This is a genomic window from Pantoea sp. Cy-639 (assembly GCF_011752525.1).
Lineage (GTDB): Bacteria > Pseudomonadota > Gammaproteobacteria > Pseudomonadales > Pseudomonadaceae > Aquipseudomonas.
In genome coordinates, this window is sequence record NZ_VWXI01000012.1 from 113521 (window position 1) to 169780 (window position 56260).

53 protein-coding genes and 4 tRNA genes (2 of these 57 running past the window's edge) are annotated in these 56260 nt (G+C 64.4%); 19 read left to right on the forward strand and 38 right to left on the reverse strand.

Going from position 1 to position 56260, the window contains the following annotated elements; translation table 11 throughout:
* The 5 genes from F3J43_RS15935 to F3J43_RS15955 all read right to left on the reverse strand — a co-directional run.
* Positions 1-970, reverse strand: partial view of an HPP family protein gene (locus tag F3J43_RS15935; RefSeq protein ID WP_166888329.1) — the 5' portion only. Its footprint begins 188 nt before the window's first position; 970 of the gene's 1158 nt are visible here — the first part of the coding sequence; it begins with the start codon at positions 968-970; the stop codon falls past the left edge of the window.
* Between the two features lie 213 nt (positions 971-1183).
* Positions 1184-2503, reverse strand: a complete 1320-nt coding sequence (locus F3J43_RS24335) for a sensor histidine kinase (RefSeq protein WP_166888333.1) — start codon at positions 2501-2503, stop codon at positions 1184-1186.
* Positions 2500-3168, reverse strand: a complete 669-nt coding sequence (locus F3J43_RS15945) for a response regulator transcription factor (protein ID WP_166888336.1) — start codon at positions 3166-3168, stop codon at positions 2500-2502. Before F3J43_RS15945 ends, F3J43_RS24335 begins: the two co-directional genes overlap by 4 nt.
* The gene (locus F3J43_RS15950) at positions 3169-3438 is read right to left on the reverse strand and encodes a PepSY domain-containing protein (RefSeq protein ID WP_205297903.1); all 270 of its coding nucleotides are present in this window, start codon (positions 3436-3438) and stop codon (positions 3169-3171) included.
* 44 nt (positions 3439-3482) lie between these two features.
* Positions 3483-3791, reverse strand: a complete 309-nt coding sequence (locus F3J43_RS15955; RefSeq protein ID WP_166888341.1) for a PepSY domain-containing protein — start codon at positions 3789-3791, stop codon at positions 3483-3485.
* Between the two features lie 214 nt (positions 3792-4005).
* Between F3J43_RS15955 and F3J43_RS15960 the strand changes: the two genes are divergently transcribed.
* Both F3J43_RS15960 and queD read left to right on the forward strand, forming a co-directional pair.
* The gene (locus F3J43_RS15960; RefSeq protein ID WP_166888344.1) at positions 4006-5085 is read left to right on the forward strand and encodes a patatin-like phospholipase domain-containing protein; all 1080 of its coding nucleotides are present in this window, start codon (positions 4006-4008) and stop codon (positions 5083-5085) included.
* 5 nt (positions 5086-5090) lie between these two features.
* Positions 5091-5495, forward strand: coding sequence for a 6-carboxytetrahydropterin synthase QueD (queD, locus tag F3J43_RS15965; RefSeq protein WP_205297904.1), 405 nt, complete (start codon positions 5091-5093; stop codon positions 5493-5495).
* 39 nt (positions 5496-5534) lie between these two features.
* On the opposite strand, the gene F3J43_RS15970 is transcribed toward queD, so the two are convergent.
* Both F3J43_RS15970 and F3J43_RS15975 read right to left on the reverse strand, forming a co-directional pair.
* Positions 5535-6170 carry a hypothetical protein gene (locus F3J43_RS15970; RefSeq protein WP_166888350.1) on the reverse strand — a complete coding sequence of 212 codons (636 nt, stop codon included), beginning with the start codon at positions 6168-6170 and terminating at the stop codon, positions 5535-5537.
* Positions 6171-6243: 73 nt separating this feature from the next.
* The gene (locus tag F3J43_RS15975; protein WP_166888353.1) at positions 6244-6711 is read right to left on the reverse strand and encodes a DUF1289 domain-containing protein; all 468 of its coding nucleotides are present in this window, start codon (positions 6709-6711) and stop codon (positions 6244-6246) included.
* A 404-nt stretch (positions 6712-7115) separates the two neighbouring features.
* On the opposite strand from F3J43_RS15975, the gene acnB reads away from it, so the two are divergent.
* Entirely contained in the window at positions 7116-9725 is a 2610-nt protein-coding gene (acnB, locus tag F3J43_RS15980; protein WP_166888566.1) for a bifunctional aconitate hydratase 2/2-methylisocitrate dehydratase, read from the forward strand.
* Between the two features lie 112 nt (positions 9726-9837).
* On the opposite strand, the gene prpD is transcribed toward acnB, so the two are convergent.
* The 6 genes from prpD to F3J43_RS16010 all read right to left on the reverse strand — a co-directional run bounded on the left by prpD (position 9838) and on the right by F3J43_RS16010 (position 18311).
* Positions 9838-11322, reverse strand: coding sequence for a 2-methylcitrate dehydratase (prpD, locus tag F3J43_RS15985; RefSeq protein WP_166888356.1), 1485 nt, complete (start codon positions 11320-11322; stop codon positions 9838-9840).
* Positions 11323-11467: 145 nt separating this feature from the next.
* On the reverse strand, positions 11468-12658 hold the full coding sequence (gene prpF, locus F3J43_RS15990; protein WP_166888359.1) for a 2-methylaconitate cis-trans isomerase PrpF: 1191 nt from the start codon (positions 12656-12658) through the stop codon (positions 11468-11470).
* Between the two features lie 115 nt (positions 12659-12773).
* The gene (acnD, locus tag F3J43_RS15995; protein WP_166888362.1) at positions 12774-15362 is read right to left on the reverse strand and encodes a Fe/S-dependent 2-methylisocitrate dehydratase AcnD; all 2589 of its coding nucleotides are present in this window, start codon (positions 15360-15362) and stop codon (positions 12774-12776) included.
* Positions 15363-15466: 104 nt separating this feature from the next.
* Positions 15467-16594: a bifunctional 2-methylcitrate synthase/citrate synthase gene (prpC, locus tag F3J43_RS16000; RefSeq protein ID WP_166888365.1), complete on the reverse strand. Its 1128-nt coding sequence runs from the start codon at positions 16592-16594 to the stop codon at positions 15467-15469.
* A gap of 113 nt (positions 16595-16707) precedes the next feature.
* Positions 16708-17598, reverse strand: coding sequence for a methylisocitrate lyase (gene prpB, locus F3J43_RS16005; protein ID WP_166888368.1), 891 nt, complete (start codon positions 17596-17598; stop codon positions 16708-16710).
* Positions 17595-18311, reverse strand: a complete 717-nt coding sequence (locus F3J43_RS16010; protein ID WP_166888371.1) for a GntR family transcriptional regulator — start codon at positions 18309-18311, stop codon at positions 17595-17597. The genes prpB and F3J43_RS16010 overlap by 4 nt, the downstream gene beginning before the upstream one ends.
* 285 nt (positions 18312-18596) lie before the next feature.
* Between F3J43_RS16010 and rloA the strand changes: the two genes are divergently transcribed.
* The 5 genes from rloA to F3J43_RS16035 all read left to right on the forward strand — a co-directional run bounded on the left by rloA (position 18597) and on the right by F3J43_RS16035 (position 23995).
* Positions 18597-19133 (forward strand): retropepsin-like aspartic peptidase RloA, encoded by a 537-nt coding sequence (gene rloA, locus F3J43_RS16015; RefSeq protein ID WP_166888374.1) that lies wholly within the window; start codon positions 18597-18599, stop codon positions 19131-19133.
* Positions 19134-19138: 5 nt separating this feature from the next.
* Positions 19139-20674: an osmotic stress tolerance membrane protein RloB gene (rloB, locus tag F3J43_RS16020; protein WP_166888377.1), complete on the forward strand. Its 1536-nt coding sequence runs from the start codon at positions 19139-19141 to the stop codon at positions 20672-20674.
* Complete coding sequence (locus F3J43_RS16025; protein WP_166888380.1) at positions 20674-21654, forward strand: alpha-L-glutamate ligase-like protein; 981 nt, start codon at positions 20674-20676, stop codon at positions 21652-21654. The genes rloB and F3J43_RS16025 overlap by 1 nt, the downstream gene beginning before the upstream one ends.
* A 168-nt stretch (positions 21655-21822) precedes the next feature.
* Positions 21823-23166, forward strand: coding sequence for an aminodeoxychorismate synthase component I (gene pabB, locus F3J43_RS16030; protein ID WP_166888383.1), 1344 nt, complete (start codon positions 21823-21825; stop codon positions 23164-23166).
* A gap of 94 nt (positions 23167-23260) precedes the next feature.
* Positions 23261-23995, forward strand: a complete 735-nt coding sequence (locus tag F3J43_RS16035) for a phosphoadenylyl-sulfate reductase (RefSeq protein WP_166888386.1) — start codon at positions 23261-23263, stop codon at positions 23993-23995.
* A gap of 65 nt (positions 23996-24060) precedes the next feature.
* On the opposite strand, the gene cysB is transcribed toward F3J43_RS16035, so the two are convergent.
* The 3 genes from cysB to F3J43_RS16050 all read right to left on the reverse strand — a co-directional run bounded on the left by cysB (position 24061) and on the right by F3J43_RS16050 (position 26711).
* Positions 24061-25035, reverse strand: a complete 975-nt coding sequence (gene cysB / locus F3J43_RS16040; protein WP_166888404.1) for an HTH-type transcriptional regulator CysB — start codon at positions 25033-25035, stop codon at positions 24061-24063.
* A 126-nt stretch (positions 25036-25161) separates the two neighbouring features.
* Positions 25162-25659 (reverse strand): universal stress protein, encoded by a 498-nt coding sequence (locus tag F3J43_RS16045; protein WP_166888407.1) that lies wholly within the window; start codon positions 25657-25659, stop codon positions 25162-25164.
* 104 nt (positions 25660-25763) lie between these two features.
* A complete protein-coding gene (locus tag F3J43_RS16050) occupies positions 25764-26711 on the reverse strand; it encodes a putative 2-dehydropantoate 2-reductase (RefSeq protein ID WP_166888410.1) in 948 nt (315 codons plus the stop codon).
* A gap of 118 nt (positions 26712-26829) precedes the next feature.
* Here F3J43_RS16050 and F3J43_RS16055 point away from each other — a divergent pair, with 118 nt between their 5' ends.
* Positions 26830-27264 carry a PilZ domain-containing protein gene (locus F3J43_RS16055; protein ID WP_166888413.1) on the forward strand — a complete coding sequence of 145 codons (435 nt, stop codon included), beginning with the start codon at positions 26830-26832 and terminating at the stop codon, positions 27262-27264.
* 160 nt (positions 27265-27424) lie between these two features.
* The gene (locus F3J43_RS16060) at positions 27425-28501 is read left to right on the forward strand and encodes a 3-deoxy-7-phosphoheptulonate synthase (RefSeq protein ID WP_166888416.1); all 1077 of its coding nucleotides are present in this window, start codon (positions 27425-27427) and stop codon (positions 28499-28501) included.
* Between the two features lie 64 nt (positions 28502-28565).
* On the opposite strand, the gene F3J43_RS16065 is transcribed toward F3J43_RS16060, so the two are convergent.
* A complete protein-coding gene (locus tag F3J43_RS16065; protein ID WP_166888419.1) occupies positions 28566-28847 on the reverse strand; it encodes a GNAT family N-acetyltransferase in 282 nt (93 codons plus the stop codon).
* Positions 28848-29349: 502 nt separating this feature from the next.
* On the opposite strand from F3J43_RS16065, the gene oprI reads away from it, so the two are divergent.
* Complete coding sequence (gene oprI, locus F3J43_RS16070; RefSeq protein ID WP_003259780.1) at positions 29350-29601, forward strand: outer membrane lipoprotei OprI; 252 nt, start codon at positions 29350-29352, stop codon at positions 29599-29601.
* 127 nt (positions 29602-29728) lie between these two features.
* Here the strand turns inward: oprI and F3J43_RS16075 are convergent, their stop codons facing one another.
* From F3J43_RS16075 to F3J43_RS16085, 3 genes are all read right to left on the reverse strand, one after another.
* On the reverse strand, positions 29729-30706 hold the full coding sequence (locus tag F3J43_RS16075; RefSeq protein WP_166888422.1) for a L,D-transpeptidase family protein: 978 nt from the start codon (positions 30704-30706) through the stop codon (positions 29729-29731).
* 118 nt (positions 30707-30824) lie between these two features.
* Positions 30825-31106 (reverse strand): hypothetical protein, encoded by a 282-nt coding sequence (locus F3J43_RS16080; RefSeq protein ID WP_166888425.1) that lies wholly within the window; start codon positions 31104-31106, stop codon positions 30825-30827.
* 58 nt (positions 31107-31164) lie between these two features.
* Positions 31165-31770 (reverse strand): arylesterase, encoded by a 606-nt coding sequence (locus F3J43_RS16085; protein ID WP_166888427.1) that lies wholly within the window; start codon positions 31768-31770, stop codon positions 31165-31167.
* A 10-nt stretch (positions 31771-31780) separates the two neighbouring features.
* Here F3J43_RS16085 and F3J43_RS16090 point away from each other — a divergent pair, with 10 nt between their 5' ends.
* Positions 31781-32464, forward strand: coding sequence for an ABC transporter ATP-binding protein (locus tag F3J43_RS16090; RefSeq protein ID WP_166888430.1), 684 nt, complete (start codon positions 31781-31783; stop codon positions 32462-32464).
* Complete coding sequence (locus F3J43_RS16095) at positions 32464-34971, forward strand: ABC transporter permease (protein WP_166888433.1); 2508 nt, start codon at positions 32464-32466, stop codon at positions 34969-34971. The genes F3J43_RS16090 and F3J43_RS16095 overlap by 1 nt, the downstream gene beginning before the upstream one ends.
* Before the next feature lie 36 nt (positions 34972-35007).
* Here the strand turns inward: F3J43_RS16095 and greB are convergent, their stop codons facing one another.
* The 4 genes from greB to F3J43_RS16115 form a co-directional block, all read right to left on the reverse strand.
* A complete protein-coding gene (greB, locus tag F3J43_RS16100) occupies positions 35008-35481 on the reverse strand; it encodes a transcription elongation factor GreB (RefSeq protein ID WP_166888437.1) in 474 nt (157 codons plus the stop codon).
* 88 nt (positions 35482-35569) lie between these two features.
* A complete protein-coding gene (locus F3J43_RS16105; RefSeq protein WP_166888440.1) occupies positions 35570-35878 on the reverse strand; it encodes a hypothetical protein in 309 nt (102 codons plus the stop codon).
* Positions 35879-36106: 228 nt separating this feature from the next.
* Positions 36107-36541: a DoxX family protein gene (locus F3J43_RS16110; protein WP_166888443.1), complete on the reverse strand. Its 435-nt coding sequence runs from the start codon at positions 36539-36541 to the stop codon at positions 36107-36109.
* A gap of 109 nt (positions 36542-36650) precedes the next feature.
* A complete protein-coding gene (locus F3J43_RS16115) occupies positions 36651-38057 on the reverse strand; it encodes an MltF family protein (RefSeq protein ID WP_166888446.1) in 1407 nt (468 codons plus the stop codon).
* A gap of 174 nt (positions 38058-38231) precedes the next feature.
* Here F3J43_RS16115 and F3J43_RS16120 point away from each other — a divergent pair, with 174 nt between their 5' ends.
* The 3 genes from F3J43_RS16120 to F3J43_RS16130 all read left to right on the forward strand — a co-directional run bounded on the left by F3J43_RS16120 (position 38232) and on the right by F3J43_RS16130 (position 41058).
* Positions 38232-39032 (forward strand): TatD family hydrolase, encoded by an 801-nt coding sequence (locus tag F3J43_RS16120; protein WP_205297913.1) that lies wholly within the window; start codon positions 38232-38234, stop codon positions 39030-39032.
* An 86-nt stretch (positions 39033-39118) separates the two neighbouring features.
* Positions 39119-40597 (forward strand): methyl-accepting chemotaxis protein, encoded by a 1479-nt coding sequence (locus F3J43_RS16125; protein WP_166888452.1) that lies wholly within the window; start codon positions 39119-39121, stop codon positions 40595-40597.
* 92 nt (positions 40598-40689) lie between these two features.
* On the forward strand, positions 40690-41058 hold the full coding sequence (locus F3J43_RS16130; RefSeq protein ID WP_166888455.1) for an Mpo1-like protein: 369 nt from the start codon (positions 40690-40692) through the stop codon (positions 41056-41058).
* A gap of 96 nt (positions 41059-41154) precedes the next feature.
* On the opposite strand, the gene F3J43_RS16135 is transcribed toward F3J43_RS16130, so the two are convergent.
* The 3 genes from F3J43_RS16135 to F3J43_RS16145 all read right to left on the reverse strand — a co-directional run bounded on the left by F3J43_RS16135 (position 41155) and on the right by F3J43_RS16145 (position 43118).
* Positions 41155-41952, reverse strand: a complete 798-nt coding sequence (locus F3J43_RS16135) for an acyl-CoA thioesterase (protein WP_166888458.1) — start codon at positions 41950-41952, stop codon at positions 41155-41157.
* Positions 41953-42057: 105 nt separating this feature from the next.
* The gene (locus F3J43_RS16140) at positions 42058-42825 is read right to left on the reverse strand and encodes a CHAD domain-containing protein (protein ID WP_166888461.1); all 768 of its coding nucleotides are present in this window, start codon (positions 42823-42825) and stop codon (positions 42058-42060) included.
* Between the two features lie 14 nt (positions 42826-42839).
* The gene (locus F3J43_RS16145; protein ID WP_166888464.1) at positions 42840-43118 is read right to left on the reverse strand and encodes a hypothetical protein; all 279 of its coding nucleotides are present in this window, start codon (positions 43116-43118) and stop codon (positions 42840-42842) included.
* A gap of 155 nt (positions 43119-43273) precedes the next feature.
* Between F3J43_RS16145 and F3J43_RS16150 the strand changes: the two genes are divergently transcribed.
* Entirely contained in the window at positions 43274-44314 is a 1041-nt protein-coding gene (locus F3J43_RS16150; protein ID WP_166888467.1) for a patatin-like phospholipase family protein, read from the forward strand.
* Between the two features lie 88 nt (positions 44315-44402).
* Here F3J43_RS16150 and F3J43_RS16155 read toward each other — a convergent pair whose 3' ends face one another.
* The 11 genes from F3J43_RS16155 to F3J43_RS16205 form a co-directional block, all read right to left on the reverse strand.
* Positions 44403-46262: a SurA N-terminal domain-containing protein gene (locus F3J43_RS16155; RefSeq protein ID WP_166888470.1), complete on the reverse strand. Its 1860-nt coding sequence runs from the start codon at positions 46260-46262 to the stop codon at positions 44403-44405.
* A gap of 182 nt (positions 46263-46444) precedes the next feature.
* Positions 46445-46717: a nucleoid-associated protein HU-beta gene (hupB, locus tag F3J43_RS16160; RefSeq protein ID WP_054883552.1), complete on the reverse strand. Its 273-nt coding sequence runs from the start codon at positions 46715-46717 to the stop codon at positions 46445-46447.
* 153 nt (positions 46718-46870) lie between these two features.
* Complete coding sequence (gene lon, locus F3J43_RS16165) at positions 46871-49267, reverse strand: endopeptidase La (RefSeq protein ID WP_166888473.1); 2397 nt, start codon at positions 49265-49267, stop codon at positions 46871-46873.
* A gap of 154 nt (positions 49268-49421) precedes the next feature.
* Positions 49422-50705, reverse strand: a complete 1284-nt coding sequence (clpX, locus tag F3J43_RS16170; RefSeq protein WP_166888476.1) for an ATP-dependent Clp protease ATP-binding subunit ClpX — start codon at positions 50703-50705, stop codon at positions 49422-49424.
* Positions 50706-50813: 108 nt separating this feature from the next.
* Positions 50814-51455, reverse strand: a complete 642-nt coding sequence (clpP, locus tag F3J43_RS16175; protein ID WP_166888479.1) for an ATP-dependent Clp endopeptidase proteolytic subunit ClpP — start codon at positions 51453-51455, stop codon at positions 50814-50816.
* Between the two features lie 91 nt (positions 51456-51546).
* Complete coding sequence (gene tig, locus F3J43_RS16180; protein WP_166888482.1) at positions 51547-52857, reverse strand: trigger factor; 1311 nt, start codon at positions 52855-52857, stop codon at positions 51547-51549.
* A gap of 247 nt (positions 52858-53104) precedes the next feature.
* Positions 53105-53404: a DUF6388 family protein gene (locus tag F3J43_RS16185; RefSeq protein WP_166888486.1), complete on the reverse strand. Its 300-nt coding sequence runs from the start codon at positions 53402-53404 to the stop codon at positions 53105-53107.
* A 151-nt stretch (positions 53405-53555) separates the two neighbouring features.
* Positions 53556-53631 (reverse strand) — tRNA-His (locus F3J43_RS16190).
* Positions 53632-53676: 45 nt separating this feature from the next.
* A tRNA-Leu gene (locus tag F3J43_RS16195) sits at positions 53677-53761 on the reverse strand.
* 56 nt (positions 53762-53817) lie between these two features.
* A tRNA-His gene (locus F3J43_RS16200) sits at positions 53818-53893 on the reverse strand.
* A 38-nt stretch (positions 53894-53931) separates the two neighbouring features.
* A tRNA-Arg gene (locus F3J43_RS16205) sits at positions 53932-54008 on the reverse strand.
* Between the two features lie 251 nt (positions 54009-54259).
* Between F3J43_RS16205 and folD the strand changes: the two genes are divergently transcribed.
* Together folD and ctlX are read left to right on the forward strand one after the other, a co-directional pair.
* On the forward strand, positions 54260-55114 hold the full coding sequence (folD, locus tag F3J43_RS16210; protein WP_166888489.1) for a bifunctional methylenetetrahydrofolate dehydrogenase/methenyltetrahydrofolate cyclohydrolase FolD: 855 nt from the start codon (positions 54260-54262) through the stop codon (positions 55112-55114).
* A 330-nt stretch (positions 55115-55444) separates the two neighbouring features.
* Positions 55445-56260: the 5' portion of a citrulline utilization hydrolase CtlX gene (ctlX, locus tag F3J43_RS16215; protein WP_166888494.1), read on the forward strand. It continues 102 nt past the right edge of the window; the window shows 816 of its 918 coding nt (coding positions 1-816); its start codon is at positions 55445-55447; its stop codon lies off the right edge, out of view.

Here is a 56260-nt window from a genome sequence, read left to right on the forward strand (position 1 = left end):
CGCTGACCACCCGACGGCTCATCACCTGCTCCAGACGCACCACCTTGCGCCGGAACAGCCCGCGCCAGCTGAAACGGCCACGGGCCATTGCCGGGCCGACCAGGTCGCTGAGGCTGACGATACCCACCAGGCGCCCCTGCTCCAGTACCGGCAGGGTTTTCAGGTGGTGGCTCGAGAGCATGCTCCAGGCCTGTTCGAGGGTGGTGCGCGGCGTTGCCGACTGCACATCGCGGGACATCACTGCAGCGGCGGTGATGCCGCCCAGGCTGCGTTGCAGGGCATGCTGCTCGGTGGCCAGGATAATCCGTTCGAGCTCGTCGCGGGTCACGTCGACGAACTCGCCGATCTCTTCCAGGGCCTGGTCCAGGTCCTCGGCGTTGATGCCGACCCGCTCACCCGGCAGCGGGTCATGGGTGTGGTGCAGGTCCTTGCGTGGCGCCGCGCCCTTGGGGTAGCGCACGCCGGTGAGACGGTTGTAGGCCACCGCCACCACGACCAGGACCAGCGCGTTGAGCAATACCGGCTCAAGCATGTGGTCGCCCATCGCCACCAGCCCCGGATCGGCCAGCACCGCGCTGACCGCCACCCCGCCACCGGGCGGGTGCAGGCAACGCAGCAGGCACATCGCCAGGATGGCGACAGCCAGCGCGGCAGCGGCCACCCACAGCCCGTCACCGAAGCCATGGCGCATGGCCAGGCCCACCGCGCCGGCCAGCGCATAGCTGCCCAGCACCGGCCAAGGCTGGGCCAGCGGCCCCGAATGCACCGCGAACACCAGCACCGCCGAAGCCGCTAGCGGCCCCAGCAAGTGCAGAGCGATCGACGGCCCATAGAGCAGGCTGCACAGGTAGCCGGCGAGAAACAGGCCGAGCAGTGCGCCAAGGCCTGCGCGCAGCCATTCTTTGGGAGGGATGTTCAGGGGCGCCGGGAGCAGGCGCTGCAGACGGCTTTCGGGACGCGAGGCAGGCATCGAGGGGTGTATTCGTATTTTTCGGGTGGAAAAAGAAAGCCCAGCGTTACCTGCCTGGGCCCTGTATTGCCAAGGCAATAGCGCAAGGGGCTCCGTCCGTGGAGAGATGGAAACCGGATGGTTTCAAGAGGCGGGATTGTGCCGGGCTGCCAGGCAATGGGCCAATTCAAAAAACTGCGCCTGTACTGCAATTTTTTTGCAGGGTTCAGCGCCTCATCGCGCCTTGCGCGGCAGATCGATATTCACCCGCAAGCCGCCGAGCGCGCTGTCGAGCAAGGCGAGCCGCCCGCCCCAGGCCTCGACGATATCGCGCGCGATCCCCAGCCCCAGGCCATGGCCGGCCACCTGCTCGTCCAGCCGCGCACCACGCTCGAGCACCTGCTGGCGCTGCGCCTCGGGAATTCCCGGGCCATCGTCATCGACCCACAGCCGGTAACCCTCGGGGGTCGGCGCAATGCCCAGACGCACCTCGCTGTCGGCCCATTTGCAGGCGTTGTCCAGCAGGTTGCCGAGCAACTCCAGCAAGTCCTCGCGATCCCACGGCAACAACAGGCCTGGCGGCACGTCACGCTCGAGCAGCAGACCTTCGCCATGGATCATGCCTAGCGTCGACAGCAGTCCAGGCAGCTCTGCGTCGCAATCGAACTGCGCGCCGGGCAGCGCGTCACCGGCCAGGCGCGCACGGTTGAGTTCGCGGGCCAGACGCTGCTGGATCTGCTCCAACTGCTCACGCAACTGCGCCCGCACCTCGGGCAGCGCCTGCAGACGCTCGCTGGCGGCCAGGCTGAGCAATACCGCCAGCGGCGTCTTCAGCGCATGCCCAAGGTTGCCCAGAGCCGTGCGCGAACGACGCAGGCTGTCCTCGGTGTGGGCCAGCAGGTGGTTGATCTGGTCCACCAATGGCTGCAACTCGCTGGGTACCTCGGCATCCAGCTGCGAACGCTGGCCCTGCTGCAACTGGGCGATCTGCTGCCGTGCCCGCTCGAGCGGGCGCAGCGAGCGAGTCACGGTGATGCGCTGCAGCACCAGCACCAGCAGCAGGGCCAACGCCCCCATTCCCAGGCCGATCTGCTGCAGGCGTCGAAAACCCTCGCGCACCGGCGAATAATCCTGGGCCACGCTGATCGAGACATCCTGGCCCAGGCGCCGGTAATCGCCACGGTAGGCCAGCAGTTGCTGGCCCTCAGGGCCCAGCTCATGGCCATCGTCCAGCCCTGGCCGGGCCGGCTTGGGCATGTCCAGGTCCCATAGCGAACGTGAGCGCCAGGTGCCCTGGTCGAAATCGATGCGAAAGTAATAGCCCGAGAAAGGCTGCTGGTAGGCCGCCGACAGCCGCCGTTCGTCCAGTTGCAAGCCGGCAGGCCCACGCACCAGCGCCACCAGCAGGTTCTCGCTTTCCTTGCGCAGGCCCGCCTCCAGGTAGCGCTGCAGGCCCGCCTCGAACAGCCACAGGGTCAGTTGCGCCAGGGTCAGACCGACCACCACCAGCACCGCCACCAGCCCCAGACTCAGGCGCGCCTGGATCGACTTCACGCGATACTCCCGGCATACACGTAGCCCTGGCCACGGCGCGTTTCGATCACGCTGCGCCCGAGCTTGCGCCGCAGGTGGTTGACGTGGACTTCGAGCACATTCGAGTCACGTTCGGTCTCGCCGTCGTACAGATGCTCGGCCAGGTGGCTCTTGGAGAGCACCTGCCCCGGGTGCAGCATGAAATAGCGCAATAGACGAAACTCGGCGGCCGTCAGTTGCACCTCGGCACCATCCCGGCTGACGCATTGGCGCGATTCGTCCAGACGCAGCCCCGCCGCCTCTAGGGTCGGCTGGTTGGCCAGCCCCTTGGCCCGACGCAACAGGGCCTGAAGGCGCAGTTGCAGCTCTTCGGGGTGAAAAGGCTTGGTCAGGTAATCATCGGCGCCGGCCTTGAGCCCCTCGATACGCTCGGCCCAGGAGCCGCGCGCGGTGAGAATCAGCACTGGCGTGCCCAGCCCCGCGCCGCGCCACTGCGTCAGTACGTCAAGGCCCGGTAGCCCCGGCAAACCAAGGTCGAGCACGATCAGGTCGTAGGGCTCGCTCTGCCCCTGGTACACCGCGTCACGGCCGTCGGCCAGCCAGTCCACGGCATAACCCTGGCGTTGCAGGGCAGCGGTCAATTCGTCGGCCAGGGGGACGTTGTCCTCGACAAGCAGCAGGCGCATTCAGTCGTCTTCCTCGTCCTTCAACAGGGCCCCGGTGCGGGCATCGTACTTGATCTCGCGCACTACGCCGCCTGGGGTCAGCAGTTCGACCTCGTACTCGTAGCGGCCGTGTTTCTCTTCCAGTTCCGCCTCCAGCAGGCGCGCCCCGGGGTAACGCCCCAGGGCGGCATCGAGCAGTTGCTCCAGCGGCAGGATGATGCCCTGCTGCCGTAGTGCAAGGGCTTCATCCTGGTCCAGGTCGCGGGCGGCGGCGAGCGAGCAGACGGCCATCAGGAGCAGCCCCAGGCAACACGCTGTTCGCGGTAGATCAGGCATCAGGTGTCTCGCTCGTCCTTCAGGATTTCGCCGGTCTTGGCATCCAGGTCCACATCCCACTCGACATTCTGTGCGTCGCGCAGGTCGACCTTGTAGATGTAGCGACCGTATTCGTTTTCCAGCTCCGAGTCGGTCACGGTTGCGCCGGGGTGCTTGGCCACGGCGGCGGCTTTCAGTTCATCCAGCGACTTGATGGTCTTGGCGTTCACCAGCTTGACCACTTCATCGGGCTGAACGTCCTTGGCGAAGGCGGCATTGGCCGCAAAAGCCAGGGCAGCGGTGGCGAACAGGGCAGTCAGGGTTTTCATCGGTTCACTCCATCGGGGTGTGCAAGTTGTCTACGGGATCAAGACTAACCAGCGGTCCTTAACTCAACCTGAAAACAGCTGGCCGCATGATAGCGCAGCAGCCGTCACACCTGCATGCGCCCCACCAGGCCATGGGCGCCGGCAGAGGAGCGCGTGCCGCGAGAGGGCCGGCAAATCCCCTATACTGCCGGCCTGCCTTGCCTGAGACCTCACCATGAGCGCCATCCACCTCAAGTACCCCGCCCTGACGTTCAAGGCCGGCCAGCGTGCCCTGCGGCAAATCCGCGAGCGCGGCCTGCAAGCCGCCGATGTCGGCGTGCTGCCCGGTGCCGCCGGCGGCCCCAAGCCGCTGGGGATCCAGGGCCTGGACCTGGCCCTGTTCGGTGAGTGGCTGCCCTCGGCGCCACGCCAGCGCGCACTGATCGGCGCCTCGATCGGTGCCTGGCGCTTCGCCAGTGCCTGCCTCGACGACCCGGTCGCCGGCATCCGTCGTCTGGGCGAGCTGTACACCGAGCAGGACTTCGCCAAAGGTGTGACCGCCCGGGAGATCACCCAGAGTTGCCAGCGCATGCTCGACGACCTGCTGCTGGGTCGCGACGGGCAAATCCTCGCCAACGCCCACTACCGCCTGAACATCCTGGTGGTGAAGAGCCACGGCCAGCTCGCCCACGACCACCGCGGCCGCCTGGGCCTTGGCCTGGGCTCGGTGATCGCCAGCAACTTGCTGGGCCGCGCGCGCCTGGCCCGGCACTTCGAGCGCGTGATCCTGCATGACCAGCGCGCCACGCCGCCACTGGACGCCCTCACCGACTTCCCCTCGCGCTGCCTGCCGCTGGAACTGGCCAACCTGCGCCAGGCCCTGCTCGCCTCGGGCTCGATCCCGATGGTCATGGAAGGCGTGCGCGATATCCCCGGCGCGGGCGCCGGCACCTACCGCGACGGCGGCCTGCTCGATTACCACCTCGACCTGCCCTACCACGGCAACGACCTGGTGCTCTACCCGCACTTCACCGACAAGGTGGTGCCTGGCTGGTTCGACAAGGCGCTGCCCTGGCGCAAGGGCGACGCCACCCGTCTGCAGAACGTGCTGCTGATGACCCCGTCGCCGCAGTACCTGGCCGCCTTGCCCTACGGCAAGCTGCCGGACCGCAACGACTTCAAGCGTTTCATGGGCGATGCCGCCGGCCGCAAGCGCTACTGGCACAAGGCCATCGCCGAAAGCCAGCGCCTGGGCGACGAGTTGCTGGAGCTGATCGCCAACGGACGGTTGGCCGATCGGTTGCAAGCCTTGTAGCGGCCATGCTGGTAGACTGCGCGCAATATCGATTCACACAGAGTTCCGACAGCGTGGAAATTTTCAAAGAGTTCACATTCGAATCCGCCCACCGCCTGCCCCACGTCCCGGCCGGCCACAAGTGTGGCCGCCTGCACGGCCATTCGTTCAAGGTCGCCCTGCACCTGACCGGCCCGCTCGACCCGCACACCGGCTGGATCCGCGATTTTTCCGAGATCAAGGCGATCTTTAAGCCGATCTACGAGCAGTTGGACCACAACTACCTGAACGACATCCCAGGCCTGGAAAACCCCACCAGCGAAGTGATCGCCAAGTGGATCTGGGAGCAGGTCAAGCCTCTGCTGCCGGAGCTGTCGAAGGTGCGTATCCACGAGACCTGCACCAGCGGCTGCGAATACACCGGCGACTGATCGCTCGCTGCATCGGCGCCGCCAGGGCGCCCTGGCCGATCAGGGTCGGAAGGCCGCGTGAGGCGCGCTGAGGATTTCCAGCGTCACCAGGCTGCGCTGGCCACTGAGCATGTTCATCGCCCCCACACCATCGGTCTTGTAGCGCCGCACCAGGCGCCCCGTGGAAGTGACCAGTTCCAGGTTGCAGTGCACTGCGCCCTTGCGCAGGTTCCTGGCATCCAGCCCCTCGAGGGTCCATAACTGGGTGCCCAGGCTGCCTCGGTCGCTACCGGCCGGTTGCTCGGGACGCTTGAAACCCAGGTAGCCGGACCAGGCATGGTCGTTGAAGTCCAGCACCCAGTTCCAAGGCATCCAGACCCGGTCATAAGGCCTGATTTCGTAGCGGAACTTCGTCCGTGAATGAGGCAGGCCTTGCGAGTAGGCGCCGAACCAGAACAGCTCGCAATACGTATGCCCGCGCCTTCGGTAGTCCTCGGGTGACAGATGCTTTTCCTTCTGCCCCTCCGGCTCGGCCCGCAGGTAGCGATCCCAGCGTCCGCCGCTGTCGAACTCGACCCACAGCGGTGCCAGGTGCGGGGTGGCATCCAGCCAGTGCTCGGGCTCGATGCGCTCCTGCAGTTGCCACCAGCAACGTGCCAGAAATGAAAGTTGGGGGTTGTAGACATGACAGTTCACGCTGCCACTCCTCGTCAGTGAGTTGGCAGATGAACGTAAGCGCAATGCCGGCCACAAGGCAGAGGGAAACGGGCTACTCCAGCGCCTGCCTGAGGAACGCCGGGGCGATGTAGCGCTGGTAATGCGCCTCGGACAGCAGGAAGAATTCGCGATCGATGGCATCTCGCAACTGCGGCAGTTCCCAGTCGCGAAATTCCGGCAGCAGCGCCATGCCGTAGGCCTCGAGGTCACGGATCATCCGCGCCCCGCGGGCGATCAGCTGGTAGGCCCAGCAGTACTCGGACTGATGCTCGACGAAACGGATCGAACGCTGCCCCAGTTGCTGGCGCAGCAGGCCTTTGTCGAACACTTCCAGCTTGGCCATCATCACCTGCACCAGCAGTTGTTCCAGACGCAGCCAGACCGCACGCTTCTGCTCGTCGTCGTAGCCGTTCCAGTGAATCACCTCGTGGTGAAAGCGCTTGCAGCCACGGCACACCAGGTCTCCGTACACCGTGGAACAGAGGCCGACGCAAGGGGTCTTGATGGACTGGTTGGACATGGAAAAACAACGGCTTGGCGATGGAACACCGGTTCATGTTAGCCCTTTGTCTAACCAAGGTCACCCGTTAAAGTCATGATCGGCGCCTTACCTTCGGCTTTTTTTTGCCGTAGAATCACACCGCCTTTTCAAGGCAACAATGTCCGTTGGAAGCTGTTTTCAAAGCGTCACGAGCACAGTTCATCCGGTAGAACGGCGTTGGCCGGGCCATGCATCCCTCGCATGCCCGCGCCAGCCCTCATCAGCTCCCGTTCTGCAGGCGTAAAACTTTGAAAGCAGCTTCTGTAAGGATTCTCTGCGACCCTGGCCGGGCGACTCAAAAAGTCGTCACTGCGCATGGGTGCATTGAATGCTGGATGAGCGTCCCGGACTCCCTTTAGGGACCACTGATGAGGGTAATAACTGTGCTTGAAGCCTACCGCAAACACATCGAAGAGCGTGCCGCTCTGGGTATCGTGCCCCAGCCGCTGAACGCCGAACAAACTGCAGGCCTGGTCGAGCTGCTGAAAAACCCGCCGGCCGGCGAAGAAGCCTTCCTCGTAGACCTGATCACCAACCGCGTTCCGCCAGGAGTGGACGAAGCCGCCTACGTCAAGGCCGCTTTCCTCTCCGCCGTGGCCAAGGGCGAAGCCAAGTCGCCCCTGATCGACCGCAAGCACGCCACCGAACTGCTGGGCACCATGCAGGGCGGCTACAACATCGAAACGCTGGTCGCGCTGCTGGATGACGCCGAACTGGGCGCCGTCGCGGCCGAACAGCTCAAGCACACCCTGCTGATGTTCGATGCCTTCCACGACGTGGCCGAGAAAGCCAAGGCGGGCAATGCCCACGCCAAGGCCGTCCTGGAGTCCTGGGCTGCCGGCGAGTGGTTCACCTCGCGCCCGGCCATCGCCGACAAGTACACCCTGACCGTGTTCAAGGTGCCTGGCGAAACCAACACCGACGACCTGTCCCCTGCCCCGGATGCCTGGTCGCGCCCTGACATCCCGCTGCACGCCCTGGCCATGCTGAAGATGGCCCGCGATGGCATCGAGCCTTCGCAGCCTGGCTCGGTCGGCCCGCTGGCCCAGATCGAAGCGGTCAAGGCCAAGGGCCACCCGGTCGCCTACGTCGGCGACGTGGTCGGTACCGGCTCCTCGCGTAAATCCGCCACCAACTCGGTGCTGTGGTTCTTCGGCGACGACATCCCGTACGTGCCGAACAAGCGCGCCGGTGGTTTCTGCTTCGGCACCAAGATCGCCCCGATCTTCTACAACACCATGGAAGACGCTGGCGCCCTGCCGATCGAATTCGACTGCACCAACCTGGCCATGGGCGATGTCATCGACGTCTATCCGTTCAAGGGTGAAGTACGTCGCAACGGCAGCGACGAGCTGGTCACCAGCTTCGCGCTGAAGACCGAAGTGCTGCTCGACGAAGTCCGCGCTGGCGGCCGTATCCCGCTGATCGTCGGCCGTGGCCTGACCGAGAAGGCCCGCGCCGAACTGGGCCTGGGTGCTTCGGACCTGTTCAAGAAACCAGAGCAGCCTGCCGACTCCGGCAAGGGCTTCACCCTGGCACAGAAGATGGTCGGCCGTGCCTGCGGTCTGCCGGAAGGCCAGGGCGTGCGCCCGGGCGCCTACTGCGAACCGAAGATGACCACCGTCGGTTCCCAGGACACCACCGGCCCGATGACCCGCGACGAGCTGAAGGACCTGGCGTGCCTGGGCTTCTCCGCTGACCTGGTGATGCAGTCGTTCTGCCACACCGCGGCTTATCCGAAGCCGATCGACGTCACCACCCACCACACCCTGCCAGACTTCATCCGCACCCGTGGCGGCGTGTCGCTGCGTCCAGGCGACGGCATCATCCACAGCTGGCTGAACCGCATGCTGATGCCCGACACCGTCGGCACCGGTGGCGACTCGCACACCCGCTTCCCGATCGGCATCTCGTTCCCGGCCGGTTCCGGCCTGGTCGCCTTCGCCGCGGCCACCGGCGTCATGCCGCTGGACATGCCAGAGTCGATCCTGGTGCGCTTCAAGGGCAAGCTGCAACCTGGCATCACCCTGCGTGACCTGGTGCATGCCATCCCTTACTACGCCATCCAGAAAGGCCTGCTGACCGTCGAGAAGAAAGGCAAGAAGAACGCCTTCTCCGGCCGCATCCTGGAAATCGAAGGCCTCAACGACCTGACCGTCGAGCAAGCCTTCGAGCTGTCCGACGCCTCGGCCGAGCGTTCCGCCGCAGGCTGCACCATCAAGCTGCCGGAAAAGGCCATCGCCGAGTACCTGCAGTCGAACATCACCCTGCTGCGCTGGATGATCGGCGAAGGCTACGGCGATGCCCGCACCCTGGAGCGTCGCGCCCAGGCCATGGAAGCCTGGCTGGCCAAGCCTGAGCTGCTGTCGGCCGACGCCGATGCCGAATACGCCGAGATCATCGAGATCGACCTGGCCGACGTCAAGGAGCCTGTGCTCTGCGCGCCGAACGACCCGGACGATGCCCGTCTGCTGTCCTCGGTACAGGGCGAGAAGATCGACGAAGTGTTCATCGGTTCGTGCATGACCAACATCGGTCACTTCCGTGCCGCCGGCAAGCTGCTGGACAAGGTCAAGGGTGGTATTCCAACCCGTCTGTGGCTGGCCCCGCCAACCAAGATGGATGCCCACCAGCTGACCGAGGAAGGCTACTACGGCATCTACGGCAAGGCTGGCGCGCGCATGGAAATGCCAGGCTGCTCGCTGTGCATGGGTAACCAGGCACGTGTGCAGACCGGTTCGACCGTGGTCTCCACCTCGACCCGCAACTTCCCGAACCGCCTGGGCGACGCCACCAACGTGTACCTGGCTTCCGCCGAGCTGGCGGCTGTCGCTTCGATCATCGGCAAGCTGCCGACCGTCGAGGAGTACATGCAGTACGCGAAAGACATCGACAGCATGGCTGCCGACGTCTACCGCTACCTGAGCTTCGACCAGATCGCCGAGTTCCGCGAAGCGGCGGCCAACGCCAAGATCCCGGTGGTCCAGGCGTAAGTTGAGCAGCGAGCTGTAAGCTACAAGAACAAGCCCCGGTAGAAATACCGGGGCTTTTTTGTTGGCATCGCAGTCCACTCGCTTGCAGGAGCGGGCTGGCGCTGCGCAGGCCTCAGATCACCAACAGGTCGACAAAGCTGTGCACGGGCATGGCCTCCAGCGCCTGCTGATCCTTGCACAAGGCAACGATCGCCTCGCAGCGCTGGCGCACGAACCGCGTCGCCAGGTTCTCCCTGAACTTGGCCTCCAGCAACGGTATCCCCTCCCCCCGGCGCCGTCGGTGCCCGATCGGGTACTCGACCACCACCTGCTGGGTATGGCTGCCGTCCTTGAAGAACACCTGCACCCCGTTGGCAATGGAGCGCTTGTCGGCCTCCAGGTATTCACGGCTGAACCGCGGCTCTTCGACCACCAGCATCTTTTCCCGCAGGCGGTCGATACTCGGATGCGCGGCATGGAAGGCATCCTCGTAGTGCTCGGCCACCAGGCCACCGAAGATCAGCGGCACCGCCGTCATGTACTGCAGGCAGTGATCGCGGTCGGCGGCATTGGCCAGAGGACCCTCCTTGGAAATGATGCGAATCGCCGACTCATGGGTGGTGATGACGATGCGATCGACTTCGTGCAGGCGGTTGCGCACCTGGGGATGCAATATCACCGCCGCCTCGCAGGCGGTCTGCGCATGGAACTCGGCGGGGAAGCTGACCTTGAACAGCACATGCTCCATCACATAGCAGCCAAAGGCCTGCGGCAGGCGCAATTCACGCTGGTCTTCGGGCTTGAGTGCCAGGTCCTTGTTGGTGTGACTGAACGACACAGCGTAAAAGCCCCACTGCGGCGCGCTGAGCACGCCCGGCACGCCCATCTCGCCACGCATCGCGATATCGGCCAGACGCACGCCACGGCTGGAGGCATCGCCAGCCGCCCACGACTTGCGCGAACCGGCGTTGGGCGCATGGCGGTAGGTGCGCAAGGCCTGGCCATCGACGAAGGCATGGGACAGGGCCGACAGCAACTGCTCGCGGTTGGCGCCCATCAGTCGGGCGCAGACTGCCGTGGAGGCCACCTTGACCAACAGTACATGGTCCAGACCTACCCGGTTGAACGAATTTTCCAGTGCCAGCACGCCCTGGATCTCGTGGGCCATGATCATGGCATCGAGCACCTGGCGCATGCGCAGGGGCTGCTCGCCATCGGCTACCCGCTTTTGCGAAAGGTGGTCGGCGACGGCGAGGATGCCACCGAGGTTATCGGAAGGATGGCCCCATTCCGCAGCCAGCCAGGTGTCGTTGTAGTCCAGCCAACGAACGATGCAACCGATGTCCCAGGCCGCCTTGACCGGGTCGAGGCGATGGCTGGTCCCGGGCACGCGGGCACCATGGGGCACGAGCGTGCCCTCGACCAGCGGGCCGAGGTGCTTGGTGCATTCGGGAAAACGCAGGGCCAGCAGGCCGCAGCCCAGGGTGTCCATCAGGCAGTTGCGCGCGGTATCCAGGGCTTCGACGGACTCGACGCGATAACCGAGCACATAGTCGGCGATGGCCTGCAGGACCTGGTCGTAATCGGGGCGGTCGTTCAGATCCACGTTGGCGCTCATATCCAGCTCCTTTCTGAAAAGCTGGGGGCGCTCTACGCCCCTTTCATGATCCCATGGCAGAACACGACCGCCGGCAGGCGCGGCCTTGTGTCGCGAAAGGGCTGCACCGCAGCCCTGCCAACGAAAGCCAAGCCCCACTGGTGTCCTAGAAGCTATCGCCAGGCACGCGCACCCAGCCCTCCATCAGCACCCGAGCGCTACGGCTCATGATCGCCTTGGTCACGGTCCACTGCCCATCCACCTGGCGCGCCTCGGCGCCGACCCGCAAGGTGCCGGACGGATGCCCGAAACGCACGGCACTGCGCGCGCCGCCGCCAGCCGCGAGATTGACCAGCGTGCCGGGGATCGCCGCTGCCGTGCCGATGGCTACCGCTGCGGTCCCCATCATCGCGTGGTGCAGCTTGCCCATCGACAACGCACGCACCAGCAGGTCGACCTCCTCGGCCTTGACCGGCTTGCCACTGGAAGCAGTGTAGGTGGTCGGCGCCGCGACGAACGCCACTTTCGGCGTGTGCTGACGCCCGGCCGCCTGGTCGACATGCGCGATCAGCCCCATGCGCACCGCGCCATGGGCACGAATGGCCTCGAAGCGCGCCAGTGCGGCAACGTCACCGTTGATGGCGTCCTGCAACTCGGTACCGGTGTAGCCGATATCGGCGGCGTTGATGAAGATGGTCGGGATACCGGCGTTGATCAGGGTTGCCTTGAAAGTACCGACACCCGGCACCTCGAGATCGTCGACCAGGTTGCCGGTGGGGAACATCGCCCCACCGCCGCCCTCCTCGTCCGCTGCCGGGTCGAGAAACTCCAGTTGCACTTCGGCGGCCGGGAAGGTCACGCCATCGAGCTCGAAGTCCCCGGTCTCCTGGACCTCGCCCTGGGTGATCGGCACATGGGCGACGATGGTCTTGCCGATGTTGGCCTGCCAGATGCGCACGGTGGCGATGCCATCGCGCGGAACACGCGCGGCATCGACCAGGCCGCTGGCGATGGCGAACGAACCGACCGCAGCCGACAAGTTGCCGCAGTTGCCGCTCCAGTCGACGAAGGCCTTGTCGATCGACACCTGGCCGAACAGGTAGTCGACGTCGTGATCAGGCTTGATGCTGGGTGAGAGAATCACGCTCTTGCTGGTGCTGGAGGTAGCGCCGCCCATGCCGTCGATCTGCTTGCCGTACGGGTCGGGGCTGCCGATCACCCGCAGCAACAGGGCGTCACGGGCCGGGCCGGGAATCTGGGCGCGCTCGGGCAGGTCCTGCAGGCGGAAGAACACGCCCTTGCTGGTGCCGCCGCGAATGTAGGTGGCGGGAATTCGAATTTGTGGTGCATGTGTCATGGCGCAATCCTGATCGATCTGGGCGCGCTGGCCGCGCCAGCCCCCACAAAAATTGGCGCCAGCCCCGTGGGAGCTGGCGCAGCCTGCGATGGGCCGCAAAGCGGCCCCGTTTCAACTAAGCGGTGCCTTCCAGGAAATCCTGGGCAAAACGCTGCAGTACACCACCGGCCTCGTAGATCGACACCTCCTCGGCGGTATCCAGGCGGCAGGTCACCGGCACCTCGACACGCTCGCCATTGCGCCGCGTGACCACCAGGGTCAGGGTCGCGCGCGGCTTGCGCTCGCCCAGCACGTCGTAGGTCTCGCTGCCGTCCAGGCCCAGGGTCTTGCGGTCGGTGCCCGGCTTGAACTCCAGCGGCAACACGCCCATGCCCACCAGGTTGGTGCGGTGGATGCGCTCGAAGCCCTCGGCAACGATCGCCTCGACCCCGGCCAGACGCACCCCCTTGGCCGCCCAGTCGCGGGACGAGCCCTGGCCATAATCGGCACCGGCGACGATGATCAACGGCTGCTTGCGCTGCATGTAGGTCTCGATGGCCTCCCACATGCGCGTCACCCGGCCTTCCGGCTCGATGCGCGCCAGCGAACCCTGCCGTACGCTGCCATCGTCCTTGCGCACCATCTCGTTGAACAGCTTGGGGTTGGCGAAGGTAGCGCGCTGCGCGGTGAGGTGATCGCCGCGGTGGGTGGCGTAGGAGTTGAAGTCCTCCTCCGGCAGGCCCATCTTCGCCAGGTACTCGCCGGCGGCGCTGTCGAGCAGGATGGCGTTGGACGGCGACAGGTGGTCGGTGGTGATGTTGTCCGGCAGCACCGCCAGCGGACGCATGCCACGCAGGGTGCGCTCGCCGGCCAGGGCGCCTTCCCAGTACGGCGGGCGCCGGATGTAGGTACTCATCGGGCGCCAGTCGTACAACGGCGCGACCTTCGGCCCCCGATCCTCCTCGATGGCGAACATCGGGATATAGACCTGGCGGAACTGCTCCGGCTTGACCGAGGCGCGGACCACGGCGTCGATCTCCTCGTCGCTCGGCCAGATGTCCTTCAGGCGGATTTCCTTGCCGTCCACCACGCCCAGCACATCCTTCTCGATGTCGAAGCGGATGGTACCGGCGATGGCATAGGCCACCACCAGTGGCGGCGAGGCTAGGAAGGCCTGCTTGGCGTACGGGTGGATGCGCCCGTCGAAGTTGCGGTTGCCCGACAGGACAGCGGTGGCGTACAGGTCGCGCTCGATGATTTCCTGCTGGATCGCCGGGTCCAGGGCGCCGGACATGCCGTTGCAGGTGGTGCAGGCGAAGGCGACGATGCCAAAGCCCAACTGCTCCAGCTCCTGCTCCAGCCCCGCCTCCTTCAGGTACAGCTGCACGGCCTTGGAGCCCGGGGCCAGCGACGACTTGACCCAAGGCTTGCGCACCAGGCCGAGCCTGTTGGCGTTGCGCGCGATAAGGCCCGCGGCGATCACGTTGCGCGGGTTGCTGGTGTTGGTGCAACTGGTGATGGCGGCAATGATCACCGCACCGTCGGGCATCTGTCCTGGTACTTGTTCCCAGGCCCCGGCGATGCCCTTGGCCGCCAGGTCACGGGTGGCCACGCGGGCATGTGGGTTGGACGGGCCGGCCATGTTGCGCACCACGCTCGACAGGTCGAAGCTCAGGGTCCGCTCATACTCGGCCTTGGCCAGGCTGTCGGCCCAGAGACCGGCGACCTTGGCGTAGGTCTCGACCAGTTGCACCTGCTGCTCGTCGCGGCCGGTGAGCTTGAGGTAGTCGATGGTCTGCTGGTCGATGGCGAACATCGCCGCGGTGGCGCCGTACTCCGGGGCCATGTTCGAGATGGTCGCGCGGTCGCCCAGGGTCAGCGCGCTGGCGCCGGCACCGTGGAACTCCAGGTAGGCGCCGACCACCTTCTGCTGGCGCAGGAACTCGGTCAGGGCCAGCACCAGGTCGGTGGCGGTGATGTTCGGCGCCAGGCGGCCGCTCAGCTCGACGCCGACGATCTCCGGCAGGCGCATCCACGAGGCGCGCCCGAGCATCACGTTCTCGGCCTCCAGGCCGCCCACGCCAATGGCGATCACCCCCAGGGCATCGACGTGCGGGGTGTGGCTGTCGGTACCGACGCAGGTGTCCGGGTAGGCCACGCCGCGTTCGCTGTGGATCACCGGCGACATCTTCTCCAGGTTGATCTGGTGCATGATGCCGTTGCCCGGCTGGATCACATCGACGTTCTTGAACGCCTGCTTGGTCCAGTTGATGAAGTGGAAGCGGTCTTCGTTGCGGCGGTCCTCGATGGCGCGGTTCTTCTCGAACGCCTGCGGATCGAAGCCGCCGCACTCCACCGCCAGCGAGTGGTCGACGATCAACTGCACCGGCACCACCGGATTGACCGCGGCAGGGTCGCCCCCCTTGTCGGCGATGGCGTCGCGCAGGCCGGCGAGGTCGACCAGCGCGGTCTGGCCGAGGATGTCGTGGCACACCACGCGGGCCGGGAACCAGGGGAAGTCGAGGTCGCGCTTGCGCTCGATCAGCTGGCTCAGCGAAGCATCGAGGGTGGCGGGATCGCAGCGGCGCACCAGGTTTTCGGCCAGCACGCGAGAGGTGTACGGCAGGCCGTCATAGGCGCCAGGCTTGATCGCCTCGACCGCGGCACGGGCATCAAAGTAGTCCAGGGCGGTGCCTGGCAGGTTCTTGCGAAATGCGTTGTTCATATCGTTGTCAGGCTCGGTCACGGTTTACCTGGGCAGGCATCGTTTTTACGTGGGAGCGGCGGTTCGTCGCTCCCACGCAAGACGGGTTGCCTGCCTCTATCTGATCAGCGCTGCTCGATCGGCACGAACTGGCGCTGCTCGACGCCGATGTACTCGGCGCTCGGACGGATGATGCGGTTGTTGGCGCGCTGCTCGAATACGTGCGCGGCCCAGCCGGTCAGGCGCGAGCAGACGAAGATCGGGGTGAACAGCTTGGTCGGGATGCCCATGAAGTGATACGCCGAGGCATGGTAGAAGTCGGCGTTGGGGAACAGGCGCTTCTGCTCCCACATGGTCTTGTCGATGGCCTCGGAAACCGGGTACAGCACGGTGTCGCCCACCTCGTCGGCCAACTGCTTCGACCAGCCCTTGATCACCTCGTTGCGCGGGTCGGACTCTTTGTAGATGGCATGGCCGAAGCCCATGATCTTGTCCTTGCGCTCGAGCATGCGCAGCAGCTCGGCAGTGGCCTCCTGCGGGTTCTGGAAGCGCTCGATCAGCTCCATCGCCGCCTCGTTGGCACCGCCATGCAGCGGGCCGCGCAGCGAGCCGATGGCGGCGGTGACGCAGGAGTACAGGTCGGACAGGGTCGAGGCGCAGACCCGTGCAGTGAAGGTCGAGGCGTTGAACTCGTGCTCGGCGTAGAGGATCAGCGAGACGTTCATCACCTTCACGTGCAGCGCGCTCGGCTTCTTGCCGTGCAGCAAGTGCAGGAAGTGCCCGCCGAGGGAGTCCTCGTCGCTGGTGCAGTCGATGCGCACGCCATGGTGGGTGAAGCGGTACCAGTAGCACATCACCGCCGGGAACAGCGCCAGCAGGCGATCGGTCTTGTCGCGTTGCTGCTCGAAGGTCAGCTCCGGCTCCAGGGTGCCGAGCACCGAACAGCCGGTGCGCATCACATCCATCGGGTGGGCGTCGCGCGGAATGCGCTCGAGTACTTCCTTGAGCGCCTGGGGCAGGTCGCGCAGGCCCTTGAGCTTGCGTTTGTAGTCGCTCAGTTCGGCCTTGCTCGGCAGCTCGCCGTACAGCAGCAGGTAGGCGACTTCCTCGAACTCGGCGCCGGCGGCCAGGTCGCGCACGTCATAGCCACGGTAGGTCAGGCCCGCGCCGGCCTGGCCGACGGTGGACAGCGCAGTCTGCCCGGCCACCTGGCCACGCAGGCCCGCGCCACTGAGTACTTTTGCTTCGGCCATGGTGTTTCTCCTTTCTTGAATTTGTTATCGAAGGCTTTTCTGGCTAATCCGCATGGCCTGCAACGGCCATTTCGCGGGACAGGCCATGGCAGCGGACCTGTCCCGCGCTAGGGTCATCCCTTTTTCTGCGCGAACAACGCATCGAGGCTCTGCTCGAAGGCGTGGTAGCCAATGGCATCGTAGAGTTCCATGCGGGTCTGCATGGTGTCGATCACGTTCTTCTGCGTACCGTCGCGGCGCAGCGCGGTGTAGACGTTCTCGGCGGCCTTGTTCATGGCGCGGAACGCCGACAGCGGGTAGAGCACCAGCGACACGTCGACCGAGGCCAGCTCTTCGGTGGTGTACAGCGGCGTGGCCCCGAACTCGGTGATGTTGGCCAGGATCGGCGCCTTCACCCGATCGGCGAAGGTCTTGTACATGGAAAGCTCGGTGATCGCTTCCGGGAAGATCATGTCGGCGCCGGCCTCGATGCAGGCGGCGGCGCGATCCAGGGCAGCGTTCAGGCCCTCGACGGCCAAGGCGTCGGTACGCGCCATGATCACGAAGCTGTCGTCGGTACGGGCATCCACCGCCGCCTTGATGCGGTCGACCATCTCCTGCTGCGAGACGATCTCCTTGTTCGGCCGGTGGCCACAGCGCTTGGCGCCGACCTGGTCCTCGATATGGATGGCCGCGGCGCCGAACTTGCTCATCGACTTGACGGTGCGGGCGACGTTGAACGCCGAAGCGCCGAAACCGGTGTCGACATCCACCAGCAGCGGCAGGTCGCATACGTCGGTGATGCGGCGCACGTCGGTGAGCACGTCGTCCAGGCCGCTGATGCCCAGGTCCGGCAGGCCCAGGGAGCCGGCAGCGACACCGCCGCCAGACAGGTAGATGGCCTTGAAACCGGCGCGCTTGGCCAGCAGGGCGTGGTTGGCGTTGATGGTCCCGACCACCTGCAGCGGATGTTCGGCGGCAACCGCGTCACGGAAACGCTGGCCGGGGGTGCTCTTCACTGTCATGACTCACCTCGTGGGCTATTGTTGTCGGCGTCCTGGTAGTGACGCTCGATATTGCGCTTGGATGCACCGATGTGGCGGCGCATCAGGAGTTCAGCCAGTTCGCCGTCACGGGCCTCGATGGCATCGAGGATGCGGTGATGCTCGGCGAAGGCCTGGCGTGGCCGGTTGGGCGTGCTGGAGAACTGGATGCGGTACATGCGCACCAGTTGGTAGAGCTCGCCACACAGCATCTTGTACAGGGTCTGGTTGCCGCTGCCCTGGATGATCCGGTAGTGGAAGTCGTAGTCGCCTTCCTGCTGGTAGTAGCCTTGCCCGGCCTGGAACGCGGCATCGCGCTCGTGGGTGTCGAGCACGTGGCGCAGCTCGTCGATGGCGGCCTGGCTCATGCGCTCGGCCGCTAGGCGGCAGGCCATGCCTTCAAGGGATTCGCGGATTTCGTACAGCTCGATCAGCTCGCCGTGGCTCAGCGACACCACCCGGGCACCGACATGGGGCACCCGCACCAGCAGGCGCTGGCCCTCCAGCCGGTGGATCGCCTCACGCAGCGGACCGCGGCTGATGCCGTAGGTACGCGCCAGTTCCGGCTCGGAGATCTTGCTGCCGGGCGCGATCTCGCCCTTGACGATGGCGGCCTGGATGCGGCGGAAGACGTGCTCCGAGAGGGTCTCGGTCTCATCCTGCATGATCGTCTCGGCTTGGGCGGCCTCCCGCATGATTGTCGACACCTCAAAAATCGATGAGGCCAAAACTAGCCAACCATGGGCTCGTAGTCAAAGACAAAAAGAATATTGTCGACAATCGTCTAATAACGAACTTACCCCACGCCCCTGCGGTCTGATCGCGGGCGCGCTGGCGTCAAGACATCGGCGTGATAGAATGCCGCGCTCCTTCGGGAGCATGGATAGTGTGGTTGTCATCATTTCATGCTGTTGACAGCCCAATGAGGACGCTTGGCCAGTCGCCTTGCCCTGAACCCCGCACAGCACCGCGCCAGGATTATGAGACTCATACCCGTTTCACTGCTGCTCTGCCTGATCCTGCTGCCGGCCCTTGGCCAGGCGGAGGAAAAGACCGTCTATGGCCTGAACGAATACGCCCGCCTCGGCGACCTGGACCTGGAGGTGGCGGCCAAGCTCGACACCGGGGCCAAGACCGCCTCGCTCAGCGCCCGCGACATCAAGCGCTTCAAGCGCAACGGCGAAAGCTGGGTGCGCTTCTACCTGGCCATCGACGCCGCCCACAAGCACCCCATCGAACGCCCCCTGGCGCGTGTCAGCAAGATCAAGCGCCGCGCCGGGGACTATGACGCCGAGTCCGGCAAGGCCTACACCGCCCGCCCGGTCATCGAGCTCGAGATCTGCATGGGCCAGACCCAACGCACCATCGAGGTCAACCTCACCGACCGCAGCGCGTTCCAGTTCCCGCTGCTGATCGGCGCCGAGGCCCTCAAGCACTTCGGTGCGCTGGTCGACCCAAGCCTTAAATACGCGGCCGGCAAACCTGCCTGCGCCACCGAAGCTCCCAAAGCAGAGTAACCCCGATGCGCTCTCTTACCCTCCACCTGAAAGTCCTGATCACCGTCCTGGTGTTGCTGGGCGTCGCGGTCACGGCCTACCAGATCTTCTTCCTCGGCATCCCGGTGACCGAGGACGAGACCGACGACCTGTGGAACATCGACGCCAAGGTCGAGTTCGTCGCCAGCACCAAGGACCCGGTCAAGGTGCAGATGTTCGTGCCGCCGCTGAACCGCGACTATGTCAGCCTCAACGAGAGCTTCATCTCCAACAACTACGGGGTCAGCGTCAACCGTGCCGACGGCAACCGCAAGGTGACCTGGTCGGCGCGCCGCGCCAGCGGCAACCAGACGCTGTACTACCGCCTGGTGCTGACCAAGCGCTACAGCACCGAGAAGACCAAGATCAAGGGCCCGACCTTCCGTGACAGCCTGGCCGTCGAAGGTCCGGAGAAGATCGCCGCCGAGGCCCTGATGGCACCGATCCGCCAGCACTCGGCCGACGTCGAGACCTTCGTCAGCGAGACCATCAAGCGGGTCAACAACCTCAACGACGACAACGTCAAGCTGCTGCTGGCCGGCGACACCTCGCCGCAGAAGAAGGCCCAGGTCATCGACCTGTTGCTGTCCATCGCCCACGTGCCGCTGGAGAAGGTGCACACCATCCGCCTGGTGGCCGACACCCCGCAGACCCCGGAACTGTGGCTGCGCAGCTTCAATGGCAACGACTGGCTGTACTTCAACCCGGACACCGGCGAACAGGGCCTGCCCAGCGACCGCCTGCTGTGGTGGACCGGTGACGACAACCTGATCACCGTCGATGGCGGCAAGAAGGCCAACGTCACCTTCAGCATGAACAACAGCGAGATGAACGCCATCCGCCTGGCCAAGCTGACCGACGAGAACACCGACGCCGACTTCCTCGAGTACTCGCTGTACGGCCTGCCGCTGCAGACCCAGCAGACCTTCATGATCATGGTGATGATCCCGATCGGCGTGCTGGTGATCCTGGTGCTGCGCAACCTGATCGGCATCCAGACCCTGGGCACTTTCACCCCGGTACTGATCGCCCTGGCCTTCCGCGAGACGCAACTGGGCTTCGGCATCATCCTGTTCACCGTGATCACGGCCCTGGGCCTGTCGCTGCGCTCGTACCTCGAACACCTCAAGCTGCAGATGCTGCCGCGCCTGTCGGTGGTGCTGACCTTCGTCGTGGTGCTGATCGCCGCGATCAGCCTGTTCAGCCACAAGCTGGGGCTGGAGCGTGGGTTGTCGGTGGCACTGTTCCCGATGGTGATCCTGACCATGACCATCGAACGCCTGTCGATCACCTGGGAAGAGCGCGGCGGCGGCCACGCCATGAAAGTGGCCATCGGCACCCTGTTCGCCGCGTCCGTCGCGCATCTGCTGATGACCGTGCCGGAGCTGACCTACTTCGTCTTCACCTTCCCGGCAGTGCTGCTGATCCTGGTGGGCTTCATGCTGGCGATGGGTCGCTACCGCGGCTACCGCCTGACCGAGCTCGTGCGCTTCAAGGCCTTCCTGAAGAAGGGCGACGCCTGATGTTCGGCCTGATCAAGACCTGGAAGGCCCTGGAAGCCCGGGGCATCATGGGTATCAACCGGCGCAACGCGGACTATGTCCTGAAGTACAACAAGCGCCACCTGTACCCGATCGTCGACGACAAGATCATCACCAAGGAGCGCGCTCTGGCCGCCGGCATTCACGTGCCGGAGATGTACGGCATCATCGAGACCGAGAAGCAGATCGAGAAGCTCGACCAGATCATCGGCGAGCGCAACGACTTCGTCATCAAGCCGGCCCAGGGCGCCGGCGGTGACGGCATCCTGGTCATCGCCGACCGCTTCGAGGACCGTTACCGCACGGTGTCGGGCAAGATCATCAGCCATGAGGAGATCGAGCATCAGATCTCCAGCATCCTCACCGGCCTGTACTCGCTCGGTGGGCACCGCGACCGCGCCCTGATCGAATACCGGGTGACCCCGGACCAGATCTTCAAGAGCATCAGCTACGAGGGCGTGCCGGACATCCGCATCATCGTGCTGATGGGCTACCCGGTGATGGCCATGCTGCGCCTGCCGACCCGCCAGTCCGGCGGCAAGGCCAACCTGCACCAGGGCGCCATCGGCGTGGGCGTGGACCTGGCCACCGGCGTCACCTTGCGCGGCACCTGGCTGAACAAGATCATCAGCAAGCACCCGGACACCACCAACGCGGTGGACGGTGTGCAGTTGCCGAACTGGGACGGCTTCATGAAGCTCGCCGCCAGCTGCTACGAACTGTGCGGCCTGGGCTACATCGGCGTGGACATGGTCCTGGACCAGGACAAGGGCCCGTTGATCCTCGAGCTCAACGCCCGCCCCGGTCTGAATATCCAGATCGCCAACGACTGTGGCCTGACCCAGCGCACCCATGCCATCGAGGCGCATCTGGAGGCATTGGCCAAGGATGGCCGCAGCGAGGACGCCGACCAGCGGGTGAAGGTGTCCCAGGGCCTGTTCGGCCACGTCCAGCCACTGTGACCCGATGACCTGCACCGCCTTGCAGGAGCGGCCTTGTGCCGTGCCTGCAAGGGCCTGTTCAAGCCTGGACGACCCTGGCCAGACATGCAGATGTCGCGCTCAGCGCTAGGCGCATTTCCCACACGGGTCTACAATCGCCTCCCTCGCTTTTCATCGCCGTCCATTCTGATGCCGACCTGTACCCTCCACCCCCTGCCCTACCAGCCCGACCCTGCCTTCTATTTCGCCCGCCTGCGCACGGCGCCCGGGGCGATCCTGCTCGACAGCGCCCGGCCGAGCGCCGCGCGTGGACGCTTCGACCTGCTCAGCGCCTGGCCGTTGCAGCAGTTGCAGGCGCAACCTGGCGAAGCGGGTAACGCCTATTTGCAGCGCCTGCGCCAGGCCCTGGCCGAACTGGGCAGCGCACAACTACCCGGCGAAGCCGAACTTCCCTTCGCGGGTGGTCTGATCGGCTATCTGAGCTACGACTTCGGACGCCGCCTGGAACACCTGCCAGCGCTGGCCGTCGATGACCTCGGCCTGCCCGATGCGCGTCTCGGGCTGTATGCCTGGGCGCTGGTGTCCGACCACCAGCTGCGCACCAGCCAACTGGTGTTCCACCCCAGCCTGGCCGACACCGAGCGACAGCGGCTGGTCCAGCTGTTCGAAGCCGAAACCGCTGCCGAGCCCGCTGATTTCAGGCTATTGGCGCCGATGAGCGGCGACCTGTCCGCGGCCCAATACCATGCGGCATTCGACCAGGTACAACGCTACATCCAGGCCGGCGACTGCTACCAGATCAACCTCACCCAGCGTTTTCGTGCCCCCTGCGCGGGTGATCCGTGGCGCGCCTACCAGGCCCTGCGTGCCGCCTGCCCGACACCGTTCTCCGGCTTCCAGCAACTGGACGAAGACACGGCGCTGCTGAGCTTCTCCCCCGAGCGCTTCATCCGCGTCAGCCAGGGCAAAGTCGAGACCCGCCCGATCAAGGGCACCCGCCCCCGCGCCGACGACCCGGGCGAAGATGCGCGCAACGCTGCCGAACTGCAGGCCAGCGCCAAGGACCGCTCGGAAAACCTGATGATCGTTGACCTGCTGCGCAACGACATCGGCCGCACCTGCGAGATCGGCTCGGTGAAGGTACCGGAGCTGTTCAGCCTGGAAAGCTACCCCAATGTCCATCACCTGGTCAGCAGCGTGACCGGGCGCCTGGCTGCCGGGCGCGACGCCCTGGATCTGATCGGCGGCAGTTTCCCTGGCGGGTCGATCACCGGCGCGCCGAAGATCCGCGCCATGCAGATCATCGACGCGCTCGAGCCCACGCGCCGTGCACTGTACTGCGGCTCGCTGCTGTACCTGGATGTACGCGGCGAGATGGACAGTTCCATCGCCATCCGCAGCCTGCTGGTAAAGAACGGCCAGGTCAGTTGCTGGGGCGGCGGCGCGGTGGTGGCCGACTCCGACTGGCAGGCCGAATACGAAGAATCGATCGCCAAGGTGCGCGTGCTGCTGCAAACACTGCAAAGCCTTTGACCAGTCGCGGGGCGACGCCGTCCGCCCCGCCATTTTTTGTTACCATCCGCTCACTACGAGCGCGCAGCGCCACCCACCCGATGGAAACCGCCTGATGAGCCAACCCTTCGACGTCGCCGCCCTGGCCGCGACCTACGCCAGCAAGTCCCCGCAGGAGATTCTCAAGCTCGCCTTCGAACACTTCGGCGACGACCTGTGGATCTCGTTCAGCGGCGCCGAGGACGTGGTGCTGGTGGACATGGCCTGGAAGCTGAACAAGCAGGTCAAGGTGTTCAGTCTCGACACCGGGCGCCTGCACCCGGAAACCTATCGTTTCATCGACCAGGTGCGTGAGCAGTACGACCTGCCGATCGAGATCCTCAGCCCGGACCGCGACAAGCTCGACCCGTTCGTCAAGGAAAAGGGCCTGTTCAGCTTTTACAAGGACGGCCACGGCGAGTGCTGCGGCATCCGCAAGATCGAGCCGCTGCGCCGCAAGCTGGCCACCGTGAGCGCCTGGGCCACCGGCCAGCGTCGCGACCAGAGCCCCGGTACCCGCAGCCAGGTAGCGGCACTGGAGATCGACAGCGCCTTCTCCACCCCCGAACGCACGCTGTACAAGTTCAACCCTCTGGCACAGATGACCAGCGAGGAAGTCTGGGGCTATATCCGCATGCTCGAGCTGCCGTACAACAGCCTGCACGAGCGCGGCTTCATCAGCATCGGCTGCGAGCCCTGCACCCGTCCGGTACTGCCGAACCAGCACGAGCGTGAAGGTCGCTGGTGGTGGGAAGAGTCGACGCAGAAGGAATGCGGGTTGCACGCCGGCAACCTGATCAGCAAGGCCTGAAAAACAGTCAAAAAAAAGAGCAGGCCACGTATGGACTGCTCTTTTTTCGTAGCTTGCCGCCGCTTTCAGTGCACCGGCAGCTCGACGCCTTCGAACAGCTCTTCGAGCTCCTGCTTGTTGTGGCACTGGATGGCCTTGGCCATTACTTCGCGAGTCAGGTGCGGCGCGAACTTCTCGATGAAGTCGCACATGAAACCACGCAGGAAGGTGCCGCGACGGAAACCGATCTTGGTGATGCTGGCCTCGAACAGCTCGCTGGCATCCAGGCATACCAGGTCGCTGTCGAGCTTCGGATCGACCGCCATCTTGGCCACGATGCCCACGCCCAGGCCCAGGCGCACATAGGTCTTGATCACATCGGCGTCCGCTGCGGTGAACACCACCTTCGGCGTCAGGCCACGGTGGTTGAACGCCTCGTCGAGCTTGGAACGGCCCGTGAAGCCGAACACATAGGTGACGATCGGATAGTCGGCCACCGCCTCGAGGGTCAGCTTCGGCAACTTGGTCAGCGGGTGGCCCTGAGGCACGACCACGCAGCGGTTCCACTTGTAGCACGGCATCATGATCAGGTCGCCGAACAGCTCCAGCGCTTCGGTGGCGATGGCAAAGTCGACGGTACCGTCCGCCGCCATCTCGGCGATCTGCATCGGCGAACCCTGGTGCATGTGCAAGGCGACTTCCGGGTACTGCTTGATGAAGCTGCTGATCACCGGCGGCAACGCGTAGCGGGCCTGGGTGTGGGTGGTGGCGATGGACAGGGTGCCCTTCTTCTCGTTGGAGAATTCCTGGGCGATCTGCTTGATGCTCTCGACCTTGCGCAGGATCTCGCCAGCGGTGTTGATGATCCGCTCGCCGGCCGGAGTGACCCGGGTCAGGTGCTTGCCGCTGCGGGCGAAGACTTCGACGCCCAGCTCGTCTTCGAGCAGGCGGATCTGCTTGCTGATGCCGGGTTGGGAGGTGTAGAGGCTTTGCGCCGTCGCGGAAACGTTGAGGTCATGGTGCGCCACTTCCCAGATGTAGCGCAGTTGCTGAAGCTTCATAGATTTCCCTCAAAGGCGGTAGGACACCGGCGCGCCGGCAGCGACGATTTATAACTATATTAGTGGCTCGAGAAATAAATCTAGAACTATTTTGTTACGATCGCCGGAATTCTCCTACCTTGTAACTCAACCTTTCCTACGCCCCACATGCTGCGCCAACGGCACCATGTAGACCGGCACCGACGACAACTGCAGCAACCGCACCGCCGTGCGCCCGAGCGGCACATCCACCCCCGCACCCGCGCTATGGCTGCCGAAGATCAGCAGGTCGACCGCCAGGCGCTGCGCCTGCTCCAGGATGACCTGGGCCGGGTCGCCCTGACGTACCCGCACCGCACGGATCAACGCCAGGTCGGCGGCTTCGCCGAGTTCGTCGCGAAAGCTCTCCAGCACCCGCTGCTCGATATTGGCCATCACCGTATTGACGCCCTCGCTGTGCAGTTCGTCGAGGGTCTGTTCGTCGAGGTAGCTCTGCAACAGCGATTCGGCGAACTGCCCCATGGGCTCGACCGCGTGGATGACGTACAGCTCTGCATTGAAGGTGCGCGCCAAGGCCAGGGCGTGCTGCATGACATAAGGCGCGTAGACACCGAGGTCGGTGGCGTACAGCATGGAACGGATCATTCGACCTCCTCGACTGCCGCTTCGGCAGAGCAAGGTTCAGCTTAGCAGCGCCACCGTTGCCCGCCTTGCCGTCCGGCGCACGGGCGACGCGGGCTACAGCCTGTTCAGTGGCGCAGGTTGCGTCGCTCGATAAAGGCCAGGGAGCGGTACAGGGCCTCCATCCGCGGCAGCTCGCAACCTGCCGCCCGAGCCCTTCCCAGCGGCTCGGCATAGATAGCCTGCAACTCCAGGGGCCGTTGCTGGAGATGATCGTGATACATGCTTGGCCAGTAGTCCGGCATCTGTTCGGTGATACGCAACAGGTGTCCGGCGTAACCATCAGGCAATACATACCCACACGCGCGAGCCCCCTCGACGACCTCGTCCATCAGCGCCTGGATCAGCGCACGGCTGTCGGGATCGCTCATCAACGCGGCGGTACTGGCCTGCAGCAAGACGGACAAACCGTTGTAGGGCACGTTCCAGACCAGCTTCTGCCAGCGGGCCTGGCTGAGCTCCGCCATGCCCTGGGCGTCGATGCCCGCCGCCCTGAACAGCGCGGCCCCCGCCTCCACCAGTGCCGCGCTGTCCTGCAGCGCCGGGCCGCTGTGGTAACCGAGGTTGACCGCCCCCAAGGCCTGGTGGCGAATCACGCCTGGGCGTTCGCGATTGACACAGATGAAGCACAGACCACCGAGCAGGTGCATGTCCGTCCGCAAGGCAGGACGCAACTGCTCCTCCACCCCCAGGCCGTTCTGCAACAACACGACCTTGGCGTCAGCGGCGGCCGCCTGCACGATCAGAGGCGCCAGCTCGGCGTTGCCAATGGCCTTGGCACCGACCAGCAACCAGTCGCAAGGCGGCATGTCCGAGGCCGTCGCATAGGCCTGCACCCTCATCCGCAGCGGACCGTGCACCACGCTGTCCAGCGCCAGCCCTTGCTCACGCACCACCTCATACTCGCTGCGCAGCAGGAAATGCACATCGAAACCTGCCCGAGCCAGCATCAGCCCATAAAAGCCACCGATGGCGCCGCTGCCGACGATGCCGATACGCGTGTCACGCGGTTCCATGCCGTACTCCTGATCGTGATTTGTTTTTATTCGTCCGTTTTTACACGCAAATCAGCCGGTTTTCGATCCCTCGCTATACTGGGGCTATCAAGGTCAAAAAAACGACACGGAGTCGCGCATGTGCCGATACCTGCCTCACCCTGATGGCATTCCAATCGAACTGACCTTGCGCACCTCATCCTGCCTGTTCCGCCGCCACCTGCACACCCTCGGCCTGGGCGGCATCGCCTGCAACCAGCCACGCGCCTATCGCCGCGGCACCGCAGTGGACGTGCTGATTCCATCGCTCGGGCTCGATGCCCGCTACCCCGGCTATATTGCCTGGTGCCAACGACTGGACATGGGCTATCGGGTAGGCGTGGCCTTCACCGACAGCCAGGCCCTGTTCGGTGCACGCATGGGCGAGCAGGTCTGCCAGATCCACCAGTACTGCCAGCAGCAGTTGCTTGACGACCCCACCGCCGCCGACACCCAACGCCTGGCCGCGCAGTGGGTGAGCCTGCACGCCGAGGCCTTCTCCGAGGCCAGCCTGCGCACCAGTCGCCAGCCCTGAGCACCGACAACGCCGGTAAAAACCCCGTCGGCGCGGGGTCAGCCCATTGTCGCGCCACCGCTAACGCGCTAAGGTTCGGCCTCCCCGCTGCGAACATTTCTGCTGCTGGGCCGCACGGGGATCGCTGGCGGCCGGCACCCGTGACCTGACGAGTAACACGATGGCTGATTTACCGATCGATGACCTTAACGTTGCCTCCAACGAGACCTTGATCACCCCCGATCAGCTCAAGAAGGAAATTCCCCTCAGCGCCAAGGCCCTGCAGACCGTGACTGCCGGCCGCGAAGTCGTGCGCAATATCCTCGACGGCAAGGACCATCGCCTGTTCGTCGTGGTCGGCCCATGCTCGATCCACGATATCAAGGCCGCCCACGAGTACGCCGAACGCCTGAAGGTACTTGCCGAAGAAGTCTCCGACACCCTGTACCTGGTCATGCGCGTGTACTTCGAGAAGCCGCGTACCACCGTGGGCTGGAAAGGCCTGATCAACGACCCGTACCTGGACGACTCGTTCAAGATCCAGGACGGCCTGCACATCGGCCGCCAACTGCTGCTGGACCTGGCCGAGAAAGGCCTGCCGACAGCCACCGAGGCCCTCGACCCAATCTCTCCGCAGTACCTGCAGGACCTGATCAGTTGGTCGGCCATCGGCGCCCGCACCACCGAGTCGCAGACCCACCGCGAGATGGCCTCGGGCCTCTCTTCGGCCGTCGGCTTCAAGAATGGCACCGACGGCGGCCTGACCGTGGCGATCAACGCCTTGCAGTCGGTGTCCAAGCCGCACCGCTTCCTGGGCATCAACCAGGAAGGCGGTGTGTCGATCGTCACCACCAAGGGCAACGCCTACGGCCACGTGGTCCTGCGCGGCGGCAACGGCAAGCCCAACTATGATTCGGTCAGCGTCGCCCTGTGCGAGCAGGATCTGGCCAAGGCCAAGATCAAGGCCAACATCATGGTCGACTGCAGCCACGCCAACTCCAACAAGGACCCGGCCCTGCAGCCGCTGGTCATGGAAAACGTCGCCAACCAGATCCTCGAAGGCAACCAGTCGATCATCGGCCTGATGGTCGAGAGCCACCTGAACTGGGGCTGCCAGGCCATTCCGAAGAACCTGGACGAACTGCAATACGGCGTTTCGGTGACCGACGCCTGCATCGACTGGAGCGCCACCGAGAAAGCCCTGCGCAGCATGCACGCCAAGCTCAAGGATGTGCTGCCCAAGCGCCAGCGCAGCTGACGCACAGGCAAACGAAAACGCCGGGCAATGCCCGGCGTTTTCATGTGTGCGTGATGTTCGCGTGTCAGGCCTTACTGGAGAGCCGCTGTTGACGCTCCATGTAACGCTCGACGTAGGAACACGATGGAATCACGGTATAGCCCATCTGCTCGGCGTAAGCCAACGCCTGCTCGGTCAACGCCGCAGCGATACCACGCCCACGCAAGGCGTTGGGCACGAAGGTGCGGTAGATGTCCAGCGTCTGCTTGCCCAGGTCCATGTACGTCAGGTAGGCCCGGTGACCGTCCACGGTGGTCTCGAACTGATGACCGGCCTGGTCATGGTGGATGGTCGGCGTCTCGCTCATCGTAACTCCTCGCAGGTCTTGTCGGCAGACCCTTACCTTACCGATGTGGTTGTTCCGGCGCAGGCCCTGCACGCCACCACTCGCCCGTTGGACAGCGGCAGCGGCGCAATCGTTCGGTTGTGCCGGGCACCTACAGAATAGTAGGCGGCGCGAGCGCAATTGCTCAAGCGGCCAGGATGAAAATCCCGTCAGACATCCTCCACCCTGTCCAGGCGACGCTACTAGCATACCGGGTGCTCTTTGGACTAAGACGCCAGGCGACCGTTAAAGTCACCGTTAGTTCAACAAAAAAGTTGCGCCAGTACAGTAGCTTGCGCACACCGCGCGGCTTTTTCACACTTTCTTTACAAAACCTGTCGCCCGCGCGAGCCAGCAACATTTTTTTTGCAGTTCTTGCGCTCTGTCAGTTTACTTACTACAAGTAATGGGTACTATGTACGCCGGCCAGTTTCTCTTTTCCGAGAGATGGCTATTTAATAGAAAGTCCTTGAAGGGGAACACGATGAACAACGTTCTGAAATTCTCTGCTCTGGCTCTGGCCGCAGTTCTGGCTACCGGTTGCAGCAGCGTATCCAAAGAAACCGAAGCTCGTCTGACTGCTACCGAAGACGCAGCAGCTCGCGCCCAGGCTCGTGCAGACGAAGCCTACCGCAAAGCTGACGACGCTCTGGCAGCTGCTCAGAAGGCTCAGCAGACCGCTGACGAAGCCAACGAGCGCGCACTGCGCATGCTGGACAAAGCCAGCCGCAAGTAATAATCCTCACGGATTATTATGGAGCCGACCCACTTGTGGGTCGGCTTTTTTATTGCCCAAAGAAATCCATACGGGCAAAAACGAAAGGGCCTGCACTAAGGCAGGCCCTGAGCAAGTAGGCAATCGCTTACTGCAATTCGGGTGGAATGCTCGAAGCGGCAGCGGCTGAAGCACCACCATTGGCCGGCACGGCAATCTCCACCGGCATGCCATCTTCGGCAGCGACCACGTCGCGAACCGTGTCCCAGTTCATGCGCAAGTTGTTCGCAAGGTCTTCACGCTTGAGCAAGGCATTGATCACCGCGGTGTGCTTGTCGACCACCGACGGATTGCCGTGATCGTCCAGCGGCGTGTGCGCCTCCAGGTACACCTTGCCGCCACTGACGCCGAACTTGTAGGGCTCGTTGATGATGCGAACCGGGGTACCCACCGGCACCATCTTCGACAACGCCACCACGTTGTTGTTGAGCATGCGGAAGCAACCGTGACTGGTACGCATGCCAATGCCGAACTTCTTGTTCGAGCCGTGGATCAGGTAGCCCGGCACACCCAGGGTGAACTTGAACGGCCCCAGCGGGTTGTCCGGACCGGCCGGCACGACTGTCGGCAGGATGTCGCCATCGGCGGCATGCTCGGCACGGATCGAGGCCGGCGGCGTCCAGGTCGGGTTTGGTGTCTTGGCGGTGATCCGGGTGTTGGCGATCGGCGACCCCCAGCCTTCACGGCCGATGCCCAGCGGATAGGTGTACACCACGCCCTGCCCTTTCGGGTAGTAGTACAGCCGGTACTCGGCGAGGTTGATGACGATGCCTTCGCGTGGCCCCGGCGGCAGGACATAGCGGGTCGGCAGGACGATCTCGGTGCCGGCGCCGGGAAGCCAGGGGTCGACACCCGGGTTGGCGGCGATCATTTCCAGGTAGCCCAGGTCGTTGGCGGTACCGATGTCGGCGAAGGTGTCCTCGTACTTGGCCTTGATCACCCGGACCTGGCCGACGACATCTTCACCGGGCGGCGGCAATGGCAACTCCAGCGCAATGGCGGGGCCGGCGACCAACAGGGCGGCCAGCGAGAGGCGACGGGCGACGGCAGGAAAGCGCGGCAACATCCGGTGAATCCTTCGAAAGATCAGTCAAGGGAACGAATTGTACACCCGCGCCGAAACAAGCGGGAGGCATCAGCCAGACGCAAGCGTTGCAGATGATGAAAGGTACGTCTGGCAGCGCCTAGAGCTCCGGCCAGATCGGTCGCATGCCGCGACGCTGGGCATCGAGGATCGCCCGGCACAGCGGACACAGGCGCTCGTCGCGATAGACCGAACGCTCGACGCCCGACCAGCGCGGTTGCGCCGGCAACAGGCCACCGCACAAGGTGCGATCGACCGGCACGCCCAGTTCGAGCTGGCGCGCGGCCAGGTGGATGCGCACTTCCTGGCAGGCAAACAGGTCCAGCTGTTCGTCAGGCTCGATCAGTTGGTAGGCGTACAGGGACCAGGCGGGGCGCGGCATCGGGGGCACTCGAAACGGGGGGCGCAACATTAGCCGAAAGCGGCCCCCGATAAAAGCGTCACAGCAAGGGTTTTATCGCCGGCCAGGCATTTTCCAGCAAGCGTGGCTGGGCGGCCGGGGTCGGGTGGATGCCATCGGCCTGCATCAGCTCCGGCACACCCCCGACGCCTTCGAGGAAGAACGGCACCAGCGGCACCTGCTTGTCCTTGGCCAACTGCTCATAGACGCCGGCAAAGGCCGTGGTATAGCGCACGCCATAATTCGGCGGCAGACGCATGCCCAGCAGCACGACCCGCGCACCGGCCTCACGCGCCCGGTCGATCATCGACGCAAGATTCTGTTGCAATTGCTCCGGCGGCTGTCCGCGCAAGCCATCGTTGCCTCCCAGCTCCAGCACCACAAGGGCCGGCTTGTGCGCCGCAAGCAGCGCCGGCAGGCGCGCCTGACCACCTGCGCTGGTGTCGCCGCTGATCGAAGCGTTGATCACCTGATCGTCGAAACCTTCATCCTTCAGGCGCTGCTGCAACAGGTTGACCCACCCCTGGCGGGTATCCAGGCCAAAACCTGCGCTGATACTATCGCCGACAACCAGCAACGTTCCCGCCGCCGCGCCCTGGGCCAGGCAACACAGGGCCAGCCCGGCACTCAGCCACCACATTCGCATCGGATTCTCCATGGGCCCAAGCATTCTCGTTGCGCAGAACCTTAGCAAAGTGGTCCCCAGCGCGGAAGGCGACCTGACCATCCTCCACGCCCTCTCCCTCGACCTCGCCCAGGGCGACAGCCTGGCCATCGTCGGCGCCTCCGGCTCCGGCAAGTCGACGCTGCTGGGCCTGCTCGCGGGGCTCGACCAGCCCAGCGCCGGCAAGGTGCTCCTGGCCGGCCATGACCTCGGCCCGCTGGACGAGGACCAGCGCGCCCGGGTGCGCGCCGAACATGTCGGCTTCGTGTTCCAGTCGTTCCAACTGCTCGACAGCCTCAACGCCCTGGAAAACGTCATGCTGCCGCTGGAGCTCGATGGCCGTCGCGACGCCCGCGAGCAGGCCCGCGACCTGCTCGAACGGGTCGGCCTGGGCAAGCGCCTGAGCCACACGCCACGCCAGCTCTCCGGTGGCGAGCAGCAGCGGGTGGCGATCGCCCGGGCCTTCGCGGCACACCCTGCAGTGCTGTTCGCCGACGAGCCCACCGGCAATCTCGACAGCCACACCGGCGAGCGCATCAGCGACCTGTTGTTCGAACTCAACCAGGAGCGCGGCACCACGCTGGTGCTGGTCACCCACGACGAGCGCCTGGCCCGACGCTGCCAGCGCCTGATCCGCCTGGATGCCGGTCGCCTGGTGGCGCCCCTGGAGCCCTGATGACCCGCCTGTCTTTCCGGCGCCTGTGCGCCCTGTCGCTGCGCCAGCTGTTGCGCGACGCCCGCGCCAGCGAAGTGCGCGTACTGTTCTTCGCCTTGATGGTCGCGGTGGCGGCCAGCACCGCCATCGGCTTTTTCGGCGCCCGCCTGAACGGTGCCATGCAGTTGCGCGCCAGTGAATTCCTGGGCGCCGACCTGGTGCTGCAAGGCAGTGCGCCGGCCAGCGCCGCGCAGATCGCCGAGGGCACCGCGCTCGGGTTGCAGCACGCCCGCGCAGTGGAGTTCACCAGCGTGGTCGGCGCCGACAGCGGCATCCAGCTGTCGAGCATCAAGGCCGTCGACCCGGCCTATCCACTGCGCGGCCAGTTGCGCAGCGCGGCAACTCCCTATGGCGAGGAAACGCCTGGCGGCAGTCCGGCACCGGGCGAGGCCTGGGTCGAACCGCGCCTGCTGGTCGCCCTGGGCCTGTCGATCGGCGACAGCCTCGACGTGGGGATGAAAACCCTGCGCCTGAGCCGCGTGCTGACTTACGAACCGGATCGCGCCAACAACTTCTACAGCCTCACCCCGCGGGTGCTGATGAGCCTCGCCGACCTCGACGCCACCGGCGTGATCCAGCCCGGTAGCCGGGTCAGCTACCGCGACCTCTGGCGCGGCGAACCCGATGCCCTGGGAGCGTACCGCCAGGCCAGCGAGAAGCGCCTCGCGGCCAGCCAGCGCCTGCTCGACACCCGCGACGGCAACCGCCAGATCGGCGGCGCCCTGGGCAAGGCCGAGCGGTACCTGAACATGGCCAGCCTGGTGGCAGTGCTGCTGGCCGGCGTCGCCGTGGCCCTGTCGGCCAGTCGCTACGCCTCCAGGCGCCTGGATGCCAGCGCGCTGCTACGCTGCCTGGGGCTGTCACGCCACCAGACGCTGGGCCTGTACTGCCTGCAACTGGCCATGCTCGGCGCAGTGGCGGCACTGGCCGGCGCCCTGCTCGGCTGGCTGGCGCAACTGGGGCTGTTCGCCCTGCTCGCCGGCCTGCTGCCGAGCCAGGTGCCGCCCGGAGGTGTTGTTCCGGCACTGGCCGGCATCGGCACCGGGCTGGTAGCGCTGGCCGGCTTCGCCCTGCCGCCACTGGCCGCCCTGGGCCGCGTGCCGCCGCTGCGTGTGCTGCGTCGCGATCAGTTGCCGGTCCCGACCAGCAGTTGGCTGGTATATGGCACCGCCCTGCTGGCCCTGGGGCTGATCATGTGGCGCCTGAGCCTCGACCTGCTGCTGACCTTCGCCCTGCTCGGCGGTGGCCTGCTTGCCGCCCTGCTGCTCGGCGGGTTGCTCCTGCTGGGACTGCGCAGCCTGCGCACGTTGCTGGCCGGCGCGCCGCTCGCCTGGCGCCTGGGCCTCGGCCAACTGTTGCGGCATCCGCTGGCCGCTGCCGGCCAGGCCCTGGCCTTCGGCCTGATCCTGCTGGCCATGGGCCTGGTGGCCTTGCTGCGCGCCGAGCTGCTGGACACCTGGCAAGCGCAATTGCCCAAGGACGCACCCAACCACTTCGCCCTGAACATCCTCGCCGACGAGCGCCAGCCGTTCGCCGCACGCCTGGCGCAGATCAACGCCAGCGCCGCCCCGCTCTACCCGGTGATCCCTGGGCGCCTGATCGAGATCAACGGCCAGCCAGTGCGCCAGTTGGTGAGCAAGGAGTCCACCGGCGAGCGGGCGATCCAGCGCGACCTCAGCCTGACCTGGGCCGCCGAGCTCCCCCAGGGCAACACCCTGAGCGCCGGCCAGTGGTGGCAACCGGCAGTCCCTGCGGATGGGATACCCGGGGTATCGGTGGAAGCAGAGCTGGCGCAAAGCCTCAAGTTGAACCTCGGCGACCTGCTGACCTTCGACATCGGCGGTGATCAGCGCCAGGCGCGGGTGAGCAGCCTGCGCAGCGTGCACTGGGACAGTTTCCAGCCCAACTTCTACATGATCTTCCAGCCCGGCACCTTGCAGGGGCTGCCCGCCACCTATCTGACCAGCTTCTACCTGCCCCCGGGGCACGACCAGGACGTCGTCGCACTGTCACGGGCCTTCCCGGCGGCGACCATCCTCCAGGTCGACGCCTTGCTCGCCCAGCTACGCAGCATCCTTGCCCAGGTCACGCTGGCAGTGGAATACGTGCTGCTGTTCGTCCTCGCGGCAGGGCTGGCGGTCCTGTTCGCCGGCCTGCAGGCAACCCTTGACGAGCGAATCCGCCAGGGCGCCCTGCTGCGCGCCCTCGGGGCGCCGCGACCGCTGCTGGTCAAGGCACGACGCATCGAGTTCGGCTTGCTGGGCGCGGTCAGCGGGCTGCTGGCCGCGCTGGGCTGCGAGCTGATCACCTGGGGCTTGTACCGCTATGCGTTCGACCTGCAATGGGCACCCCACCCGTGGCTGCTGACGCTGCCGCTGGCCGGCGCAGTGCTGGTCGGCGGCGCCGGTGTGATCGGCACCCGCCGAGCGCTCAATGCCAGCCCGCTGGCGGTATTGCGCGAAGGTTGAGGCGCAGGGGGAGATCGTGGGGCGGGCGTGGCGACGCTACAGGTTGTAGCGAACCGAATTCACGTACCAGGTCGCTTCGCCAGTCGGCGTATGCACCAGTACCTCGTCGCCCTCCTCTTTCTTGAGCAAGGCGCGGGCCATGGGCGAGTCGATGGAAATGTAGTCGTTGCGCCCATGGATCTCGTCATAGCCGACGATGCGAAACTTCAATTGCTCGCCATCGTCGTTCTCGATCTCCACCCAGGCGCCGAAGAACACCCGCCCCTCCTGCTGCGGCGAATAGGCGACCACCTTGACGTCCTCGAGACGCTTGCGCAGGTAGCGCACCCGGCGGTCGATCTCACGCAGCAGCTTCTTGTTGTACTGGTAGTCGGCATTCTCGCTGCGATCCCCCAGCGATGCCGCCCAGGTGACCTTCTGGGTGATTTCCGGGCGATAGACCCGCCACAGGTGGTCGAGCTCCTTCTTCAGGGCCTCATGACCTTCCGTCGTGATGATGTTGGTGCTCAACGGCTGTCTCCTCAGTCCATCCACGGCAAGCGCCTGGCGCCCGCCGGGTGACCGAGCTTAACCAAAAAACGAGCGGGTGACATGTCGCTCAGGGGCGGGTGATCAGGCCTTGGCGGGCGATACGGGTCAACTGCCCGATCACTTCGGCGGCATCCTGCGCTGCCGGTGCCTGGATCACGGCCAAGTCGAAACGGTCGTTGCCGTACTGCTCGAGCTGATCGCAGGTGGCCAGGAACTGGATGAGGAATGCGCGTGCCTGCCCCTTGCGCCGGGAAAAACCGTCGAGATTGCGCAAGAGCGTGGGTTGATGCTGGCCGCCGAGCAGGATGCGCGGGGTACGGGAAGCCTGATCTTCAGGCAGGGGGGTCAAACAGACACTGGTACGTGGGCAACTCATGGAGTCTCTCTCCGCCTCGCCGATCCTGCTGGGCAGCGGTGGGAGGCGTCACCGAACCAGCGCTTTAGCGGTATTTCGGACGACCCGGTGGGGGCTGTCCCGCGCCCCGCAAGTAGCTGTTTAAATCGGCGCAATCCGTATGCTAGAGGGACACGCGCCAAGGTGCAAGCTGCACGTCGATGACTTTCGACTACTTGCAGCTTGCACCTTGGTTGGCACACCTGAGCTTCAGCGTGCGATCAGACGATCCAGCGACAGGCGGCCCGCACCTTCGATCAGCACCGCCACGCTGCCGGCCAGCAGTGCCAGGGCGAACTCATAGCCGTTGTTGGACATGAACAGACCGTTGTGGATATGCACCGAGAAAATGGCCACCACCAGGGTCACGGTCAGCACCAGCGCCGCCGGACGGGCCAGCAGGCCGACCACCAGGGCCAGGCCGCCGAAGAACTCGGCACTGCCGGACAGCAGGGCCATCAGGTAGCCCGGCGCCAGGCCGATGCTTTCCATCCACTGACCAGTACCTTCCAGGCCGTAGCCGCCGAACAGGCCGAACAGCTTCTGCGCACCATGGGCCATGAAGATGATACCGACCAGGATGCGCACGACGCTCAGGCCGAAACCGGCACGGGTAGCGAACAGGGCTTTGAGGGAGTGATTCATGATGCGTTTCCTTGAGTGAGCAGGTGTGTTGGATGAGCGCCATCCTAATCAAATTAACGAATAATAAAATGGCAAAAAATGCGCATTAATTATCGATGAATTCAATTGTTCAGCGCTTGGCCACTCGCTCCAGGGACGCCCGCTCGCGATTGAACGCCAGGAAGTACTTGTTCACGCTATTGACGAAATTCACCGGCCCCATGCCCACCTGCTCCATGGCCACACGCTCGGTCTGGAAGAACCACTGGTTGCCGTTGAGCCCGCGACGCCGGGCCTCGGCACGCATGGCCTGGACACGTTCCGGGCCAAGGTTGTAGGCGGCGAGGATGAACGCCATGCGCTCGCGCTCGTTGAGTTGGGGGCTGGCGAAGAACTTGCGGCGGATCATCGCCAGGTAGCGTGCACTGGCCTGGACATTGCCATCGACCGTGGCGGTATTGCTGATACCGACGCGCTGGGCCGCCGACGGCGTGATCTGCATCAGCCCATGGGCACCGCCCGAGCCGCGGGCATTCGGATTCAGCGTCGACTCCTTGAACGCCAGGGCCGCCAGGTTGAGCCAATCGATCTGTTGGGCACCACCATGCTTCTGCAATACCGGGCGCAATGATTCCAGACGCTGGCGATCCTGGCGCGCCAGCGGATTGTGCACCCGGTACTGGCGCCGGTAGATGCGCTCGAACGCGGCGTCCTGGTTCTCCGGCGCCCGATAACTGGCGAGGAAGCGGTCGACCGCAGCCTTGAACAGCGGTGCATCGCGGCGCACATACCAGCGCATGGCGCCAGGCTGGGCCAGGTGCAGGCGGGTGTCCAGGCGCAGACGCGGCATCACCCGTGCCCAGCGCTGGGCGATCGGCCGTTCGACCACCGTCAGCGGATAGATGCCGGCCTGGACCATCTCCAGCACATCCTCCACGGCCAGGCTTGGATCGACCCATTCGACCTTGATTGGCGCCCGCTTGCGCAAGGCCAACTGCTGGTTGATCACCTCGATCGCCGCGCCAGCGGCGCTGGCACTGGTCAAGGCCACGGTACGCCCGGACAACTGCTCGACCCGGCTGTAGCTGCGCTCGCCCTTGCGCCCTACCAGCAGCAAGGGCACCTGGTCGAGCACTGGTGCGCTGGCTTCGACGCCGCGCACCTGGGCGGGATCGAGCAATTCGCCCGGCGCGGCAAGATCGCCCTCGCCACGCTGCAAGGCGCCCAGCAACTGCTCCTTGGCCCGCGGGATGATCTTCAGCTCGATGCCCTTGCCGTCGGCTACCCGGGCATTGAGATAGTGCTCCAGCGCACGCAGGCGGTAGTACTCGACCCCTACCGGCTCGCCCTTGACCTCCCCGGAGCTGTTGCGGCTCTGGTTGACCAGCACCCGCACCACCCGGCTGCTACGCATCTGTTCCAGATCGCGGGCCTTGGCCACCGGCACATGCTGCTTTGGCCCAGGCTGCGCGGCATGCGCCGGCACCGTGGCCAGCAGCCCGGAAATCAACAGGGTCGACAACAGGATTCGCAACATGGGATTGAGGTCCGTGGGCGATTGACAGGCACCCGGGACTTACCAGGCGCGGAGGTCGTTCCATGACAAAAGACGCTAAAAGACCGCAGCAAACGTTTGAAGTTCTGGGCTTTTTCGCAAATTCCGGGATTTTGCTATGCTGGCCGCCCCGCGGCACGAGGTAGCACCATGCAACTGATCGATATCGGCGTCAACCTGACCAACAGCAGTTTTCATGACCAGCAGGCGGCCGTGTTCGAGCGCGCCATGACGGCTGGCGTGGCGCAACTGGTGCTCACCGGCACCAGCCTGGAGGTCAGCCAGGACGCCCTGGCGCTGTGCCTGCAACTGGATGAAAGCGGCCAACGGCTGTTCAGCACCGCCGGCGTACACCCCCACGACGCCAGCAGTTGGGACAGCACCAGCGCGCGCGAACTGCGCGATCTGCTGGCCCAGCCACGGGTCAGGGCCGTCGGCGAGTGCGGCCTGGACTTCAACCGTGACTTCTCCCCGCGCCCGCAACAGGAAAAGGCCCTGGAAGCGCAGCTGGCCCTGGCCGTCGAGCTGCGCCTGCCGGTGTTCCTCCATGAACGTGATGCCAGCGAGCGCCTGCTGGCCATTCTCAAGGACTTCCGCGACCACCTGCCTGGCGCCGTGGTGCACTGCTTCACCGGCGAACGCGATGCCCTTTTCGCCTACCTCGACCTCGACCTGCACATCGGCATCACCGGCTGGATCTGCGACGAACGCCGTGGCACGCACCTGCATCCGCTGGTCGGCAACATCCCTGTCGGCCGCCTGATGCTCGAAAGCGACGCGCCCTACCTGCTACCGCGCAGCCTGCGGCCCAAGCCGAAAAACGGCCGCAACGAACCGGCCTATCTGCCGCAAGTCCTGCGCGAAGTGGCTCTACATCGCGGTGAATCCACCGAGTACACCGCCGCCCACACTAGCGCCTGCGCTCGGGCCTTCTTCGAGCTGCCCGAGGTTTCTTGACGCATATCAAGGCCTGGGCTGGCCCTGGCGGGCACAATGATGGCACCTTGCCAATAATGTTTCCGCCAATTCAGAGAAGACCTTCCATGGGTGCCTGGCTTAGCAATATTTCCCTCAGATACAAGTTCTGGGCCGTCAATGCGGTGGCCTTCGTCACCACCTTGCTGCTGGTGCTCTACGCCGTCTATCTGGAGCAACAGACCCGGACCAGCAGTGCCGTGGCACAGGCCCAGAGCGAGGCCCGGCTGCTGGCGGCCTGGCCTGCCGGACAACCACTGCCCGCCCTGGACAACCTGATCAGCTGGCGCAGCGGACAGACGCCCTCTTTCGCCGGGGAACCCCTGGAAACGCTGCGCGATGGCCAGGGCTGGGTCGCGCTGCCCTCGCCCTGGATCCTCGGCGACAACCCCCTGGCCGGCGCCCAGGTGTTCCAGCAAGGCGACCGCCACCTGGCCGTGCTTGCCCAGTCTCCGAGCCTGCGTCAGGTGTATTTCGACCGTTTCGGCAACTATGCGGTGTGCGTGCTGGTGCTGATGCTGGCGATGCTCTGCGCCTCGCAACTGTTGATCCGCTTCCTGCTCAGCCAGCTCAATACCCTCAAGGACGTGATGCTGCACGTGGAGAAGACCGGCGACCTGGCTGCCCGGGTCCCCCTGGCCTGTGGCGACGAAGTCGGCCAGATGGCCGGTGCCTTCAATGCCATGCAAGCCACCTACCACCGGGTGGTCAGCACCGTCGCGCGCACCGCCGCCCAGCTCGACTCCGGCGCCGCGCGCCTGGCCGGCAGCATGGACGAAGTCCGCCACGGCATGATCGGCCAGCAGAGCGAGACCGACCAGGCCGCCACCGCCATCAACGAAATGACCGCCACCGTGCACCACATCGCCCAGCACGCCGGCGCCACCCGTGACCTGTCGCAGAGCGCCGACGCCCTGGCCGGCACCGGCCAGGCCGTGGTTGGCCGCGTGCAGGACTCGATCGCCGGGCTCTCCAGTGGCGTGCAGCAGACCGCCGAGATGATCCGCCAACTGGCCGACGACAGCCAGAAGATCAACAGCGTGGTCGGGGTGATCCACAGCATCGCCGAACAGACCAACCTGCTCGCCCTCAACGCCGCCATCGAAGCCGCCCGAGCGGGCGACCTGGGTCGCGGCTTCGCGGTGGTCGCCGACGAGGTGCGCAACCTGGCCAAGCGCGTGCAGACCTCCACCGACGAAATCACCACCATGGTCGCCGATTTGCAGGCCGGCACCCGCGACGCGGTGGACTTCATGCAGGAGAGTTCGTACAAGGCCGACGATTGCGTCAAGCAGGCGCGCGAGGCCGGCGAGGCCCTGGCCGAGATCACCAGTGCCGTGGCGCAGATGCGCGAGAGCAACACGCAGATCGCCGTGGCCGCCGAGCAGCAGAGCCAGGTGGCCGAGGAGATGAACCGCGCAGTGGTCAGCATTCGCGACGTCACCGAGGAAACCGTGCAGCAGACCGTTGGTTCGGCCACCACCAGCAACGAGTTGGCGACCCTGGCAGGCGAACTGAACAAAGCCATCGGCCAGCTCAAGCTCTAGCTCCACGCGGCTATGACCACCATAGCCAGCCTCGATTGGCCCCCTTGCGGGGGCCGCACTAAGCTTCTGGACATGTCTGCGAGGAACTGTCCATGAGCAAGCGACTGCCCAACCTGCCCGCCTGGCAATGGCGCGGCTACCACCACAACCACCGCCATCCGGCCAACCTGGTCCTGCACCTGATTGCCGTACCGCTGTTCATCCTCGGCGCGCTGCTGGTGCTGTCGGGGCTACTCGGCCTGGACCTGTCGCAGTTGGCGGTCGGCGCCATCGCCCTGATCGCCGGTCTCGGCCTGCAGCGCCAGGGGCATCGCCTGGAGGCCGAACAACCCGAGCCCTTCGCCAACCGCAAGGACGCCGTGCAACGGCTGCTGACCGAGCAGTTCATCACCTTTCCGCGATTCGTGCTGAGTGGGGCATGGTGGAAGGCATGGCGAGAGCGGCATACGCATCGGCATTGAGTTCGGTCGTATCACCGCGAACGAGGTGTCGCGAACGGGCCGCGTTGCGGTCCTGTCGCGAAACAAGGCCGCTCCTGCAAGGGGCTGCGGCCCAAATCAGGCAAACACCGTAACGGTCTGCCGGCTCAGCGCCACCAACGCCCCCTCTGCGGTCCACAGCGCCGCTGCGGCATGCCCATAGCCATCGCGCGCCTGCTCGGTCTCCACCACATAGCGGCACCAATCCAGCGTCGACAAGGTCGGCGCGGGCTGGATGAACTCGATGGTCCAGGTCAGGGTACTGCCCGCCGCCGGCTGCTTGAGGTGCGGCAACAGGCTTGGCGGCCAGGCATCCACCAGCGCCAGTACATGAGCCGCCTCGGCCGGCGCTTCGCTCACATCGCGCAAGCGCACCCATCCACCCATCTGGCGCGACGGATTGCCGCTGAACGGTAACCCGCCCACCGCCCACCGCAAGGCCACATGGCGCATGAATTCGGGGGTGACACCCTTGATGAAGGGCAGTTCTGGCGCAGCCTGCTCAAGAGGCTTCAGAGGTGCCGCTGGCAACGCCTCGACAGCCACCACCGATGGCCTGCCGGCGCCGAAGCTACCTTGCACAAGGGTCACCACCTGCCCGCCCTGCACCGCACGACCGAGCAAGGTGCTCACCGCCTTGCCCTCGCGCAGCACCTCCACCTCCAGACTGATCGGTACATCCGGTGCAGCCGGCCCGACGAAGGTGATGGCCAGCGAACGCACCGGGCGATCGTCGGCGAGCTTCTGCCGCATCGCCTCATGCAGCATCGCCGCCATCAGGCCGCCAAACACCGCGCGCCCCTGCGCCCAGCTCGGCGGTACGACGACTGCCTCGGGCTGCGCACGCGCCGCCATCAACAACTCTGTGAAGTTCATGCACCGGGCTCCTGCGCAAAAGTCTCGATCTTAACCAGCATGCGCAGTCACGGCAGCCCGCATTTCGGTCATTCGCCGGGGCGAATACTCATCCGCTCCACGCAATCAACGCCGCGCCAGGGCCTTGCGCAGTGCATCCAGGGTGATATCGGACTCGCCTTCGGCCGCCTGCAACTCCTGCTCCCAGGCCATCGTACAACCGGACAGGTCACGCTGATCGCGCGCCTGGAGCAACCACTGCACCCGGTCATGCCAATCGCCCAGGTCGCCCTGGGCCTGCCTGAGCAAGCGTTGCAGACGTTTGCCGGCATGTCCGAGCTGCGGATAGGCCTCGGCGCCGTACCGCGCGCGCTTGATCAGCAAGCGCAGGCGATGACGGTCATGGGCCGGGTCATCCAGCGCGGCCCGTAACGCACGCCACTGTTTTTCCAGGCGCTTGTCGAGCCGTCGGCGCAAATGCTCGGCCAGCCCCTCGCGTCCAGCCGCACGCAGGAACATCGGAAAGGCCTCGAGAATCGCCAGTACCCGATGCAGTTGCGGGCTGGCCGCGACACCGGCGAAGGTCCGCGCCCGCCCTTCCAGGCGGCGTTCGCCCGCCTGGCCATGGCCTTGCGCGATCAACTGCGCAGCCAGCACCTCACGATCACGCAACGGCGTCGTGAGGGTGCCCAGGGACTTCGCAGCGTCCTCCAGGTGATCGACCCCTGGCAAGCCACGCAACGGCCGTAGCAGGCTGCGCAGGCGTCGCAGCGTGGTGCGCAGGTCATGCAGTGCCTCGCTGTCGGTATCGGCAGCCAGGCGCTCGCGACAGGCCAGCAGGCGCACGTCCAGCACCAGCACCTGGGCAACCACATGGTCGAGCATGGCGGACATGCGCACCTCCCTGATCAACGACCGGCGCGAGACTCACGAATGTAGAACCGGGCCTTCTCGGCCTTGTGGGTGCAGCCTTCGAAACCTTCGAACTGTTGCTGGGTCTTGGCGCCGGTCAGCAGCGACAGCGCCTTGGAGTAGCTGACGGTGCCGGCGAAGCCTTCCGCCTTGGCCAGGTCAAGCTCCTTCCAGGCGGCATCGAGCTGGGTCGCGCAGCTGTCGCGGTAAGCCGTCTTGCCCGCGCAGCCGCTCAGGGCCAGGGCAATCAGAGGAAGGATGATCCAGGCTTTCATGGGTGTTACCTCGGGTAAATGACAAAGGTCGCCGTTCGACGACTGAACGAACGGAAAGTGCCCTGCTCAGCGTAGCTCAGCGCGGACCACATTGAAGCACAGGCGGCAATGGGTGCATTGTTGGACCATCGTTGCACAGGCACAGGGGGACCATCATGGGTAAACGCGTGGCATTGGTGCTGGGTTCAGGCGGCGCCCGGGGGTACGCACATATTGGCGTGATCGAGGAAATCGAGCGCCGCGGCTATGAGATCGCCTGCATCGCGGGCTGCTCCATGGGGGCGGTGATCGGCGGCATCTACGCGGCCGGCAAGCTCGACGAATACCGCAGCTGGATCGAAAGCCTGGACTACCTCGACGTGCTGCGCCTGGTGGATGTCAGCTTCCGCCTGGGCGCCATCCGCGGCGACAAGGTGTTCGGACAGATCCGCAAGATTGTCGGCGAGATCAACATCGAACAGTTGCGCATCCCCTACACCGCAGTCGCCGCCGACCTTACCAACCAGCAGGAGATCTGGTTCCAGGAGGGCTGCCTGCACCAGGCCATGCGCGCCTCGGCGGCGATCCCGAGCCTGTTCACCCCGGTGATGCAAGGCAATCGCATGCTGGTCGACGGCGGCATCCTCAATCCCTTGCCCATCGTCCCGGTGGTGTCCAGCCACTGCGACCTGATCATCGCCGTCAACCTCAACGCCACCAACCAGAAGCAGTACCAGTTGCCGGTGATCGAACGACCCGCGGCGTTCAAGATGCGTTTCGAGGCCCTGATCAGCTCGCTCGGCTCGCGCCTGCCCTTCCGACGCAAGCCAGCGGAACAATTGATGCGCATCGAGCAGGAGATCGGCGCCGAGAGCTTAGCGTCATCCAACCCCTGGCTGGGAGAAAGTGCCGAGCCGGAAGGCCAGCAGCCGGCGGCGGCGCCGGAAAGCGAAGGCGCGCCGCGCTCGGCCACCGGCTCGTTCATCATCGACAACGTGGGACCGGCGTCGCTGCTCGACCTGATCAACCAGAGCTTCGAGGTCATGCAGACTTCACTGGCGCAGTACAAGATCGCGGGCTATCCACCGGACATACTGATCAACGTGCCCAAGCGGGTGTGCCGGTTCTTCGAGTTCTACAAGGCACCGGAGCTGATTGCCCTGGGGCGGGAGATCGCGCGGGACACGCTGGACAGCCACGAACGCGAGCGGCGCTAGACCGCCGGAAGCACCATGCTGACGCAGGCGCACAGCGCAGAAACGAAACAGGCCGCATAAGCGGCCTGTTTCGCGTTCAGTGCAACACTCAGTAGCGAGTGATGTCGGCACTGCCTTCGAGCTGCTTGCGGTAGGCCGCGAAGTCCTGCGAGCCGGCACGCGAAGCGAGGTAGCGACGGATCTGCGCCTTCTCGTCCTCGGTGGCGGCAGCCCCTTCGTTGACGCCCTTGAGCTGGATCACCACCAGGCTGCCATCGGCCAGGACCACGCTGCCATAAGCAGGCTTGTCCTTCGACTCCGGCTTGGCCATGCGGAACACCGCCTGCAGCTCAGCCGGATCGATGCCGTCCTGACCGCGGGTGGCGGCCTCCTGAACGGTCCAGTGCTGGCTGCCCGGGGCGACCGAACCGTCACGCAGGCCGGCGATCAGCTTGTCGGCCTTGGCCTTGAGTTCGGCGGTCGCCTTCTCCTTGGCCAGGTGCTCGCTGATTTTCTTGGCCACCGCTTCCAGCGGCATTTGCTCCGGCTTGCGATGTTCCTTGACGCGCAGCACGACGACAGTCTCGGGATCGAGTTCGATGCCGTTGCTGTTGGCGCCTTCGTCCAGCACTTCCTCACTGAAGGCGGCCTGGATCACGCCACGGTTGGCGGTGATACCTTCGCCGCCTTCACGGCCGAACGGCGCGGAAGTCTGGACTTTCAGGCCCAGGTCCTGGGCTGGCTGGGCCAGGTCGGAAGCCTCGAACGCGGCGTCCTCGAGCTGCTTGGTCACCTCGACGAAACGCTGCTCCACCTGCTGGGTCTTCAGCTCGTGGGTCAGCTTGTCCTTGAGGCTGGCGAAGCTAGGCACGTCAGGTGCCTGGACACCCAGCAGCTTGATCAGGTGGTAACCGTACTCGGTACGGACCGGCGCGGACACCTGGTCCTTGCCCAGCTTGTTCAGCGCATCCTCGAAGGCCGGGTCGTAGACGCCCGGACCAGCGAAGCCAAGGTCGCCACCGCTGTTGGCCGAGCCAGGATCCTGGGAGAACTCCTTGGCCAGCTTGGCGAAGTCTTCACCCTTGGCCAGGCGCTGCTGGATCTCCTCGATGCGGGCCTTGGCCTGCGCGTCGCTGGTCTTGTCGTTGACCTCGATGAGAATGTGCGCGGCATGGCGCTGCTCGCCGAGGTTGGCGATTTCCTTCTCGTACAGCGCCTTGAGTTCGTCGTCGTTGACCTTGACCTGGTCGAAGAAGGCCGACTTCTTCAGCTCGATGTAGTCGATGACCACCTGGTCGCGGGTCATGAACTCCTTGGCATGCTGGTCGTAATGAGCCTTGACCTCGTCGTCGCTCACCTTGACCGCGGCCGGATCGGCCTTGAAGGTCAGCGAGGCGAAATCGCGGGTCTGCTTCTCCAGGCGGGCGAACGCCTCGACCTGCTTGTCGGTGACGAAGCTGCTGCCGGCAATGCCGGTGCGCAGTTGGCCGATGAGCATTTCCTGGGCGAGCATCTCGCGGAACTGCATACGGCCGTAGCCCATCTGGCGGATGACTGCATCGAAGCGCTCGGCGCTGAACTTGCCATCGACCTGGAACTCAGGCGTCTGCAGGATCAACTGGTCAAGCGCTGCCTCGGAGAAGGCGAACTTGGCGTCCTCGGCCCCCTGCAACAGCAGCTTGCGATCGATCAGCCCCTTGAGCGCGGCTTCACGCAGCATCTTCTCGTCCAGCAGCGCAGGGTCGAAGTCCTTGCCCAGCTGTTGCATCAGCTGGCGGCGCTGCATGTCGACAGCCTGGCTCAGCTCGTTCTGGCTGATGGTCTGGCCGTTCACCTTGGCGGCGTCCTGACTGTGGCTGGTGGCCTTGAAGATGGCTTCGAAGCCGGTCAATGCCATCAGCACGACAATGAGGCCAATGATGGTCTTGGCAATCCAACCTTGTGAATTGTCCCTGATATTCTGCAGCATGCGTCCCCCAGAAACGGTTGTACCACTGCGTCGACAACCGCGGAGCGTGGGTAGAGTCCTGATAAAAGAAAGGCGCATCCAGTGGATGCGCCTTCTCGAAGCGAGCGTGCCAGCGGGAACGTTTGCGACCCCGCCGTCACGCGGTCGGCCCTGGCGAACCCGGGCCGGCTGAAAGAGACGACTTAGTTGACGGCGTCTTTCAGGCCTTTACCAGCCTTGAAGCCTGGAACCTTGGCAGCAGCGATCTTGATCGCCTTGCCGGTTTGCGGGTTGCGGCCGGTGCGCTCGGCGCGCTCCTTGACCGAGAAGGTACCGAAGCCGACCAGGACGACGTCGTCGCCTGCTTTCAGGGCACCGGTCACGGAGTCGATCACAGCATCCAGAGCTTTGCCAGCGGCAGCCTTGGAAATGTCAGCCGATACAGCGATAGCGTCAATCAGTTCCGACTTGTTCACTCTAAGTCCCCTTATATCACTATTGAGTTTGTTTCTAAGTATGTATTGAAAAGCTTATGAAACGTGCGCTGGGTGGCCTGTTGACAATGGCGTGCCGCTTTATAGCAAGGGCCCGAAAAAGCTGTCAACCAACGCCCCCCAGCGAAATACGTACTAGTGCGTGCTGATTCTTTCCTTAGCATCGCCGTCGCGCTTTTCATCTTTCGCGACAATCTCCGGAGCCACATCTGGCAAGGGCTCCGGGGCGTATTGCAGCGCAATTTGGAGGACTTCGTCAATCCATTTGACCGGTTTGATCTGAAGATCCTGTTTGATATTTTCCGGAATCTCCTTGAGGTCGCGAACGTTCTCCTCGGGAATGATCACCGTCTTGATCCCGCCGCGGTGTGCCGCCAGCAGTTTCTCCTTGAGGCCACCGATCGCCAGGACCTGGCCACGCAGGGTGATCTCGCCGGTCATCGCCACATCGGCGCGCACCGGAATCTGCGTCAGTGCCGAGACCAGCGCGGTGCACATGCCGATACCCGCGCTCGGGCCATCCTTCGGCGTGGCGCCTTCCGGCATATGGATGTGAACGTCGTGCTTTTCATGGAAGTCAGCGGCGATCCCCAGGCTTCGTGCACGGCTGCGCACCACGGTCTGCGCGGCGGTGATCGACTCGACCATGACATCGCCAAGCGAGCCGGTCTTGATCAACTGCCCCTTGCCCGGGATGACCACGGCCTCGATGGTCAGCAGTTCGCCACCCACCTGAGTCCAGGCCAGGCCGGTGACCTGGCCAATCTGGTCCTGCTGCTCGGCCAGGCCGTAACGGAACTTGCGCACGCCCAGCAGGTGCTCGAGCTGCTCGCCGGCAACCTTGACCTTCACCTGCTTCTGCCCGGTGTGTTCCTTGACCACCTTGCGGCAGACCTTGGCGATCTGGCGCTCAAGACCACGTACGCCGGCTTCGCGGGTGTAGTAGCGGATGATGTCGCGGATCGCCGAGACGTCGACGTCCAGCTCGTCCTTCTTCAAGCCGTTGGCCTTGACCTGCTTGGGCACCAGGTACTTGACCGCGATGTTGATCTTCTCGTCCTCGGTGTAGCCCGGCAGGCGGATGACTTCCATCCGGTCGAGCAGCGCCGGTGGAATGTTCATCGAGTTCGAGGTGCACAGGAACATCACGTCCGAGAGGTCGTAGTCGACTTCCAGATAGTGATCGTTGAAGTTGTGGTTCTGCTCGGGGTCGAGCACCTCGAGCAATGCCGAGGCCGGATCGCCACGCATGTCGCTGCCCATCTTGTCGATTTCGTCGAGCAGGAAGAGCGGATTACGTACACCAACCTTGGTCATCTTCTGAATCAGACGACCCGGCATCGAGCCGATGTAGGTACGCCGGTGACCGCGAATCTCGGCCTCGTCACGCACGCCGCCAAGCGCCATGCGCACGAACTTGCGATTGGTGGCGGCGGCGATCGACTCGGCCAGCGAGGTCTTGCCCACGCCGGGCGGGCCAACCAGGCACAGCACCGGTCCGCGAATCTTCTTCACCCGCTTCTGCACGGCGAGGTACTCGAGGATGCGCTCCTTGACCTCTTCCAGACCGTAGTGGTCCGAATCGAGGATTTCCTCGGCCTTGGCCAGGTCCAGGCGTACCTTGCTCTGAGCCTTCCACGGCACCTGCACCAACCAGTCGAGGTAGGAACGGACCACAGTGGCCTCGGCCGACATCGGCGACATCTGCTTGAGCTTGTTCAGCTCGGCCTGGGCCTTGGCCAGGGCGTCCTTCGGCAGGCCGGCGGCGTCGATGCGCTTTTTCAGCTCTTCGACTTCGTTATGCCCCTCGTCACCATCGCCGAGCTCTTTCTGAATGGCCTTCATCTGCTCATTCAGGTAGTACTCGCGCTGGCTGCGCTCCATCTGCTTCTTGACCCGGCCACGGATGCGCTTCTCGACTTGCAGCAGGTCGATTTCGGCGTCCAGCAGCGCCAGGACGTGCTCGACGCGAGCCTGCAACTCGACGAGTTCGAGGATCTCCTGCTTCTGCTCGATCTTCAGGGCCATGTGTGCGGCCATGGTATCGACCAGACGACCAGGCTCCTCGATGCTGTTCAGCGACGACAGCACCTCGGCCGGGACCTTCTTGCCCAGTTGCACATACTGCTCGAACTGCGACAGCAAGGTGCGCACGAAGACTTCGGACTCGCGCTCGGCGGCCTCGGCCTCGTCGATCAGTGCAACCTGGGCACGGATGTGCCCATCGACCTCGGTGAAACGCTCGACCGCGCCGCGCTGCTCGCCCTCGACCAGCACCTTGACGGTGCCATCGGGCAGCTTGAGCAGTTGCAGGACAGTAGCGACGGTACCGACGCGATACAGGGCGTCTTCGCCCGGATCATCGTCGGCGGGATTCTTCTGGGCCAGCAGCAGGATCTGCTTTTCGCCCGTCATCGCAGCCTCGAGGGCTTCGATGGACTTCTCACGCCCCACGAACAGCGGGATGACCATATGCGGATAGACGACAACGTCACGCAATGGCAGAAGAGGCAAGTCGAGGGTGGTCTTCATGATTTCGCCTCTACAGCGGCCTTGTGGCCGGAAACCTTTGGAAATGGTGCTTGGGGCTAATGTGGGGGCAGCCCTGGCAAATTACAAGCGCCTGGCCCATGAAATGCAAAAAGGGGCCCGAAGGCCCCTTTCTGCAATGCCACCCCTTGCCCGATCAGGCGTCGGGGGCAGCCTTGGCTTGCGGCTCGCTGTTCTCGTAGATCAGCAGCGGCTGCGAAGTCCCTTCGATGACGCTCTCGTCGATGACCACCTTGCTGACTTCCTTCTGCGAAGGAATTTCGTACATGGTATCGAGCAGCACGCCCTCGAGGATCGAACGCAGGCCACGGGCACCGGTTTTGCGCTCCAGGGCCTTGCGGGCAACGGCCTTGAGCGCATCGCTGCGGAACTCGAGGTCGACGTTTTCCATCTCGAACAGCTTGGCGTATTGCTTGGTCAGCGCATTCTTCGGCTCGGTGAGGATCTGCATCAGTGCAGCCTCGTCCAACTCGTCCAGAGTCGCCAGGACCGGCAGACGGCCGACGAACTCGGGAATGAGGCCGAACTTGACCAGATCGTCCGGCTCGACTTCACGCAGCGACTCGCCGACTTTCTTGCCTTCTTCCTTACTGCGCACTTCAGCACCGAAACCGATGCCACCCTTGGTGGAACGGTTCTGGATGACCTTTTCCAGGCCAGAGAAGGCGCCACCGCAGATGAACAGGATATTGCGGGTATCGACCTGCAGGAACTCCTGTTGCGGGTGCTTGCGACCGCCTTGCGGCGGAACCGAGGCCACGGTGCCTTCGATCAGCTTCAGCAGCGCCTGCTGCACGCCCTCGCCCGAGACGTCACGGGTGATGGACGGGTTGTCCGACTTGCGCGAGATCTTGTCGATTTCATCGATGTAGACGATGCCCATCTGGGCCTTTTCCACGTCGTAGTCGCACTTCTGCAGCAGTTTCTGAATGATGTTCTCGACGTCCTCACCCACATAACCGGCTTCGGTCAGGGTGGTGGCGTCGGCGATGGTGAACGGTACATTCAACAGGCGTGCAAGGGTTTCGGCAAGCAGGGTCTTGCCCGAGCCGGTAGGCCCGATCAGCAGGATGTTGCTCTTGCCGAGTTCGACTTCGTCGCCCTTCTTGTCACGCTGGTTCAGGCGCTTGTAGTGGTTGTACACCGCTACGGAGAGCACCTTCTTGGCGCGTTCCTGACCAATGACGTACTGGTCCAGGATTCCGCTGATTTCTTTCGGCGAGGGTAGTTTGTGCGCGCTGCTCTCGGCCTGGGCTTCCTGCACCTCCTCACGGATGATGTCATTGCACAGGTCGACGCACTCGTCGCAGATAAATACCGAGGGGCCGGCAATCAACTTGCGCACTTCGTGCTGGCTTTTGCCGCAGAAGGAGCAATAGAGCAATTTGCCGTTGTCCTCGCCGTTACGGGTGTCAGTCATTCGATCGATCCAATCCGGTAGGCTTGAAACACAAGATGAAGGCAATCGCAGGCTTTTTCAAGTCCGCGGGCGGGCGCAATCCGCGCCCGCCCGCTCTGGCGCATTGCTTCAGGATGCCAGTTGCCGCTTGTCGTAGACCGAGTCGATCAGGCCGTACTCGGCCGCGCGCTGGGCGCTCATGAAGTTGTCACGCTCGGTATCGCGCTTGATGGTCTCGAGGTCCTGGCCGGTGTGGTGGGCCAACAGCTCGTTCAGGCGCGCCTTGATGTTGAGGATTTCCTGGGCATGGATCTCGATATCGGTCGCCTGGCCCTGGAAGCCGCCGAGCGGCTGGTGAATCATCACGCGCGAGTTCGGCAGGCAGTGACGCTTGCCAGCGGCACCAGCCGCCAGCAGGAAGGCGCCCATGCTGCAGGCCTGACCGATACAGATGGTCGAGACGTCCGGCTTGATGAACTGCATGGTGTCGTAGATCGACATGCCGGCGGTTACCGAACCACCCGGCGAGTTGATGTACAGATGGATATCCTTGTCCGGGTTTTCCGCTTCAAGGAACAGCAGCTGCGCCACCACCAGGTTGGCCATGTAGTCTTCTACGGGGCCGACCAGGAAGATCACGCGCTCCTTCAGGAGGCGCGAATAGATGTCGTAGGCACGTTCGCCACGGGCGGACTGCTCGATAACCATCGGGACCAGGCCGCCCGCGGCCTGGATGTCAGAGCTCTGCTGAATATAAGAATTGCGGGACATGTCCTGCACTCACTCCCAAATAGTCATGGCTTGAATACGCACAAGCCAGCTCGAAGGCTGGCTTGTGGGGGTTTCCTACGAGAGAAGCCTGTTACTCAGCGGCAGGTGCCTGTGCTGGCTTGACAGCTTCTTCGTACGAGACCGACTTGTCGGTCACAGTCGCTTTCTGGAGGACAGTATCTACAACTTGTTCTTCCAGTACAACCGAGCGAACTTCGTTCAGTTGCTGGTCGTTCTTGTAGTACCAGGCGATGACCTGTTCAGGCTCCTGGTAAGCCGAGGCCATTTCCTCGATCACTTCGCGAACCTTGGCTTCGTCCGGCTTCAGGTCGAACTGCTTGACCACTTCGGCGACGATCAGACCCAGGACCACGCGACGCTTGGCCTGCTCTTCGAACAGCTCGGCTGGCAGTTGATCAGGCTTGATGTTGCCGCCGAACTGCTGAACGGCCTGCACGCGCAGACGGTTGACTTCGTTTTCCAGCAGGGCTTTCGGCACTTCGATCGGGTTGGCGGCCAGCAGACCGTCCATGACTTGGTTCTTGACCTTGGCCTTGATCGCCTGGCGCAGCTCACGCTCCATGTTCTTGCGAACTTCGGCGCGGAAGCCTTCCAGGGTCGACTCCTTGATGCCGAACTGGGCGAAGAAGGCTTCGTTCAGCTCTGGCAGCACAGGCGCCGAAACGCTGTTGACGGTGATGGTGAACTCGGCAGCCTTGCCGGCCAGGTCGAGGTTCTGATAATCCTCGGGGAAGGTCACGTTGACCACGCGCTCTTCGCCCGCCTTGGCGCCAACCAGGCCGTCTTCGAAGCCCGGGATCATGCGGCCGGAGCCCAGTACCAGCTGGGTGCCCTTGGCCGAACCGCCAGCGAAGGCCTCACCGTCGATCTTGCCGACGAAGTCGATGTTGACCTGGTCGTCATTGGCCGCGGCGCGCTCGACAGCTTCGAAGCGGGTGTTCTGCTTGCGCAGGACTTCCAGCATGTTGTCCAGGTCGGCGTCAGCCACTTCGGCGCTCAGGCGCTCGACAGCGATCGACTCGAAACCGGCAACGGTGAACTCAGGGAAGACTTCGAAGATAGCGACGAACTCGAGGTCCTTGCCCTTCTCGAACGACTTGGGCTCGACGGCCGGGGCGCCGGCCGGGTTCAGCTTCTGCTCGACGATGGCTTCATAGAAGGAAGCCTGGACCAGGTCGCCGAAGGCTTCCTGACGGGCGTCGGCTTCGAAACGCTGACGGATCACGCTCATTGGCACCTTGCCTGGGCGGAAGCCGGCAACCTTGGCGCGTTTGGCAGTCTGTTGCAGACGCTTGTTGACTTCGTTCTCGACGCGCTCGGCCGGAACGGCGATGGTCATGCGGCGCTCGAGAGCGGAAGTGTTTTCAACAGAAACTTGCATGGATATTCCTCGTTGCACAGACGTTAGCCGGCGATAGCCCGACTCCAGAATCAAGGGCAAGCATTCTAGTGACTCGCGCACCAGAAGTCACCCCACCCGGGAGGTCGGCGATCGACACCGGTCGATTTCATTGAAAGGCCCGCCCTGCGCGGGATCGAGCCCATGTCATCAGCGACCATGCGACACCCCTGGCGGCGCGTGGCGGTAAAACCTTGTCAAACAACCAGCAAGAAGACCGCACCCTTTTTTATTGCGGATCGATCTCGTTGAACTGGCAGTACTCTTCCCACTCCATCCCCAGTGCCTCGGCGACCTCGCGATGAGTCTCCAAGCGCATGGCCTGCAACTGCTCGGGCGACTCGGCGATCAACTGCAACGCATACTCCCAAGGCTCGACACCCTGCTCCTGCGCCGCATCCTCGAACGCCCACTCGATCTGCTGCGCCTGCTCCCGCGCACCCAGATCACGGATCTCCTCGAGCATCTGCGGATTGATTTCGGCGAATCGTTGCAGCGCCAGGGCCTGGCGCGCCTCTTTTGCAATCATGTGTGCTCTTCCTCTACCGGCACGCTGCGCCGGATGCTCAACCGGCTGAAATCTATCAGCTTTTATTGCACCACCACCAGAGGCCGCCATTACCGGGCGACAGAAACGACAAAGGCGCCAGATCTTGCGATCATGGCGCCTTTGAAAAAGATGGGGTGGACGATGGGAATCGAACCCACGACAACTGGAATCACAATCCAGCGCTCTACCAACTGAGCTACGCCCACCATTGAAGCAGTGTTGCGGTACCAACATTGAAACTTACAGAAGCATGGTGCGGACGAAGAGACTCGAACTCTTACAGCTTGCGCCGCTGGAACCTAAATCCAGTGTGTCTACCAATTTCACCACGTCCGCATGCAACTCAAAAACAAAGGCGCCGGATCATACAATCAAGGCGCCCCTGAAAAATCTGGGGTGGACGATGGGAATCGAACCCACGACAACTGGAATCACAATCCAGCGCTCTACCAACTGAGCTACGCCCACCATAGTGCGGTACTACCGATTACTTGCCCAGGCCTTAATGGCGCACCCGGCAGGACTCGAACCTGCGACCATCCGCTTAGAAGGCGGATGCTCTATCCAGCTGAGCTACGGGCGCTTAAGCTTCCAGCCGACCAAAGAAGCGAAACGCTTGCCTTGCCCGACATTGCCAACCCGTGCCAGGCAGTGCCCGACAAGTGCGGCGAATCTTATAGACGGCCCCATTAGCCGTCAACACCTTTCTCAAAAAAATTTAATTTATTGAAGGGCTTAGGGAATTTGCCCGACCACCCGCCTTTGCCCTTGGGCCAGGTCGTGCGAGAATGCCGCTTCTTATATGTTCCCTTCTCGATGGTTAATCACGCGTCTATGACTGCACACCTTATCGATGGCAAGGCGATCGCCGCCAACCTGCGCCAGCAGATCGCCCAACGTGTCGCCGAGCGCCGCCAGCAAGGCCTGCGCACGCCTGGCCTGGCGGTGATCCTGGTCGGCACCGACCCGGCCTCCCAAGTCTATGTCTCGCACAAGCGCAAGGACTGCGAAGAGGTCGGCTTCATTTCCCAGGCGTTCGACCTGCCCAGCGATACCACGCAGCAAGCCCTGACCGACCTGATCGACCGCCTCAACGACGACCCGGCTGTCGATGGCATCCTGCTGCAGTTGCCGCTGCCGGCGCACCTGGACGCCTCGCTGCTGCTCGAGCGCATCCGCCCGGACAAGGACGTCGACGGCTTCCACCCCTACAACATCGGGCGCCTCGCCCAGCGCATCCCGTTGCTGCGCCCGTGCACCCCGAAGGGCATCATGACCCTGCTGGAAAGTACCGGCCAGGACCTGTACGGCATGAACGCGGTGATCGTCGGCGCCTCCAATATCGTCGGCCGCCCCATGGCCATGGAGTTGCTGCTGGCCGGCTGCACCGTCACCGTCTGCCACCGCTTCACCAAGGACCTTGCCGGTCATGTCGGCCGCGCCGACCTGGTGGTGGTCGCCGCCGGCAAGCCAGGCCTGGTCAAGGGTGAATGGATCAAGGAAGGCGCCATCGTCATCGACGTCGGCATCAACCGCCAGGACGACGGCAAGCTGGTCGGCGACGTGGTCTACGAGACCGCCCTGCCCCGCGCCGGCTGGATCACCCCGGTACCCGGCGGGGTCGGCCCGATGACCCGCGCCTGCCTGCTGGAAAATACCTTGTATGCAGCGGAAGAACTGCACAAGTAAGTTGCTCCGGCAATGAATGGAACGGCGCCCCTCGAGGCGCCGTTTCTGTTTGCATGCCAGGATTTCGCGGGAGCGGGCTTGCTCCAGGCTGAATGGTTGCGCCATATCGCGAGACAAGCCAGCCCCATGCACATGCAGCACCGTGCACCCGCCTCGAAGACAGGATGATCTTCTGCGTCGATCGCATCATCTTTGAGCCATGGCAGCCGATTCGGCTGATAGCCACCCAGTTTCAGCTGGTTCCGGCTGCCGCTGATTCGCGCTTCAGCCGGGATTTCCCCGCGATCCCCTCGACAATGGTCACACAGCCCACCCGTGGATGCGTGCCCAATGCAAACAACAAATACCGTCCTCATGATTCGCCCGGCGCGGTTCGCCTTCAACCCGGACACCGCCGTCAACAACCGTTTCCAACAGCCGCCACTGGACCCACAAGCCGCCAGCGAGAAGGCCCTGGAGGAGTTCGACGACTACGTCGACAGCCTGCGCCGGCACGGCGTCGAGGTGCTGGTGGTGCAGGATACCCCCGAGCCCCATACCCCCGATTCGATCTTCCCCAACAACTGGTGGAGCAGCCACGCCGACGGCAGCCTGGTGCTCTACCCAATGGAAGGCCAGAACCGCCGTCTCGAACGCAGCAAGGGCGTGCTGCAGGTCCTGGAGGAGCGCTTTGCCATCCAGCGCACCATCGACCTGAGCCCGCTGGAACAGCAGAATCTGTTCCTCGAAGGCACCGGCAGCATGGTTCTGGACCGCGAGCACCGGATCAGCTACGCCTGCCACTCCGGGCGCACCCACGAGCAGGCCCTGCGCCAGTTCGCCGAACGTCTCGACTACCGCCTGTGCCTGTTCCACGCAGTCGACCGCCAGCAGGCGCCGATCTACCACAGCAACGTGATGATGAACGTCGGCCGCCAGCTCGCCGTGGCCTGCCTCGACGCCCTGCCCCACGCCGACGAACGCCACGCCCTGGAGCACTCGCTGCGCGATACCGGCAAGCAGGTCCTGGCCCTGGGTCACGCTCAGCTTGAGCGTTTCGCCGGCAACATGCTCGAGGTCCACGACCGCGACGGCCGCTCGCTGCTGGTGATGTCGCGCAGCGCCTGGAACGCGCTCGACCAGCGGCAACGCCAGCAGGTCGAGCGC

Coding starts and splice junctions, on each gene's coding strand:
- F3J43_RS15945 (WP_166888336.1), bottom strand. CDS start 3,168: ATGCGCCTGCTGCTTGTCGAGGACAACGTCCCCCTGGCCGACGAATTG.
- F3J43_RS15950 (WP_205297903.1), bottom strand. CDS start 3,438: ATGGCCGTCTGCTCGCTCGCCGCCGCCCGCGACCTGGACCAGGATGAA.
- F3J43_RS15955 (WP_166888341.1), bottom strand. CDS start 3,791: ATGAAAACCCTGACTGCCCTGTTCGCCACCGCTGCCCTGGCTTTTGCG.
- F3J43_RS15960 (WP_166888344.1), top strand. CDS start 4,006: ATGAGCGCCATCCACCTCAAGTACCCCGCCCTGACGTTCAAGGCCGGC.
- queD (WP_205297904.1), top strand. CDS start 5,091: ATGCTGGTAGACTGCGCGCAATATCGATTCACACAGAGTTCCGACAGC.
- F3J43_RS15975 (WP_166888353.1), bottom strand. CDS start 6,711: ATGTCCAACCAGTCCATCAAGACCCCTTGCGTCGGCCTCTGTTCCACG.
- prpD (WP_166888356.1), bottom strand. CDS start 11,322: ATGAGCGCCAACGTGGATCTGAACGACCGCCCCGATTACGACCAGGTC.
- prpF (WP_166888359.1), bottom strand. CDS start 12,658: ATGACACATGCACCACAAATTCGAATTCCCGCCACCTACATTCGCGGC.
- acnD (WP_166888362.1), bottom strand. CDS start 15,362: ATGAACAACGCATTTCGCAAGAACCTGCCAGGCACCGCCCTGGACTAC.
- prpC (WP_166888365.1), bottom strand. CDS start 16,594: ATGGCCGAAGCAAAAGTACTCAGTGGCGCGGGCCTGCGTGGCCAGGTG.
- prpB (WP_166888368.1), bottom strand. CDS start 17,598: ATGACAGTGAAGAGCACCCCCGGCCAGCGTTTCCGTGACGCGGTTGCC.
- F3J43_RS16010 (WP_166888371.1), bottom strand. CDS start 18,311: ATGCGGGAGGCCGCCCAAGCCGAGACGATCATGCAGGATGAGACCGAG.
- rloA (WP_166888374.1), top strand. CDS start 18,597: ATGAGACTCATACCCGTTTCACTGCTGCTCTGCCTGATCCTGCTGCCG.
- rloB (WP_166888377.1), top strand. CDS start 19,139: ATGCGCTCTCTTACCCTCCACCTGAAAGTCCTGATCACCGTCCTGGTG.
- F3J43_RS16025 (WP_166888380.1), top strand. CDS start 20,674: ATGTTCGGCCTGATCAAGACCTGGAAGGCCCTGGAAGCCCGGGGCATC.
- pabB (WP_166888383.1), top strand. CDS start 21,823: ATGCCGACCTGTACCCTCCACCCCCTGCCCTACCAGCCCGACCCTGCC.
- F3J43_RS16035 (WP_166888386.1), top strand. CDS start 23,261: ATGAGCCAACCCTTCGACGTCGCCGCCCTGGCCGCGACCTACGCCAGC.
- cysB (WP_166888404.1), bottom strand. CDS start 25,035: ATGAAGCTTCAGCAACTGCGCTACATCTGGGAAGTGGCGCACCATGAC.
- F3J43_RS16045 (WP_166888407.1), bottom strand. CDS start 25,659: ATGATCCGTTCCATGCTGTACGCCACCGACCTCGGTGTCTACGCGCCT.
- F3J43_RS16050 (WP_166888410.1), bottom strand. CDS start 26,711: ATGGAACCGCGTGACACGCGTATCGGCATCGTCGGCAGCGGCGCCATC.
- F3J43_RS16055 (WP_166888413.1), top strand. CDS start 26,830: ATGTGCCGATACCTGCCTCACCCTGATGGCATTCCAATCGAACTGACC.
- F3J43_RS16060 (WP_166888416.1), top strand. CDS start 27,425: ATGGCTGATTTACCGATCGATGACCTTAACGTTGCCTCCAACGAGACC.
- F3J43_RS16065 (WP_166888419.1), bottom strand. CDS start 28,847: ATGAGCGAGACGCCGACCATCCACCATGACCAGGCCGGTCATCAGTTC.
- oprI (WP_003259780.1), top strand. CDS start 29,350: ATGAACAACGTTCTGAAATTCTCTGCTCTGGCTCTGGCCGCAGTTCTG.
- F3J43_RS16075 (WP_166888422.1), bottom strand. CDS start 30,706: ATGTTGCCGCGCTTTCCTGCCGTCGCCCGTCGCCTCTCGCTGGCCGCC.
- F3J43_RS16080 (WP_166888425.1), bottom strand. CDS start 31,106: ATGCCGCGCCCCGCCTGGTCCCTGTACGCCTACCAACTGATCGAGCCT.
- F3J43_RS16085 (WP_166888427.1), bottom strand. CDS start 31,770: ATGCGAATGTGGTGGCTGAGTGCCGGGCTGGCCCTGTGTTGCCTGGCC.
- F3J43_RS16090 (WP_166888430.1), top strand. CDS start 31,781: ATGGGCCCAAGCATTCTCGTTGCGCAGAACCTTAGCAAAGTGGTCCCC.
- F3J43_RS16095 (WP_166888433.1), top strand. CDS start 32,464: ATGACCCGCCTGTCTTTCCGGCGCCTGTGCGCCCTGTCGCTGCGCCAG.
- F3J43_RS16105 (WP_166888440.1), bottom strand. CDS start 35,878: ATGAGTTGCCCACGTACCAGTGTCTGTTTGACCCCCCTGCCTGAAGAT.
- F3J43_RS16110 (WP_166888443.1), bottom strand. CDS start 36,541: ATGAATCACTCCCTCAAAGCCCTGTTCGCTACCCGTGCCGGTTTCGGC.
- F3J43_RS16115 (WP_166888446.1), bottom strand. CDS start 38,057: ATGTTGCGAATCCTGTTGTCGACCCTGTTGATTTCCGGGCTGCTGGCC.
- F3J43_RS16125 (WP_166888452.1), top strand. CDS start 39,119: ATGGGTGCCTGGCTTAGCAATATTTCCCTCAGATACAAGTTCTGGGCC.
- F3J43_RS16130 (WP_166888455.1), top strand. CDS start 40,690: ATGAGCAAGCGACTGCCCAACCTGCCCGCCTGGCAATGGCGCGGCTAC.
- F3J43_RS16135 (WP_166888458.1), bottom strand. CDS start 41,952: ATGAACTTCACAGAGTTGTTGATGGCGGCGCGTGCGCAGCCCGAGGCA.
- F3J43_RS16140 (WP_166888461.1), bottom strand. CDS start 42,825: ATGTCCGCCATGCTCGACCATGTGGTTGCCCAGGTGCTGGTGCTGGAC.
- F3J43_RS16145 (WP_166888464.1), bottom strand. CDS start 43,118: ATGAAAGCCTGGATCATCCTTCCTCTGATTGCCCTGGCCCTGAGCGGC.
- F3J43_RS16150 (WP_166888467.1), top strand. CDS start 43,274: ATGGGTAAACGCGTGGCATTGGTGCTGGGTTCAGGCGGCGCCCGGGGG.
- F3J43_RS16155 (WP_166888470.1), bottom strand. CDS start 46,262: ATGCTGCAGAATATCAGGGACAATTCACAAGGTTGGATTGCCAAGACC.
- lon (WP_166888473.1), bottom strand. CDS start 49,267: ATGAAGACCACCCTCGACTTGCCTCTTCTGCCATTGCGTGACGTTGTC.
- clpX (WP_166888476.1), bottom strand. CDS start 50,705: ATGACTGACACCCGTAACGGCGAGGACAACGGCAAATTGCTCTATTGC.
- clpP (WP_166888479.1), bottom strand. CDS start 51,455: ATGTCCCGCAATTCTTATATTCAGCAGAGCTCTGACATCCAGGCCGCG.
- tig (WP_166888482.1), bottom strand. CDS start 52,857: ATGCAAGTTTCTGTTGAAAACACTTCCGCTCTCGAGCGCCGCATGACC.
- F3J43_RS16185 (WP_166888486.1), bottom strand. CDS start 53,404: ATGATTGCAAAAGAGGCGCGCCAGGCCCTGGCGCTGCAACGATTCGCC.
- folD (WP_166888489.1), top strand. CDS start 54,260: ATGACTGCACACCTTATCGATGGCAAGGCGATCGCCGCCAACCTGCGC.